The sequence below is a fragment of the Flavobacterium sp. GW823-FHT06G12 genome, assembly GCF_058794775.1.
The window spans coordinates 287157-343148 of record NZ_JBXAHE010000006.1 but is presented as its reverse complement, the minus strand read 5'-3'; the positions used below and the strand labels follow the sequence as shown (position 1 = coordinate 343148).

At 33.2% G+C, this 55992-nt stretch carries 65 protein-coding genes (2 of these 65 running past the window's edge); 57 read left to right on the top strand and 8 right to left on the bottom strand.

All coding sequences use genetic code 11. The annotated features are described in order from the left end of the window. The 3 genes in view from radC to AC1Q5Z_RS22125 are tightly spaced (at most 3 nt apart) and all read left to right on the top strand, a layout consistent with a single transcriptional unit that may run on beyond the window. Positions 1-206 carry the 3' portion of a RadC family protein gene (gene radC / locus AC1Q5Z_RS22135; RefSeq protein ID WP_488755311.1) on the top strand. Its footprint begins 484 nt before the window's first position, so 206 of the gene's 690 nt are visible here — the last part of the coding sequence; the start codon falls outside the window, past its left edge; it ends in the stop codon at positions 204-206. Positions 207-209: 3 nt separating this feature from the next. Further along, positions 210-896, top strand: coding sequence for a YjjG family noncanonical pyrimidine nucleotidase (locus AC1Q5Z_RS22130; protein ID WP_198857791.1), 687 nt, complete (start codon positions 210-212; stop codon positions 894-896). Between the two features lie 2 nt (positions 897-898). Then, positions 899-1690, top strand: coding sequence for a hypothetical protein (locus AC1Q5Z_RS22125; RefSeq protein WP_492446837.1), 792 nt, complete (start codon positions 899-901; stop codon positions 1688-1690). A 14-nt stretch (positions 1691-1704) separates the two neighbouring features. Here AC1Q5Z_RS22125 and AC1Q5Z_RS22120 read toward each other — a convergent pair whose 3' ends face one another. Continuing rightward, on the bottom strand, positions 1705-2982 hold the full coding sequence (locus AC1Q5Z_RS22120) for a replication-associated recombination protein A (RefSeq protein ID WP_198857789.1): 1278 nt from the start codon (positions 2980-2982) through the stop codon (positions 1705-1707). Positions 2983-3155: 173 nt separating this feature from the next. On the opposite strand from AC1Q5Z_RS22120, the gene AC1Q5Z_RS22115 reads away from it, so the two are divergent. Next, positions 3156-3923, top strand: coding sequence for a rhomboid family intramembrane serine protease (locus tag AC1Q5Z_RS22115; RefSeq protein ID WP_492446835.1), 768 nt, complete (start codon positions 3156-3158; stop codon positions 3921-3923). Positions 3924-3980: 57 nt separating this feature from the next. After that, complete coding sequence (locus AC1Q5Z_RS22110) at positions 3981-4484, top strand: hypothetical protein (RefSeq protein WP_492446833.1); 504 nt, start codon at positions 3981-3983, stop codon at positions 4482-4484. A gap of 2 nt (positions 4485-4486) precedes the next feature. Here the strand turns inward: AC1Q5Z_RS22110 and AC1Q5Z_RS22105 are convergent, their stop codons facing one another. The 6 genes from AC1Q5Z_RS22105 to AC1Q5Z_RS22080 all read right to left on the bottom strand — a co-directional run bounded on the left by AC1Q5Z_RS22105 (position 4487) and on the right by AC1Q5Z_RS22080 (position 13910). Next, positions 4487-5290, bottom strand: coding sequence for a DUF2490 domain-containing protein (locus AC1Q5Z_RS22105; RefSeq protein WP_345158232.1), 804 nt, complete (start codon positions 5288-5290; stop codon positions 4487-4489). A gap of 53 nt (positions 5291-5343) precedes the next feature. Next, complete coding sequence (gene rlmB / locus AC1Q5Z_RS22100; protein WP_198857786.1) at positions 5344-6078, bottom strand: 23S rRNA (guanosine(2251)-2'-O)-methyltransferase RlmB; 735 nt, start codon at positions 6076-6078, stop codon at positions 5344-5346. A 79-nt stretch (positions 6079-6157) separates the two neighbouring features. Next, the gene (locus tag AC1Q5Z_RS22095; RefSeq protein ID WP_345158236.1) at positions 6158-7378 is read right to left on the bottom strand and encodes a hypothetical protein; all 1221 of its coding nucleotides are present in this window, start codon (positions 7376-7378) and stop codon (positions 6158-6160) included. 22 nt (positions 7379-7400) lie between these two features. Continuing rightward, positions 7401-8867 carry a SusD/RagB family nutrient-binding outer membrane lipoprotein gene (locus tag AC1Q5Z_RS22090; RefSeq protein ID WP_198857784.1) on the bottom strand — a complete coding sequence of 489 codons (1467 nt, stop codon included), beginning with the start codon at positions 8865-8867 and terminating at the stop codon, positions 7401-7403. A gap of 3 nt (positions 8868-8870) precedes the next feature. Beyond that, positions 8871-12125 (bottom strand): SusC/RagA family TonB-linked outer membrane protein, encoded by a 3255-nt coding sequence (locus tag AC1Q5Z_RS22085; RefSeq protein WP_198857783.1) that lies wholly within the window; start codon positions 12123-12125, stop codon positions 8871-8873. 84 nt (positions 12126-12209) lie between these two features. Further along, a complete protein-coding gene (locus AC1Q5Z_RS22080; RefSeq protein ID WP_492446830.1) occupies positions 12210-13910 on the bottom strand; it encodes a BamA/TamA family outer membrane protein in 1701 nt (566 codons plus the stop codon). Between the two features lie 182 nt (positions 13911-14092). Here AC1Q5Z_RS22080 and rpsL point away from each other — a divergent pair, with 182 nt between their 5' ends. From rpsL to ctlX, 37 genes are all read left to right on the top strand, one after another. Continuing rightward, positions 14093-14476 (top strand): 30S ribosomal protein S12, encoded by a 384-nt coding sequence (gene rpsL, locus AC1Q5Z_RS22075; RefSeq protein WP_007136570.1) that lies wholly within the window; start codon positions 14093-14095, stop codon positions 14474-14476. Positions 14477-14500: 24 nt separating this feature from the next. Next, entirely contained in the window at positions 14501-14977 is a 477-nt protein-coding gene (gene rpsG, locus AC1Q5Z_RS22070; RefSeq protein ID WP_026727879.1) for a 30S ribosomal protein S7, read from the top strand. 11 nt (positions 14978-14988) lie between these two features. Next, positions 14989-17145, top strand: a complete 2157-nt coding sequence (gene fusA / locus AC1Q5Z_RS22065) for an elongation factor G (RefSeq protein WP_111364460.1) — start codon at positions 14989-14991, stop codon at positions 17143-17145. Positions 17146-17155: 10 nt separating this feature from the next. After that, positions 17156-17461: a 30S ribosomal protein S10 gene (rpsJ, locus tag AC1Q5Z_RS22060; RefSeq protein ID WP_007803605.1), complete on the top strand. Its 306-nt coding sequence runs from the start codon at positions 17156-17158 to the stop codon at positions 17459-17461. A 405-nt stretch (positions 17462-17866) separates the two neighbouring features. Further along, positions 17867-18484 (top strand): 50S ribosomal protein L3, encoded by a 618-nt coding sequence (gene rplC, locus AC1Q5Z_RS22055; protein ID WP_144217592.1) that lies wholly within the window; start codon positions 17867-17869, stop codon positions 18482-18484. Then, positions 18484-19113, top strand: coding sequence for a 50S ribosomal protein L4 (gene rplD / locus AC1Q5Z_RS22050; RefSeq protein ID WP_198857782.1), 630 nt, complete (start codon positions 18484-18486; stop codon positions 19111-19113). Before rplC ends, rplD begins: the two co-directional genes overlap by 1 nt. 7 nt (positions 19114-19120) lie before the next feature. Further along, positions 19121-19411, top strand: a complete 291-nt coding sequence (gene rplW / locus AC1Q5Z_RS22045) for a 50S ribosomal protein L23 (RefSeq protein ID WP_198857781.1) — start codon at positions 19121-19123, stop codon at positions 19409-19411. Positions 19412-19420: 9 nt separating this feature from the next. Beyond that, positions 19421-20245, top strand: a complete 825-nt coding sequence (gene rplB / locus AC1Q5Z_RS22040) for a 50S ribosomal protein L2 (RefSeq protein ID WP_008464287.1) — start codon at positions 19421-19423, stop codon at positions 20243-20245. A gap of 6 nt (positions 20246-20251) precedes the next feature. Further along, the gene (gene rpsS, locus AC1Q5Z_RS22035; RefSeq protein ID WP_008464288.1) at positions 20252-20530 is read left to right on the top strand and encodes a 30S ribosomal protein S19; all 279 of its coding nucleotides are present in this window, start codon (positions 20252-20254) and stop codon (positions 20528-20530) included. Between the two features lie 6 nt (positions 20531-20536). After that, entirely contained in the window at positions 20537-20950 is a 414-nt protein-coding gene (gene rplV / locus AC1Q5Z_RS22030; protein ID WP_007803631.1) for a 50S ribosomal protein L22, read from the top strand. A 5-nt stretch (positions 20951-20955) separates the two neighbouring features. After that, positions 20956-21714 carry a 30S ribosomal protein S3 gene (gene rpsC / locus AC1Q5Z_RS22025; RefSeq protein WP_008464292.1) on the top strand — a complete coding sequence of 253 codons (759 nt, stop codon included), beginning with the start codon at positions 20956-20958 and terminating at the stop codon, positions 21712-21714. Between the two features lie 19 nt (positions 21715-21733). Continuing rightward, positions 21734-22159, top strand: a complete 426-nt coding sequence (rplP, locus tag AC1Q5Z_RS22020) for a 50S ribosomal protein L16 (protein ID WP_008464295.1) — start codon at positions 21734-21736, stop codon at positions 22157-22159. 12 nt (positions 22160-22171) lie between these two features. Further along, positions 22172-22363 (top strand): 50S ribosomal protein L29, encoded by a 192-nt coding sequence (gene rpmC, locus AC1Q5Z_RS22015; RefSeq protein WP_008464297.1) that lies wholly within the window; start codon positions 22172-22174, stop codon positions 22361-22363. Positions 22364-22380: 17 nt separating this feature from the next. Next, positions 22381-22641 carry a 30S ribosomal protein S17 gene (gene rpsQ / locus AC1Q5Z_RS22010; RefSeq protein WP_008464298.1) on the top strand — a complete coding sequence of 87 codons (261 nt, stop codon included), beginning with the start codon at positions 22381-22383 and terminating at the stop codon, positions 22639-22641. Between the two features lie 2 nt (positions 22642-22643). Beyond that, entirely contained in the window at positions 22644-23012 is a 369-nt protein-coding gene (rplN, locus tag AC1Q5Z_RS22005; protein WP_007803649.1) for a 50S ribosomal protein L14, read from the top strand. 11 nt (positions 23013-23023) lie between these two features. Beyond that, the gene (gene rplX, locus AC1Q5Z_RS22000; RefSeq protein WP_008464300.1) at positions 23024-23338 is read left to right on the top strand and encodes a 50S ribosomal protein L24; all 315 of its coding nucleotides are present in this window, start codon (positions 23024-23026) and stop codon (positions 23336-23338) included. A 2-nt stretch (positions 23339-23340) separates the two neighbouring features. Beyond that, complete coding sequence (gene rplE / locus AC1Q5Z_RS21995; RefSeq protein ID WP_017495015.1) at positions 23341-23892, top strand: 50S ribosomal protein L5; 552 nt, start codon at positions 23341-23343, stop codon at positions 23890-23892. 3 nt (positions 23893-23895) lie between these two features. Then, positions 23896-24165, top strand: coding sequence for a 30S ribosomal protein S14 (gene rpsN, locus AC1Q5Z_RS21990; protein ID WP_008464305.1), 270 nt, complete (start codon positions 23896-23898; stop codon positions 24163-24165). Between the two features lie 105 nt (positions 24166-24270). Then, complete coding sequence (gene rpsH, locus AC1Q5Z_RS21985; protein ID WP_008464306.1) at positions 24271-24669, top strand: 30S ribosomal protein S8; 399 nt, start codon at positions 24271-24273, stop codon at positions 24667-24669. A gap of 18 nt (positions 24670-24687) precedes the next feature. Next, on the top strand, positions 24688-25230 hold the full coding sequence (gene rplF / locus AC1Q5Z_RS21980) for a 50S ribosomal protein L6 (RefSeq protein WP_198857780.1): 543 nt from the start codon (positions 24688-24690) through the stop codon (positions 25228-25230). A gap of 11 nt (positions 25231-25241) precedes the next feature. Continuing rightward, on the top strand, positions 25242-25592 hold the full coding sequence (rplR, locus tag AC1Q5Z_RS21975) for a 50S ribosomal protein L18 (protein WP_035650451.1): 351 nt from the start codon (positions 25242-25244) through the stop codon (positions 25590-25592). Positions 25593-25595: 3 nt separating this feature from the next. Then, complete coding sequence (rpsE, locus tag AC1Q5Z_RS21970; RefSeq protein ID WP_085949269.1) at positions 25596-26120, top strand: 30S ribosomal protein S5; 525 nt, start codon at positions 25596-25598, stop codon at positions 26118-26120. A 10-nt stretch (positions 26121-26130) separates the two neighbouring features. Next, positions 26131-26313: a 50S ribosomal protein L30 gene (gene rpmD / locus AC1Q5Z_RS21965; RefSeq protein WP_008464315.1), complete on the top strand. Its 183-nt coding sequence runs from the start codon at positions 26131-26133 to the stop codon at positions 26311-26313. Positions 26314-26324: 11 nt separating this feature from the next. Beyond that, on the top strand, positions 26325-26777 hold the full coding sequence (rplO, locus tag AC1Q5Z_RS21960; RefSeq protein ID WP_179002200.1) for a 50S ribosomal protein L15: 453 nt from the start codon (positions 26325-26327) through the stop codon (positions 26775-26777). 13 nt (positions 26778-26790) lie between these two features. Then, entirely contained in the window at positions 26791-28137 is a 1347-nt protein-coding gene (gene secY, locus AC1Q5Z_RS21955) for a preprotein translocase subunit SecY (RefSeq protein ID WP_008464318.1), read from the top strand. Positions 28138-28144: 7 nt separating this feature from the next. After that, complete coding sequence (gene infA / locus AC1Q5Z_RS21950; RefSeq protein ID WP_007136545.1) at positions 28145-28360, top strand: translation initiation factor IF-1; 216 nt, start codon at positions 28145-28147, stop codon at positions 28358-28360. A 12-nt stretch (positions 28361-28372) separates the two neighbouring features. Then, positions 28373-28489 (top strand): type B 50S ribosomal protein L36, encoded by a 117-nt coding sequence (ykgO, locus tag AC1Q5Z_RS21945; protein WP_002987490.1) that lies wholly within the window; start codon positions 28373-28375, stop codon positions 28487-28489. A 2-nt stretch (positions 28490-28491) separates the two neighbouring features. Beyond that, positions 28492-28866 (top strand): 30S ribosomal protein S13, encoded by a 375-nt coding sequence (gene rpsM / locus AC1Q5Z_RS21940; protein WP_008464322.1) that lies wholly within the window; start codon positions 28492-28494, stop codon positions 28864-28866. 8 nt (positions 28867-28874) lie between these two features. Then, on the top strand, positions 28875-29258 hold the full coding sequence (gene rpsK, locus AC1Q5Z_RS21935; RefSeq protein WP_026727866.1) for a 30S ribosomal protein S11: 384 nt from the start codon (positions 28875-28877) through the stop codon (positions 29256-29258). Between the two features lie 91 nt (positions 29259-29349). Further along, entirely contained in the window at positions 29350-29955 is a 606-nt protein-coding gene (gene rpsD, locus AC1Q5Z_RS21930; RefSeq protein ID WP_008464326.1) for a 30S ribosomal protein S4, read from the top strand. 21 nt (positions 29956-29976) lie between these two features. Further along, complete coding sequence (locus tag AC1Q5Z_RS21925) at positions 29977-30969, top strand: DNA-directed RNA polymerase subunit alpha (protein ID WP_008464329.1); 993 nt, start codon at positions 29977-29979, stop codon at positions 30967-30969. A 62-nt stretch (positions 30970-31031) separates the two neighbouring features. Then, positions 31032-31523 carry a 50S ribosomal protein L17 gene (gene rplQ / locus AC1Q5Z_RS21920; RefSeq protein ID WP_198857779.1) on the top strand — a complete coding sequence of 164 codons (492 nt, stop codon included), beginning with the start codon at positions 31032-31034 and terminating at the stop codon, positions 31521-31523. Positions 31524-31770: 247 nt separating this feature from the next. After that, on the top strand, positions 31771-32880 hold the full coding sequence (carA, locus tag AC1Q5Z_RS21915) for a glutamine-hydrolyzing carbamoyl-phosphate synthase small subunit (protein ID WP_492446816.1): 1110 nt from the start codon (positions 31771-31773) through the stop codon (positions 32878-32880). A gap of 111 nt (positions 32881-32991) precedes the next feature. Next, positions 32992-34284, top strand: coding sequence for a phosphopyruvate hydratase (gene eno / locus AC1Q5Z_RS21910; protein WP_132989113.1), 1293 nt, complete (start codon positions 32992-32994; stop codon positions 34282-34284). 153 nt (positions 34285-34437) lie between these two features. Then, on the top strand, positions 34438-35715 hold the full coding sequence (locus AC1Q5Z_RS21905) for a citrate synthase (protein WP_111379752.1): 1278 nt from the start codon (positions 34438-34440) through the stop codon (positions 35713-35715). Positions 35716-35777: 62 nt separating this feature from the next. Beyond that, positions 35778-36692, top strand: coding sequence for a dimethylarginine dimethylaminohydrolase family protein (locus AC1Q5Z_RS21900; protein ID WP_488755301.1), 915 nt, complete (start codon positions 35778-35780; stop codon positions 36690-36692). 94 nt (positions 36693-36786) lie between these two features. Then, a complete protein-coding gene (gene ctlX, locus AC1Q5Z_RS21895; RefSeq protein WP_492446813.1) occupies positions 36787-37722 on the top strand; it encodes a citrulline utilization hydrolase CtlX in 936 nt (311 codons plus the stop codon). Positions 37723-37803: 81 nt separating this feature from the next. Here the strand turns inward: ctlX and AC1Q5Z_RS21890 are convergent, their stop codons facing one another. Beyond that, positions 37804-38430 carry a MarC family NAAT transporter gene (locus AC1Q5Z_RS21890; protein ID WP_343588638.1) on the bottom strand — a complete coding sequence of 209 codons (627 nt, stop codon included), beginning with the start codon at positions 38428-38430 and terminating at the stop codon, positions 37804-37806. Between the two features lie 152 nt (positions 38431-38582). On the opposite strand from AC1Q5Z_RS21890, the gene AC1Q5Z_RS21885 reads away from it, so the two are divergent. From AC1Q5Z_RS21885 to pseF, 15 genes are all read left to right on the top strand, one after another. Beyond that, complete coding sequence (locus AC1Q5Z_RS21885; RefSeq protein ID WP_198857773.1) at positions 38583-38948, top strand: CoA-binding protein; 366 nt, start codon at positions 38583-38585, stop codon at positions 38946-38948. 130 nt (positions 38949-39078) lie between these two features. Continuing rightward, positions 39079-39699: a recombination mediator RecR gene (gene recR / locus AC1Q5Z_RS21880; protein ID WP_492446811.1), complete on the top strand. Its 621-nt coding sequence runs from the start codon at positions 39079-39081 to the stop codon at positions 39697-39699. A 72-nt stretch (positions 39700-39771) separates the two neighbouring features. Continuing rightward, positions 39772-40563: a polysaccharide biosynthesis/export family protein gene (locus AC1Q5Z_RS21875; RefSeq protein ID WP_492446809.1), complete on the top strand. Its 792-nt coding sequence runs from the start codon at positions 39772-39774 to the stop codon at positions 40561-40563. Between the two features lie 15 nt (positions 40564-40578). Further along, positions 40579-43026 (top strand): polysaccharide biosynthesis tyrosine autokinase, encoded by a 2448-nt coding sequence (locus AC1Q5Z_RS21870; RefSeq protein WP_343588635.1) that lies wholly within the window; start codon positions 40579-40581, stop codon positions 43024-43026. A gap of 10 nt (positions 43027-43036) precedes the next feature. Beyond that, a complete protein-coding gene (locus AC1Q5Z_RS21865; protein ID WP_343588634.1) occupies positions 43037-44020 on the top strand; it encodes an SDR family oxidoreductase in 984 nt (327 codons plus the stop codon). A gap of 27 nt (positions 44021-44047) precedes the next feature. After that, positions 44048-45439: a UDP-glucose 6-dehydrogenase gene (locus AC1Q5Z_RS21860; protein ID WP_198857768.1), complete on the top strand. Its 1392-nt coding sequence runs from the start codon at positions 44048-44050 to the stop codon at positions 45437-45439. Between the two features lie 63 nt (positions 45440-45502). Next, positions 45503-45967, top strand: coding sequence for a UpxY family transcription antiterminator (locus AC1Q5Z_RS21855; RefSeq protein ID WP_286968666.1), 465 nt, complete (start codon positions 45503-45505; stop codon positions 45965-45967). Positions 45968-46246: 279 nt separating this feature from the next. Beyond that, positions 46247-47536 (top strand): nucleotide sugar dehydrogenase, encoded by a 1290-nt coding sequence (locus AC1Q5Z_RS21850; protein WP_343588633.1) that lies wholly within the window; start codon positions 46247-46249, stop codon positions 47534-47536. 30 nt (positions 47537-47566) lie between these two features. Further along, entirely contained in the window at positions 47567-48574 is a 1008-nt protein-coding gene (locus tag AC1Q5Z_RS21845; RefSeq protein ID WP_492446806.1) for a mannose-1-phosphate guanylyltransferase, read from the top strand. An 18-nt stretch (positions 48575-48592) separates the two neighbouring features. Beyond that, entirely contained in the window at positions 48593-49639 is a 1047-nt protein-coding gene (gene rfbB / locus AC1Q5Z_RS21840) for a dTDP-glucose 4,6-dehydratase (RefSeq protein WP_343588631.1), read from the top strand. 45 nt (positions 49640-49684) lie between these two features. Further along, the gene (locus tag AC1Q5Z_RS21835) at positions 49685-52108 is read left to right on the top strand and encodes an SLBB domain-containing protein (RefSeq protein ID WP_343588630.1); all 2424 of its coding nucleotides are present in this window, start codon (positions 49685-49687) and stop codon (positions 52106-52108) included. A gap of 1 nt (position 52109) precedes the next feature. Further along, positions 52110-53177, top strand: a complete 1068-nt coding sequence (locus AC1Q5Z_RS21830; protein WP_343588629.1) for a Wzz/FepE/Etk N-terminal domain-containing protein — start codon at positions 52110-52112, stop codon at positions 53175-53177. A 29-nt stretch (positions 53178-53206) separates the two neighbouring features. Next, positions 53207-54217 carry a UDP-N-acetylglucosamine 4,6-dehydratase (inverting) gene (gene pseB / locus AC1Q5Z_RS21825; RefSeq protein ID WP_343588628.1) on the top strand — a complete coding sequence of 337 codons (1011 nt, stop codon included), beginning with the start codon at positions 53207-53209 and terminating at the stop codon, positions 54215-54217. Further along, positions 54217-55371, top strand: a complete 1155-nt coding sequence (gene pseC / locus AC1Q5Z_RS21820) for a UDP-4-amino-4,6-dideoxy-N-acetyl-beta-L-altrosamine transaminase (protein WP_343588627.1) — start codon at positions 54217-54219, stop codon at positions 55369-55371. The genes pseB and pseC overlap by 1 nt, the downstream gene beginning before the upstream one ends. Continuing rightward, on the top strand, positions 55364-55992 hold the 5' portion of the coding sequence (gene pseF, locus AC1Q5Z_RS21815; protein WP_343588626.1) for a pseudaminic acid cytidylyltransferase. 64 nt of this gene lie beyond the right edge of the window; 629 of the gene's 693 nt are visible here — the first part of the coding sequence; the start codon lies at positions 55364-55366; the stop codon falls past the right edge of the window. The genes pseC and pseF overlap by 8 nt, the downstream gene beginning before the upstream one ends.

Genomic DNA, 55992 nt, shown 5'->3' with positions numbered 1-55992 from the left:
TTTTTAAATTAGCACTAGAGAATGGTGCTACAGCCTTGATTTTGTGTCATAATCATCCTTCGGGTAGTTTAGTTCCAAGTGATGCCGACAAACAAATTACTAAGAAAATTAAAACGGCAGGAGATATATTAGATGTTAAAGTTTTAGATCATGTTATTATTACTGAATCAAAATATTATAGTTTTGTAGATGAAGGAATTTTTTAATACATGAACACCAATATTACCGACATCTTTTTTGATTTAGATCATACGCTTTGGGATTTTGATAAAAACTCAGAAATGGCTTTTGATCGTATTTTTAAAAATAAGTACCAAGAAATCGCAACTCAAGATTTTATTAAAGAATATATTCCGATCAATCAAGAATGTTGGAGATTGTATCAGAATGACAAAATTACGCATCAGGAATTGCGTTATAATCGTTTGAAGTTATCCTTTGATGCTTTGAATTATGTAGTTTCAGATGAGAATATTTTGGAAATTGCAAATGATTATATTGAGTTTCTTACTGATAACAATTATCTTTTTGATGGAGCGATTGAGGTTTTGGAATATTTGAAACCAAAATATAAACTTCACATCATTACAAATGGATTTGCTCAAGTTCAAGAAAAGAAAATTAATAATGCTTCGCTTGGTGGTTATTTCAGTACAATCACAAATTCAGAATTAGCTGGGGTTAAAAAACCAAATAGTATTATATTTGATTATGCATTAAAATTGGCAAAAACTTCAAAAGAAAACAGCATTATGATCGGAGACGATTTTGAAGCAGATGTAAATGGAGCGTTGAATGCTGGTTTGGATGCTATTTTCTTTAATGAGAAAAAATTAGATATTTCGGGAAATTATAAACAAATTAACCATTTATTAGAACTAAAAAACTATTTATAATTATGAAAATTAAAATTTTACTTACTGCTCTTTTATGTTCAGTTGTTGGATTTGCGCAGTCTGTTAATGATTACAGGGCTGTAATTGTACCTCTAAGATATGATTTTATAAAAACAGATAATCAATATCGTTTGGCTACATTAACCAAATCAAATTTATTAAAAGGAGGTTTTGAAGCTTATTATACAAACGAGCAATTACCAGATGGACTTACAGATCGTTGTCAGGTTTTATATATAGATGTGAAAAAAGACAATGCTTTTTTGGTCACTAAACTTTTTATTGAATTAAAAGATTGTTACGGACAAGTAGTTTACACATCTGAAGTAGGTAAAAGTAAGGAGAAAGAATATGAAGTTGCGTATAAAGAAGCGCTAGATAACGCTTTTAAATCGATTTATGGATTGCACTATAAATATAGTGGCAAGTCTGTAGTGCCATCTAGAACTGTTGTGGCACAAAAAAATACTGCCGAAACTTTGGCGGCTGCGACAGTTGCTCCTGCAGCGGCTGCGGTAAAAGTAGCGCAAACAAATCCAGTAGCAGCGACTGTTTCGCCAGATTTAAAAGATCCTAATTTATTATATGCTCAACCAACAGAATCTGGTTATCAATTAATAGATAAAACTCCAAAAGTAGTTATGAAGCTTCTTAAGACTTCTCAACCAAATGTTTACATCGCGATAAAAGATAATGTTCAAGGTTCTTTGATTTTGAAAGAAGATGGACAATGGTATTTTGAGTCTTATCAGAATGACAAATTAGTTTCAGAAAAAATTGTAGTTAAATTCTAAATACAAAATACGGTTTAATAGCCGTATTTATCTTTCCAACGGTTCTTTAGAAATTCGCGGGTACTATTCTCTCTAGAATTGTTTCCAGGATTGTAAAGAACCGTTTCTTTTATAGCATCTGGTAAAAATTCTTGTTCTGCAAAATTATTGGCATAATCGTGAGAATATTTATATTCGTCTCCATAACCTAATTCCTTCATTAATTTGGTTGGAGCATTTCGTAAATGAATAGGAACAGGCAAATCGCCAGTTTGCTTTACTAACTGTTGAGCATTGCCAATTGCCATATAAGAAGCATTGCTTTTTGGCGAAGTAGCCAAATAAATAGCACACTGACTTAATATGATTCGGCTTTCTGGATATCCGATTGTTGTAACAGCCTGAAAAGTATTATTAGCCATTATCAGTGCAGTTGGATTAGCATTACCAATATCTTCGCTTGCTAGAATTAGCATTCTTCTAGCAATAAATTTTACTTCTTCGCCGCCTTCAATCATTCTGGCCAACCAATAAACGGCTCCATTAGGATCACTGCCTCGTATAGATTTAATAAAGGCAGAAACGATATCGTAATGTTGTTCGCCAGTTTTATCATAAAGAACCGTGTTTTGTTGTACAAGTTCAAAAACGCGATCATTAGTAATTGTAATTTCATCACCAGCAGAAGCATTAATGACAAGTTCAAATACATTTAATAGTTTTCTCCCGTCACCACCAGAAATGCGCAATAAGGCTTCTGTTTCTTTTAAATTTATTTTTTTTGTCAATAAATAGGCATCAGTTTTCATTGCACGCTGCAAAAGAGCTTCTAAATCGGCTTTTGTAAAAGCATTTAGTATATAAACTTGACAACGTGACAATAATGCAGGAATTACTTCAAAACTGGGGTTTTCGGTTGTAGCACCGACCAATGTTATCCAACCTTTCTCGACAGCAGCTAAAAGTGAATCTTGTTGTGATTTACTAAACCTGTGGATCTCGTCTATAAATAGAATCGGATTTTTAGCCGTAAAAAGTCCGCCACTTTGTTTTGCTTTTTCAATAACATCGCGAATATCTTTTACACCAGAATTTATGGCACTTAGAATATAAAACGGTCTCTTTGATTCTTGCGCAATAATTTGTGCCAAAGTTGTTTTTCCTGTTCCTGGAGGTCCCCAGAAAATCAATGAAGGAATTATCCCTTTTGAAATTTGCTGTGTTAAAGAACCGGTTGGACCAACCAAATGTTGTTGGCTTATATAATCTTCTAATTTTTGCGGACGAATACGCTCTGCTAAAGGTGCTTCCATATTACAAAATTACTATTTTAAGATTTAAATTTCATTCATTCAAAAGTTAAAACAGTTCATGGAGAGATCGATTGTTCTGATTTGAGACAATTCTTTATCTTGGTATGACAAAATATCAGTAAATTATTTTTGGATAGTTTTTTGAGTTCTGTTAGATGTTATTTTCTAAAAATATGAGCGACACTAATTTTAAGTTTTCAAATTCGGTTATTGGACTTCCATTGTTTTTTGTCCTTTTTTTATGGATAATATATTGGCTTCAGATTCGTTTTGATTTTGATTTTTACCGATTCGGAATTTATCCTCGTGATTTTATTGGACTGCGAGGTGTTTTCTTCAGTCCATTCATTCATGAAAATTTAGATCATTTATACAATAATAGTATTCCGCTTGTAATACTATTGGCGGCGATGCAGTTTTTTTATCCAAAACAAACTTTTGGAGTTATAAGTTATGGAATAATATTTTCAGGATTGATTACTTGGGTAGTAGGAAGAGAGAATTTTCATATTGGAGCAAGCGGATTAATTTATGTTTTGGTTAGTTTTATTTTTTTTAAAGGTATTCAGACTAAATATTATAGATTGGTTGCATTATCCTTAACTGTGATTTTGCTTTATGGCGGAATGATATGGTATGTTTTTCCCGATGTTGATCAATCTATTTCTTGGGAAGGGCATTTAGCAGGACTTATTACGGGTTTTGTTTTGACTTTATTTTACAAAGCGCCCGAATATGCAAAACCAATTGTTTACGATTGGCAACGTCCAGATTTTGATCCTAGTCTTGATCCTTTTATGAAACATTTTGATGAAAACGGAAATTTCGTTACTTTTTCTCATGAAAACGAAGAAGAACAAATTCAGTATTTTTCGTCAAGCCATCCTGTAAATTATATAGTAATTAAAAAAGCTGATCAAGAAGAAGAAGCTGACCAGTAATTTTCTTTGAAATAAAAAGAGTAAATTTGTTAAACTAACAATTTAATTTTGAGCATTATGGAAATGAAGATTGTCGTTTTATTTTTGTTTTTTGTTTTTAATGCGAAAGGCGTTGCTCAATGTGAAATAAAAAATAGGGTGCAGGCAGATGGGAGTATGATCTACTATTTTGAGCCAGCAGCTTTTTACACTACAAAATCAAAATCGTTGAAAATTAATATTGTTACAGACAAAGAACATTATTTCGTAGCACTGCAGCCCACGCCTTTTCCTGATAAGAAAGAAGGGAAAAAAATTAAGGAGGATTTAATAATTCTTCTAGCAGATAACAAAACATATAAGCTAGCACATTACGATACTCAATATCGACGTAACGATTCTATAATGCAGGTACTTTATTTGATTGACGATAAAGATCTTGATGCATTTTCTAATTACGAAGCTGTAAGTGCAGATATCAATATGCAGGGAACTGAATTTGTGAGAAGCTATAATTTTAAGCTTCATAAAAACGCTATTGTTGAACAGCTTAAATGCTTTTTGAAGAAAGAAGAAAACTAACTTTATTCTTCGTCTTTTACTTCAGGATGTTTTTTGGCTTCAATTTTCTTTTTAAGGTTTCGAAAAAAATTATTGAAACTTATAGTAAGCGAAGCGGCGTTGGTTGTTTGGTTTCCATTATTTCTTGGAAGATATTCGTTGCAATACGTTAATTCAACCTGAAAATCATCTGTAAATAAATAACCAGCACCAATATTGAATCGATTTCGATCAAAAAAACTTTCTCCAGTAACATTTGCTCCAGATTTAAAATAAAGTTCATCTGATGCAATCGCATATACGACTCCGCTTCTTAAAAATTTACTGTTAATGGGCTGTATATATTTAATCTGTTGTCGATATCTAAAAACATTTTCATATTGATCATCATCATTTTTAATATGACGATATTCAGTACGCATTCTTGTACTTAAAGTGTAGCCTGTTTTGTGAAAATAATAAATGCCTTGAAGAGCAAAGCGCCATTCGGGAGATTCGAACTGACCAATTTCGGGAACATCTCTATTGCTGAAATAGGCAACAAAGGCGGAGAGTTTCCATCTGGGAGAAAAGTAATAATGTCCCCAACCTCTAATGGATCTTTGAATAGTGTTTTCGAATAAATTTGGAGATGATTCGGAACTGCTATAAGCTGCAGCAAAATCAATTTCGGTTGCCCACTTTTTGCTTAAAGTCTGATTGAACTGTAATTCATTCCAAAACTGATTATACGTAGTATTTTGTCCGTAGCTGTTTGTAATTAATAGAATTACAAACAGGCATCGGAATATTGTAATTTTTGATTTTGAATTAGATTTTGAAAGCATTAATTAAAGGTATTTAATTATTTCATTCGCATCTTAATCTCTCAATGTATTTTTTAGATTCTTTGTCTAACAGCTTCGTATAGAAAAGCACCACAGGCAACAGATACATTTAAGGATCCTATTGAGCCGAACATTGGTAGCTTGGCCTTTTCGTCTACTATTTTTAAAACAGAAGGATTTATTCCTCGGTCTTCAGATCCCATAATAATGGCTAATGGTTCTGATAATGATATGTCATATATGTTTTGATCTGTTTTTTCAGTTGCTGCTACTGTTTTAATTCCAGAACCTTGCAAATAGAAGATAGCATCTTTTATATGTTCAACTTTACAGATAGGCACATTGAATACAGCTCCAGCTGAAGTTTTAACAGTATCACCGTTTACAGGAGCTGAACCTGCTTTTTGTATAATGATTCCATTTACTCCAGTACATTCTGCTGTTCTAATAATAGCGCCAAAATTTCTAGCATCTGATATTTGATCTAATATTAGAAAAAGAGGCTTGCTGCCAGACTCAATTGTAGATTCTACTAAATGCTCTAAATCAATAAAACCAATAGGAGAGATGGTTGCTACTGCACCTTGGTGATTATTTGGTGTAAGACGATTTAATTTTTCTACAGGAACATAAGAGAAGTTTACGTTTGCACGTTTCATTACCTTCATTAAATCTTTCATAAGTTCACCAGAAATGTCTTTCTGAATGAAAACTTTATCCACTTCTTTTCCTGCTTGAATCGCTTCTATGATGGCTCTAATGCCAAATATTTGATGTTCTTTTTCCATTGGACAAATATAGGTAATGTTTATATAAAAAAAAACCATCCCAATTTGGGATGGTTTAGTTTCATTGTTAAAAGAAGAATTAGTCAGCTAAAACTCCTTCTTTGTATGAGAATTTCAATTCTTGACTTGTAGTTCCTTGAACTTTGTCAGTAATTTTGATGATTCCAGTGTAAAGAACATCTTGGAAATCTGGATCTGATTCAGTTCCAAAGTTTACTGATCTTGTGATTTTGTAAACAATAACATCACCAACTACCAAATTAGTTAAAGATGTAACTTTAGTACCTGCATTGTAAGCATTCTCAGCAGCAAATAAGTTAGCAGTTGAGTAGTTTACAGTATTGTCTTTTACGAAATCGATACTAACTCCTTCTGATGTAGCGAAACCAAATGGGCTAACGAAATCAATTTCAGAAGCTTCATGGTCTCCAGTTTTGAAACTGAATGTTGACTCACTATCAGAAATGTTTCCATTGTGAGAAGCACCAAATACTTGATCAGCAAAAGTTACTGTTGTAGTAATCTCATCTGTTTGAGTTCCTGAAGTTATAATAAATTTGTAAGTAATTTTATCTCCAGCAACAATTCCACCATAAGTAGAATATGGATAACTATTCAAATCTATAGTCTGTTTAGTAGCAGGCAATGTTCCAGGTAAATTAGTAAATGTACCAGTATCATTTTTAGACCATTGTCCAACAATACTTGTGATTGTTGTAGCAGCTTTAGTAAGTGGAGCGATATGCACTTCATAAGCAGCAGGATCATTAAATTTAATTGCTGAGATACCACTTGAAGTACTGTTTACAAGATCTCCATCAGCGTTTACTACTTGCCAAGTAATTGCTTTTCCAACTACTAAAGAAAAAGGAGCTCTTGATGTTGTTCCATCAGAATAAGTTGCAAGAATTGCTAATTCAAACGTTCCTGTTTTTCCAGTTAAAGTTGTTACACCACCTTCAGTTACTGGGAAATTATCGAAACTTCCTAATGTAGAAGTATTGAAAGTAGCTTTTCCTTCACTTAAAGTTGCATCTGCTACTTTGTCTCCAAATACGATAGGATCTGTTGGAGGTGTTTTTGCAGCATTTTTGAAAATTTCAACTTTAGTCACAGTTACACCTTCTTTAGTGTATGTGTTAAGTGGCAGGTTGTAGTTGTTATCCAAACGACTTATACTAGTCGTTGTTGGAACTGCATTACCTCCTGTAGTTGCAAATTCCATATTGTCATCTGCAGAACATGAAGCTAAAGTTGCAATAAATGCAAATGCAGCTATCTGTTTAATGTATTTTTTCATATTTGTACTGTTAAATATAATATTAGTGTTTGTCCCAGAAAAGTTTAGTAGTTACAGCATTGTTACCCAATTTTGCAACTGCAGCTTCTAAGTTTGCAGCGTTTAATGTCTGCTCGATTCCTGGATAAGAGTAGCGTTTTGGAACTTCAGTGATGTCACCAAATGTTACAGGTGGCGCAACTAAAGCAGGGAAGTCTAATCTTCTGTAAGAAGTCCAAGCTTCAAAACCTCTATTATAGTAAGCAATCCAAGATTGTTCTCCAATTTTTTGTTTCCAAGTTCCTGTTGCAGTAGCATAAGCTACATCAGATCTTGTTAAGTAAGCAGCGATATCACCAGCAGCTACACCCCAATCTTGTAAAGATGCAGTTACAGCAGCGTTATAGTGAGATTCAGCAGTACCTCCAACAGCGATACCTCTTTCTACAGCTTCAGCTAATAAGAATTCAACTTCAGAGTATGTGAAAATTACACCTGGATAAACTGGATCTTTAATAGTTTCAGTAATGTGAGAGAAGTTTCCGTAAATGTTAACTGTTCCGTATACACCACCTTTGTATTGTCCTGATCCTTCTGGGTACTCAGTGAAGTATTTAGATCTTCTTGGGTCAGAAAGAGCATTCAATTTGTTAACAAATGTATCAGCAGGAACGAAGTCATTACGTCCACTAGCTACTAAGTCAAGATATAACGGGTTGTTATTTGTTGTATTTGTAGCGTAAGGCATGTAAGCACCATCAGCACTAGATGTGATTAATCCATCTTCTTTAGCCGCTAAAGCTTGTGTGCTGGCGTAAGCGTGATCAACGTCATCCATCATGATAGCCATTCTGAAACGTAGAGAGTTAGCAAACTTAGCCCATTTTGCAGTGTTACCACCGTAAATAAGGTCAGCACTACCATAACTGTCAGCAGATTGATCTAATTTATGAGATGCATTAGTTAATACAGTAAGTAAATCTCTGTAGATAGTTTGAGCATCATCATATTTAGGTTGTGGATGATTTTCAATATCTAAAGCTTCTGTGTAAGGAACATCTCCAAAAGTATCAACTAAGATACCATAGCAGTAAGAAGTTAAAATGTCGATAATTGCAAGTTTATTTTCAATTACCACTAAACCATCAGCAGTTCCAGTGTAGCTTGCTTTTTGCTCTAGCAAAAGTGTTTTAGCTTCTTTAAAATCTCTTAGTACATCACGGTAGTAAGTAGCCCAGTGACGATCTGGAATTGTACGTCCAGTAAGGTCATATTGAGTTTCTTGTGGGTATTGTACTTCTGTCCATTGCTGAGCATATAATCTGAATACGTTGAAGTTAACAGATGTGCTAGTAACCTGATCCATCATGAATTTCTCTGCATTTGTAAATAAAAATTCAGGAGAAGTAGTGGTAGGGTTTTTTGTGTCTTGGTTCATGTTCCCAAAATCATCAGAGCAAGATGAAAATAAGGCAATGAACGATATTAATATTATTAGTCTATTTTTCATAGCTTAGAATTTTATTGTTAAGTTACAACCAATATTTCTAGTTGTTGGTAAAGAACCGATAGAAAGTCCTTGAGATCCTACGTTAGATCCTAATCCACTTTCTGGGTCTGCATCTGGAAGATTCTTTTGGATGATCCATAAGTTAGATCCGATAAGTGAAATTCTAGCATCAACTAATTTCATTTTTTGAACTAATGAAGATGGTAAAGTATAAGTAATGTTTACCTCTCTTAATTTGATAAATCCAGCATCGTAAACAAATTGACTTCTTGGTCCGTTAGTGTAAGCATTTGTAATAGCTCCACCTGTAGAGTAAGCAGTTCTTGTTGTGTTTGGAGTTCCATCAGCGTATACACCTGGAAGGATAACACCACCACCATTTACTAAACTATTTCTTTTTGGATTTCCAAGATCATTGTTTCCACCTGTTTCGTCAGTTAAACCAGTTCCAACTCCGTACCATTGGTCAGTAGAGAAAACATCTCCTCCGTGTTTAACATCGATTAAGAAGCTGAAAGATAAGTTTTTGTATGCGAATTTGTTGCGGATACCTCCAATCCAATCAGGATTGATGTTTCCAATAATATTGTTTGTAGAAGTATTGATTACGTATCTACCAGTTGCTGGGTTAACGATTCTTTGTCCGTTAGCATCATAAGTATAATCTGTTCCTTTCAATACACCAAATGGTTGTCCAACAACAGCATTTAAAGTTACTGTACCAGGGAAAGAAGATACTTGTAAGTTACTTACACCATCAGCCAAAGCTGTAACCATGTTTTCGTTTTTAGACCAGTTCACATTAACATCCCAAGAAAAACTATTTGTTTTAATAGGAGTAACGTTGAATTGAACCTCGATACCTTTGTTTTCTACTGTAGCAGCGTTAACATATTTAGAAGTATAACCTGTAGCAGTTGAGTAAGGTACTCTTACAGCTTCTCCGTCATTCACGTTTTTGTATAAACTCACGTCAAATCCAACTCTTCTGTTTAAGAATTGCATCTCAAGACCGATCTCTTGTGTATTAGTTTTAATAGGTTTAAGATCTGGATTGTTTTTAATAGAGTTTACAGAATACATTTGGTTATTGTTGAACGGATCGTATTTTGTATAAGTATCAACCAATGCTAATGCAGGTGTTCCTAATGGGCTTTCAGAGTAACCTCCTCTTAATTTACCAAAACTTAACCAGCTAGCATCAATGTTTTTAGAGAAAACCCAGCTACCAGAAACAGAATAACTTGGGATGCTATTGTCGCTTGCAGGCAAGTTTGAGAAAGCATCTCTACGAGCAGTTGCATCGATAAAATATGTGTCTAAGTATCCTAAAGAAGCTGAAATGTAGTAACTGTTAACAGAAGCTTTAGTTTCTCTTTCGTATGGGTATGGGCTTGCAGCTTTAGAGTTTGATAAACTGTAAATACCTGGAATAATTAAACCTCCTTGAGTAGAAGCTGTAATTTGGTTGAAATAAGTGTTTCTTATTGTTCCCCCAGCTACTCCACTTAAACTAAAATCTTCTCCGAATTTTTTGTTGTAAGTAAGGATCAAGTCATAGTTTTGCTCAGAGAAGTTACCATTGTAACGTTGGTATCCTGAAGTCTCGTCAAGAGCATTGATACCAAAAGTTTTTGCAACAGATCCTACAGCAACTCTTTCTTCACGAATCTCAGAATAAGTATCTGTAGAGATTTTTCCAGTTGCAGAAAGCCAGTCTGTAATTTTGTACGTTAAGTTTGCATAACCGATAAAACGATTTCTACTATCGTTTTGGTAGTTTTGGTAACGCTCAAAGTAAGGGTTGTTCCAGTATGCAGGAGATCCATCGTCAACAGAAGTTCTGTTCCAAGTGATGTTTTGTCCGCCTGAATTGTTGTATGCTTGTTGTAATTGTTTAATATCAACGTTTGTTTGCCACCATTGACGGAAACCAGAAACTAAGTTGTCGCTGTATCCTGTCATGTTTCTACCAACTGTTTGTTGTGCAGAAAAGTTAGCAAAAGTACTTAAAGACAATCTGTCTGTAAATTGGTGGTTTAATTTTAAACTGAAGTTGTTTTTTCTTAATTCACTATTAATTAAAACACCAGTTTGGTCAGTATTTGTATAGTTAAATACAACATTTGTTTTTTCATTTCCATCTTCAAAAGAGATACTGTTCACTAAAGAAAGTGAGTTTTTGAAGAAAGTGAAAGGATCGTTTGCAGCAGCTTGCCATGGAGTTGCTTTTCCGTAGTTAGCATTTCCTGGGTATGCAGAGAATGCATCCCATTGGTAAACATTCAATGAAGGATCAAAACGGTTACCTACAGAAGCATCATCTCCCATAAGAACTACTCTATCATTTACACCGTCACCGTTAATATCTTGTGTAGTGTCAAAAGAAGCACCGTATCCAGCTCCATAATTTTTTTGGTATTTAACGAAAGTGCTTTTGTCAGGACTACCAGTTACTACTTCAGAAGAAACAGTGATTCCTAATCCTTTTCTAGCTTTACCTTTTTTAGTTGTAATCATTAAAACCCCGTTACCAGCTAAGTATCCGTATAATGCAGAAGCCGCAGCACCTTTTAATACGTTCACACTTTCGATATCTTCTGGATTAATGTCCATCGCGTTATTACCGTAGTCAAATCCTCTAGATCCTGATGATTGAGCTGTTGTTCCGTCGTTTGTGTTGTTAGCGTTGTTGATTGGCATACCATCAATAACGATTAACATCTCATTACTTTGACCAATAGCTTTAACCCCTCTAGAAATTGCACTTGTAGAACCTCCAAAGTTAGTGTTTCTTGTAATGTTAACACCGGCAACTTTACCAGAAAGTTCGTTTAAGAAGTTACCACTAGAAGTACCGTTTCTTAAATCTCCTCCTTTTACCTCTTGTGTTGCATAACCAAGAGATTTTTTCTCTCTTTTAACACCTAAAGCTGTTGTTACTACAACGCTTTCAAGTTCTTGAGCATCTCCAGCCAATTTTACGTTAACTGTTGATGAAGTTGCAGCTATTTCTTGAGTTTTCATCCCAATGTAGCTAAATACCAATACTTGGCTTGATGATGCTTTGATAGTATATTTACCATCAAAATCGGTTTGCGTTCCAGCTTTGGTTCCTTTAACTAATACACTAACACCTGGTAGAGGCATCCCTGCATTGTCAGAAACTGTTCCCGAAACAGCTCTTTCTTGCGCAAAAGAAAGTTGCGCAACTAGTACTAATAAAAGCACTAAGAATCCATTGAACTTTAGTTTCATTTTTAAATATTTTGAATTAGTATCGCAAAACTCTTAATAATTTGTTAACTTTCCTAATAAATAAAAATCTTTTTTTGGTAAACTTTAAAATTTAACATTATAACATATGTTTACGATAGTGTTATATAATTGTATTTCTTGCTGATTTTCCTGACCATTCGTGAGAATAATTCGTAAAATTCCGTTTTTTGTTTGTATTCCTGCACCTATCCCGATTCCTATTAAATTCTTAATTTTTTTAGGATTTGAAATATTGGTTAAGTCTTGATATATAGCGTAATCCGTAATTGAATGAATGTATGCGCTTTTTGAAAACATATATCTATATTCTGTAAGAATTGCAGAATAAAAGTTTGCTTGAAGACTATTTTCTGAAAATCCTCTAATTGAGTTCATTCCGCCAAATCGAAATAATTCGTTCGAAATGTAATTTTTACTGTCTAAGTAAAAATTTTGAGAATTTATGTTAATGTAATTTTTGCTGTTTAGTTCAAAATTATATGTTGCATTTAAATTTAGATAGAATTGTTTGCTTGGATCTGCGGTCTCAGGATCATTATTTGTTTCTCGTTTTCCAAAACCTAAGATTGTGCTTAAAAATGCTTTTCCAGGCATTAAACTATTATTTGGATCAATTCTTTTGTATTCATATGTGGATGTTAGATAGGAATTGTTGAAATCGCTAATTGTAGAATTGTTGGCGTTTTGAATATCGCTCGATTCGGTTGACTGATAACCAAGATAGATTTTAGAATTGTAGTTTAAATAATAGCCGAGATTAATATCTGTTTTTGTATTCTGAAAAGTACTGTCTTGTTTAAAAATGTTTAATTGTGCCTTTATTCCAAGTGGTGATTGAAATAGATATGGAATCTCAAGCTTTGTGTTGAAAGTTTTTTGTTGATTTCCGTCGCTTTTCCAGTATAAGGAAAATTTTTCGCCAGCTCGAAGTATATTGGTTAATGAAATATCTAGGTAGCCATTTAATATTAGCTTTTTGTTTTCGTCATTAGAAAAACCAATATAACCATCAAAATTGTTTGCTTTCCTTTTGTCAAGATAGGTATAGACTTTGGTTGAGTCTGGTGTAAATAAAATTTCTGGGTATTTAGGTTGAGAAACAAACTCAAAGCTATTGATGTCATCATGAAGTTTTTTGACAGTTTCTTGATTGAAAGTTTTGTTTAGGTATTTTTTGTTTAGTTGTTTTACTGCTCCTTTCGGAAAATAATCTTTTAAAGCAGGATTTGTATAATTTATAATAATGGAATTTAGGGTTCGTTTTTTTTCGGAATTAAAATTTAAGTCAGCGTAAATTATCGAATTCTTTTTTTTGATATTTTGTAGTTTGATTTTAGAAAATGCAAAACCTGCTTTTTCATTCTCTGATATTTCTTGATTTAAGAAATTTTCAAGTTCTGAATAAGGTATGATTATGCTGTCATTTTCTGTTTTTTTTGACTCATAAGAAAAACTATTTATACCTATATATATATGTACTTCTTTTATTCTGTTTTTTAGATCTATTAAAACGTTATATATGGTGTCGTTTTTTCTTTTGTTTTCCAGGACTTTAGAGTCGATATAGCCTTGTTTTGCAAGTCTGTTTATTACTGTCGTAATTTCGCTGTTTATTGATTTAATATTTGGATGTTTTTTTGTGTAAGAAATCGAGTCAATGGTTTGATTCTGTTTTTTATTAATTCCGTTTATATTAAGGTAGAAAGATTGCGCAAAACAATTAGCCGATAAGAGAAAAATGAGTATGTAATAAAATTGTTTCAAAAGCAATTGTTTTGTTAGTTAAATGTAAAGCAAATATCTAATGTTTCTTTGTTAAATCATAGATATAAATAATGTTGTTGAAAATTAATGATTTAACGTTTGTATACTGAAAAATATTTTATACATTTGCAACCCCGTAAAAAGCGGGAATTTAATAAACATAATAATTTTTAGTATTAATTATGCCAACAATTCAACAATTAGTAAGAACAGGAAGAACTCAGATCACTAAGAAGAGTAAATCGGTTGCTTTAGATTCTTGTCCTCAAAGAAGAGGGGTTTGTACGCGTGTTTACACTACTACACCAAAAAAACCAAACTCTGCAATGCGTAAAGTTGCGCGTGTACGTTTGACAAATGGTAATGAGGTGAATGCTTACATCCCAGGAGAAGGACATAATCTACAAGAGCACTCGATAGTATTAGTGCGAGGTGGAAGGGTAAAAGATTTACCAGGTGTTAGATATCATATCGTTCGTGGAGCGCTTGACACGTCAGGAGTTGCAGGAAGAACGCAAAGAAGATCTAAGTACGGTGCTAAACGCCCAAAAGAAGCAAAAAAGTAATTTAAAAACTTTTAAGAAAAAGACATGAGAAAAAGAGCGGCAAAGAAAAGACCACTTTTACCGGATCCAAGGTTTAATGACCAATTAGTTACACGTTTTGTGAACAACTTAATGTGGGATGGTAAGAAATCTACAGCTTTTAAAGTATTTTATGATGCAATTGATATCATCGAAACTAAAAAGCAAAATGATGAGAAAACTTCATTAGAGATCTGGAAAGATGCTTTAACTAACGTTATGCCTCACGTAGAAGTACGTAGCCGTAGAGTTGGTGGAGCTACATTCCAAATCCCAATGCAAATTCGTCCAGACAGAAAAATTTCTATGGCAATGAAGTGGTTAATACTTTATTCTAGAAGAAGAAATGAAAAATCTATGGCACAACGTTTAGCTTCTGAGTGTTTAGCTGCTGCTAAAGAAGAAGGTGCTGCGGTTAAGAAAAGAATGGATACTCACAAAATGGCAGAAGCTAATAAAGCATTCTCTCACTTTAGATTTTAATTCGTAAAGAAATGGCTAGAGATTTAAAATATACAAGAAATATCGGAATCGCTGCTCACATTGATGCTGGTAAAACAACAACAACTGAGCGTATTCTTTTTTATACTGGAAAGTCACACAAAATTGGTGAGGTGCACGATGGTGCTGCAACAATGGACTGGATGGCTCAAGAGCAAGAAAGAGGTATTACAATTACTTCAGCTGCTACAACTTGTACTTGGAACTTTCCAACTGTACAAGGTAAAGTTATTCCAGAATCATTACCATACCACTTTAATATTATTGATACTCCTGGACACGTTGACTTTACTGTAGAGGTAAACCGTTCTTTACGTGTACTTGATGGTTTAGTTTTCTTATTTAGTGCTGTTGATGGTGTTGAGCCTCAATCAGAAACTAACTGGAGACTTGCTGATCAATATAGAGTTCCTCGTATGGGATTCGTAAATAAAATGGACCGTCAAGGTGCTAACTTTTTAGCTGTATGCGGACAGGTTAAAGATATGTTGAAATCGAATGCGGTTGCGATTACTTTGCCTATTGGTGATGAAGCAGATTTTAAAGGTATCGTTGACTTAGTGAAAAATCAAGCTATTGTATGGCATGATGAAACTCAGGGAGCTACTTTTGATATTGTTGATATCCCAGCTGATATGGTTGATGATGTAAAACACTACCGTTCTATCCTTATCGAAGAGATCGCAACTTACGACGAGAATCTTTTGGATAAATACATGGAAGATGAAAACTCTATTACAGAGGAAGAAATCAACAATGCATTAAGAGCGGCTACTATTGATATGGCAATCATTCCTATGCTTGCTGGTTCTTCTTTCAAAAACAAAGGAGTTCAATTCATGTTAGATGCTGTTTGTAAATATTTACCATCTCCATTAGATAAAGAAGGTATCGAAGGAATTCACCCTGATGATGCTGAATTATTAGAAGAAGATCAAACTAAAATCTTACGTCGCCCAGATGTAAAAGAGCCGTTTGCTGCTTTAGCATTTAAAATTGCTACTGACCCATTCGTAGGTCGTTTAGCTTTCTTCCGTGCTTATTCTGGACGTTTAGATGCTGGTTCTTATGTTTTAAATACTCGTTCTGGTAACAAAGAGAGAATTTCTCGTATTTACCAAATGCACGCTAATAAACAAAATCCAATCGAATTTATTGAGGCTGGAGATATTGGAGCTGCTGTAGGATTTAAAGATATCAAAACTGGAGATACTTTGTGTGATGAAAAGAGTCCAATTATCTTGGAATCTATGAAATTCCCAGAGCCAGTAATTGGTATTGCTATTGAGCCTAAAACTAAAGCTGACGTTGATAAAATGGGTATGGCTTTGGCTAAATTGGCTGAAGAGGATCCAACGTTTACTGTAAGAACTGATGAGGCTTCAGGTCAAACTATTATTTCTGGTATGGGTGAGCTTCACTTAGATATCTTAGTTGATCGTATGAAGCGTGAGTTTAAAGTAGAGGTTAACCAAGGTGAGCCGCAAGTAGAATACAAAGAGGCGTTTACTAAATCTGCTCAGCATAGAGAAACTTACAAAAAACAATCTGGAGGTCGTGGTAAATTCGGTGATATCGTATTTAGAATCGAGCCTGCTGATGAAGTTGATGGTAAAGTTCCAGTTGGATTACAGTTTGTAAATGAAGTTAAAGGTGGTAACGTTCCTAAAGAATATATCCCTGCTGTTGAAAAAGGTTTCCGTGAAGCGATGAAAACAGGTCCATTAGCTGGATATGCTGTTGATAGTTTAAAAGTAACTTTATTAGACGGATCTTTCCACCCTGTGGATTCTGATGCTCTTTCTTTTGAATTAGCTGCAAGAATGGGTTATAAAGAATCAGGACGTGCTGCTGGAGCTGTTATTCTTGAGCCAATCATGAAAATCGAAGTTATTACTCCTGAAGAAAACATGGGTGATATCGTAGGTGACTTGAACCGTCGTAGAGGTCAAGTTAATGACATGGGTGATAGAAATGGTGCTAAGACTATCAAAGCTGATGTGCCTTTATCAGAAATGTTTGGTTATGTAACTACATTAAGAACATTATCTTCTGGTAGAGCTACTTCAACAATGGAGTTCTCTCACTATGCAGAAACACCTTCTAATATTTCAGAAGAGGTAATCAAAAAAGCAAAAGGTAACGCTTAATTTTAAGAAAATGAGTCAAAAAATCAGAATAAAACTAAAATCTTACGATCACATGTTAGTGGATAAATCTGCTGAAAAGATCGTAAAAACAGTAAAAACTACTGGAGCGGTTGTAACAGGTCCAATTCCGTTGCCAACTCACAAAAAACTTTTCACTGTATTGCGTTCTCCGCACGTTAACAAAAAAGCGAGAGAGCAATTTGAAGTAATGTCATACAAGAGATTGATTGATATTTATTCATCTTCATCTAAAACAATTGATGCTTTAATGAAACTTGAATTGCCAAGTGGTGTTGAAGTAGAGATAAAAGTATAATTTTTTTATATTTTTTTTTATAAAAAGCGAGTCAGAAATGTCTCGCTTTTTTTTGTTTTTAAAAATGCCTTTAGTTGGTTGGTTTTGTGAAGTTTTAGTTTTGAATTTTTCTAATGAATTTCTTTAAAGGCCTTTGTTTTAAAGTGATGCAGGATTTTTTTGTTATGATTTTGTTGGTTAATTGTTAAGTGTAGTTTGTTTGTGTGTTGGAAAAAATAGGTTGAAATTTTGAATAATCTAAGTTGTTTTTAGTGTTGCTTTTGAGCTTGGATTTTGATTATGAGCGATTTAATTTTTGTAACTGTTTGGTATATTCAATTTTAATGTCTACTTTTGCACTCCCTGTTTGGAAATTTCTGTTATTTTCAAATTGAAGGGAATTTTAGTAATTAATAATTAATATTTATGTCTGGGTTAATTGGTAAGAAAATCGGCATGACTAGTATTTTCGACGAAAACGGGAAAAACATTCCTTGTACAGTAATCGAAGCTGGGCCATGCGTTGTTACCCAAGTCAGAACCAACGAGGTTGACGGGTATGAAGCGTTGCAACTTGGTTTCGATGACAAAAACGAGAAACATTCTACTAAAGCGGCTTTAGGTCACTTTAAAAAAGCTGGAACTGTTGCTAAGAAAAAAGTCGTTGAATTCCAAGATTTTGCAACTGAACAAAAATTAGGAGATCTTATTGATGTTACTATTTTTGAAGAAGGAGAATTTGTAGATGTACAAGGTGTGTCTAAAGGTAAAGGTTTCCAAGGTGTTGTTAAACGTCACGGTTTTGGTGGTGTTGGACAAGCTACTCATGGTCAGCACAACCGTTTAAGAGCGCCAGGTTCTGTAGGAGCTTCTTCTTATCCATCTAGAGTATTCAAAGGAATGCGTATGGCTGGAAGAATGGGAGGAGAAAATGTAAAAGTTCAAAACCTTAGAGTTTTAAAAGTAGTTGCTGAAAAGAATCTACTTGTTGTTAAAGGATGTATTCCTGGGCACAAAAACTCTTATGTAATCATTCAGAAGTAATGGAAGTAAAAGTATTAGATTTCAACGGAAAAGATACTGGAAGAAAAGTTCAACTTTCTGATTCAGTATTCGCAATTGAGCCAAACAATCACGCTGTATATCTTGATGTTAAGCAATATCTTGCTAATCAAAGACAAGGTACTCATAAAGCTAAAGAAAGAGCTGAAGTAACTGGAAGTACGCGTAAGATTAAAAAACAAAAAGGAACTGGTACTGCTCGTGCAGGAAGTGTTAAGAATCCATTGTTTAAAGGTGGTGGAACAGTTTTCGGACCAAGACCAAGAAGTTATTCATTCAAATTGAATAAAGGATTGAAGAGATTGGCTAGAAAATCAGCTTTCTCAATCAAAGCAAAAGAGTCAAATATTGTAGTTTTAGAAGACTTTAATTTTGAAACGCCAAACACTAAAAATTTCATTAACGTTTTGAAAGCTTTAGGGTTAGAGAGTAAAAAATCTCTATTTGTGTTGGGTGAGTCAAATAAAAACGTATATTTGTCGTCACGTAATTTAAAGGCTTCAAATGTTGTAACTAGCTCAGAATTAAGCACTTACGCAATATTGAATGCTAATAATTTAGTGCTTTTAGAGGGTTCTTTAGAGTTAATTGAAGAAAATTTAAGTAAATAATAGGAATATGAGCATCATTATTAAGCCTATAGTAACGGAAAAAGTAACCAAAGAAAGTGAAGTTCTAAACCGCTTCGGATTCGTTGTTAACAAAAAAGCAAACAAAGTTGAGATTAAGAAAGCTGTTGAGGCTGCTTATGGAGTAACTATCGTTTCTGTTAACACAATGAATGTGAGACCAGATAGATCTACTAAATACACTAAAAGTGGTTTAATCAGTGGAAAGACAAATGCTTATAAAAAAGCAATTGTACAAGTACAAGAAGGAGAAACAATTGATTTTTACAACAATATCTAAGATAGAAAAATGTCAGTAAGAAAATTAAAACCTATTACCCCAGGTCAGCGATTTAGAGTTGTGAATGGTTATGACGCCATTACAACTGATAAGCCGGAACGCTCTTTGATAGCGCCGATAAAAAACTCTGGAGGTAGAAATAGTCAAGGAAAGATGACCATGCGTTATACGGGTGGTGGTCACAAGCAGAGATATCGTATCATCGATTTCAAAAGAACTAAAGATGGAATTCCAGCTACAGTGAAATCAATTGAATACGATCCAAATCGTACTGCGTTCATCGCTTTGTTAGCTTATGCTGATGGAGAGAAAACTTATATTATCGCTCAAAATGGATTGAAAGTTGGTCAGAAATTAGTTTCTGGACCAGAATCTCAACCAGAGATTGGTAATACATTACCTTTAAGCAGAATTCCTCTTGGAACTGTTATATCTTGTATTGAGTTACGTCCAGGACAAGGAGCTGTTATTGCTCGTTCAGCTGGAACTTTTGCTCAGTTAATGGCAAGAGACGGGAAATATGCAACAATTAAAATGCCATCTGGTGAGACAAGATTAATCTTGTTAACTTGTTCGGCTACAATTGGAGCTGTTTCTAACTCTGACCATCAATTAGTTGTATCTGGAAAAGCAGGTAGAACAAGATGGTTAGGAAGAAGACCTAGAACTAGACCAGTAGCGATGAACCCAGTTGATCACCCTATGGGAGGTGGTGAAGGACGTTCTTCTGGAGGGCACCCACGTTCAAGAAACGGATTGCCAGCTAAAGGTTACAGAACTCGTTCTAAGAAAAACCCGAGTAACAAGTATATCGTAGAACGTAGAAAGAAATAATAAGATATGGCACGTTCATTAAAAAAAGGACCTTTCGTTCATTATAAATTAGACAAGAAAGTTCAAGAAAACGTAGAAAGTGGTAAAAATGCAGTTGTTAAGACTTGGTCTAGAGCTTCAATGATTACTCCAGATTTCGTTGGACAAACTATCGCAGTTCATAACGGCCGTCAATTTGTACCAGTTTACGTAACAGAAAACATGGTAGGTCACAAATTAGGAGAGTTTTCACCAACTAGATCTTTTAGAGGTCATGCTGGAGCAAAAAATAAAGGTAAAAAATAAGAAGCAATGGGAGTTCGTAAAAGAGAAACAGCAGATGCGAGAAAAGAGGCTAATAAGTCTATCGCTTTCGCAAAATTGAATAACTGCCCTACTTCACCTAGAAAAATGCGCTTAGTAGCGGACTTGGTAAGAGGTCAGAAGGTAGAAAGAGCACTTAACATTTTAAGATTCAGTTCTAAAGAAGCTTCAAGAAAATTAGAAAAACTATTATTATCTGCAATCAATAACTGGGAGCAAAAAAATAGTGAAGGTAATTTAGAAGAAGCTGGATTATTTGTTAAAGAGATCAGAGTAGATGGTGGAATGATGTTAAAAAGACTTCGTCCAGCTCCACAAGGTCGTGCACACAGAATCAGAAAACGTTCTAATCACGTAACAATCGTGCTTGGAGCTATCAATAACACACAAAGCAATTCTTAAGCAGCATGGGACAAAAGACAAATCCAATTGGAAATAGACTTGGTATCATCAGAGGATGGGACTCAAACTGGTATGGTGGAAATGATTACGGTGATAAATTAGCCGAAGATCACAAAATCAGAAAGTATATCCATGCTCGTTTATCAAAAGCTAGTGTATCAAAAGTAATCATCGAGAGAACTTTGAAACTTGTAACCGTTACTATCACTACTGCTAGACCTGGTATCATTATCGGAAAAGGTGGACAAGAGGTAGACAAGTTAAAAGAAGAACTTAAGAAAGTTACTGACAAAGAGGTTCAAATCAACATCTTTGAAATCAAAAGACCTGAGTTAGATGCTTATCTTGTGGCGACAAGCATCGCTCGTCAAATCGAAAGCCGTATTTCTTACAGACGTGCAATCAAAATGGCTATTGCTGCTTCTATGCGTATGAACGCTGAAGGTATCAAAGTTTTGATTTCTGGTCGTTTGAATGGAGCTGAGATGGCGCGTTCGGAAGGTTTCAAAGAAGGTAGAATTCCTCTATCAACTTTCAGAGCTGACATTGATTATGCTCTTGCTGAAGCTCATACTACTTACGGTAGAATGGGAATTAAAGTGTGGATCATGAAAGGTGAAGTTTACGGTAAGAGAGAACTTTCTCCACTTGCTGGAATGGATAAAAAACAATCTGGTACAGGTGGTGGAAAAGGTGGAGATGCTCCTAGAGGCAAATCTAACTTTAACAAAGGTGGAAAACCAGACGCTCGTAAAAGAAAGTAAATTTTTAAACTAAAGAAAAATGTTACAGCCTAAAAGAACAAAATACCGTAAGGTACAAAAAGGTAGAATGAAAGGTAACTCTCAAAGAGGGCATGAGCTTTCAAATGGAATGTTTGGTATTAAATCTGTACATGAAGATGGAATGTTCTTAACTTCTCGTCAAATCGAAGCTGCACGTATCGCTGCAACTCGTTACATGAAAAGAGAGGGACAATTATGGATTAAAATTTTCCCAGACAAACCTATTACTAAGAAACCTCTTGAAGTACGTATGGGTAAAGGTAAAGGAGCAGTTGAGTATTGGGCTGCTGTTGTTAAACCAGGAAGAATTATGTTTGAAGTTGGAGGAGTTCCTTTGTCAGTTGCAAAAGAGGCGTTACGTCTTGCAGCTCAAAAGCTTCCAGTAAAAACTAAGTTCGTCGTTGCTAGAGATTTCGAAGCATAATTTATATTTATTATGAAACAATCAGAAATAAAAGATCTTTCTGCAGCGGAGTTGCAAGAAAAGCTTAGTCAAACTAAGAAAGTATATGCTGACCTAAAAATGGCTCATGCTATCTCTCCAATTGCTAACCCACTTCAAATTAGAAGCGTTAGAAGAACAGTTGCAAGATTAGCTACAGAGTTAACTAAAAGAGAGTTACAATAATTGTATTCTGCTGAAAGATGGAAGAAAAAAGAAATTTAAGAAAAGAAAGAATAGGTGTTGTTACTTCAAATAAGATGGATAAATCTATCGTTATTTCTGAAGTAAGAAAAGTAAAACACCCATTATACGGTAAGTTCGTGTTGAAAACAAAAAAATATGTTGCACACGACGAAAAAAACGACTGTAACATTGGTGATACTGTAAGAATTAGCGAAACGCGTCCTTTAAGTAAAACAAAATGTTGGAGATTAGTTGAAATCTTAGAAAGAGCTAAATAATTATGGTACAACAAGAATCAAGACTAAAAGTAGCAGATAACACGGGAGCTAAAGAAGTTTTAACTATTCGTGTTTTAGGAGGTACTAAAAGAAGATATGCCTCTGTTGGTGACAAAATTGTAGTTTCTATCAAAGATGCAACTCCAAACGGAAACGTTAAGAAAGGAGCTGTTTCAACTGCAGTTGTTGTGCGTACTAAAAAAGAAGTGAGAAGAGCCGATGGTTCTTATATCCGTTTCGATGACAATGCATGTGTTCTTTTGAATGCTGCAGGGGAAATGAGAGGAACTCGTGTTTTTGGTCCGGTAGCAAGAGAACTTCGTGAAAAACAATTCATGAAAATTGTATCATTAGCACCAGAAGTGCTTTAATTCGTTTTAAGATGATAAAGCTAAAAATAAAATCAGGAGATATCGTAAGGGTTATTGCTGGAGACCATAAAGGTGCTGAAGGTAAAGTTTTACGTGTTTACCGTGAAAAAAACAAAGCGATAGTTGAAGGTGTGAACTTGGTTTCAAAACACACTAAACCAAGTGCTAAAAACCCTCAAGGTGGTATCGTTAAGAAAGAGGCTTCTATTCAAATTTCTAACATTGCTTTAATTGATCCTAAAACTAAGGAGACAACTAGAGTAGGTATTAGAGTAGAAGGAGATAAGAAAGTAAGATTTTCAAAAAAATCTAATCAAGTACTATAGTAATGGCATATACACCTAGACTAAAAGAAGAATATAAGAGTAGAGTAATCTCTGCTCTTAAAGAAGAGTTCGGATATACAAACGTAATGCAAGTTCCAAAACTTGAAAAAATCGTTTTGAGCCGTGGAGTTGGTGCAGCTGTATCTGATAAAAAACTTATTGACTATGCAGTTGATGAGTTAACAAAGATCACTGGACAAAAAGCAGTTTCTACAATCTCTAAGAAAGATGTTGCGTCTTTCAAATTGAGAAAAGGAATGCCTATTGGAGCAAAAGTTACTTTACGCGGAGAAAGAATGTATGAGTTTTTAGATAGACTTATTACTTCAGCTTTGCCACGTGTTAGAGATTTCAGCGGTATTAAAGCTACTGGTTTCGACGGAAGAGGTAACTACAATCTTGGAGTTTTAGAGCAAATCATTTTCCCAGAAATTGATATTGATAAAGTAAACAAAATTTCAGGAATGGATATTACTTTTGTTACTACTGCAAAAACTGATAAGGAAGCAAAGTCATTATTGGCTGAATTAGGATTACCTTTTAAAAAGAATTAAGACATGGCTAAAGAATCAATGAAAGCCCGCGAGGTGAAAAGAGAGAAAACGGTAGCTAAGTATGCTGAGAAGAGAAAAGCTTTATTAGAAGCTGGAGACTACGAAGGTTTACAAAGATTGCCTAAAAATGCTTCACCAGTTCGTTTACACAACCGTTGTAAATTAACAGGTAGACCTAGAGGTTATATCCGTCAATTCGGTATTTCACGTGTAACTTTCCGTGAAATGGCTAACAATGGGTTAATTCCAGGAGTTAAAAAGGCTTCTTGGTAATCTCGCAATAAGTTATTACTTTTGCAAACCAAAAAATAATTTTTAATTGATTAAAGGTTCGGGAAACGAGTGTTTCCCGAAAACCATAATCGCAATCAAATACATATGTATACAGATCCTATTGCAGATTATTTGACTAGAGTTCGTAACGCTGTGGCTGCAAACCACAAAGTTGTTGAAATTCCAGCTTCTAATCTAAAAAAAGAGATAACTAAGATCTTATTTGATCAAGGTTACATCTTAAGTTACAAATTTGAGCAGAACACAGTACAAGGTTCTATCAAAATTGCTTTGAAGTATGATAAAGATACTAAAGAGCCTGTAATCAAAGATATCCAAAGAATTAGTAAACCTGGTTTACGTAAGTACGCAGGTGCTGCCAAATTACCTAGAATCCTTAATGGATTAGGAATTGCTATTGTTTCTACATCAAAAGGTTTGATGACTGGAAAACAAGCTAAGCAATTAAATGTAGGTGGTGAGGTAATTTGTTACGTATACTAATTTTAAACACTAGATAAGATGTCAAGAATAGGTAAAAGCCCAATTGTAATCCCTGCTGGTGTAACTGTTGAAGTTAAAGACGGTATTATTACAGTAAAAGGAAAAAAAGGTCAACTAGTTCAGGAGTTTTCGGACGTAGCTGTAAAAGTTGAAGGCGATCAAGTTTTAGTTGAAAGATCGTCTGATCATAAAGACCATAGAGCAAAACACGGATTATTTAGATCTTTGATCAATAATATGATTGTTGGTGTTTCTGAAGGTTTCACAAAAGAACTAGAATTAGTTGGAGTTGGTTATAGAGCTTCAAACCAAGGTCAAAAATTAGATTTAGCTCTTGGATATTCTCACAATATTGTTTTAGAAATTGCTCCTGAAGTAAGTTTAGAAACAATATCTGAAAAAGGTAAGAACCCTATCGTAAAATTAACATCATTTGATAAACAACTTTTAGGTCAAGTTGCTGCGAAAATCAGAGGATTCCGTAAGCCAGAGCCATACAAAGGAAAAGGTGTTAAATTTGTGGGTGAAGTATTAAGAAGAAAAGCAGGTAAATCAGCTTAAAATATAAGATTATGTCATTAACAAAATCTGAAAGAAGACAGAGAATTAAATTCAGAATTAGAAAATCGGTTAGTGGTTCTGCTGCAAGACCAAGACTTTCTGTATTTAGAAGTAATAAAGAAATTTACGCTCAAATCATTGATGATGTAAATGGAGTTACTATCTTAGCTGCATCTTCTAGAGAAAAAGAAATAGGAAAAGGTACTAACGTTGAAGTAGCTGCTGCTGTTGGAAAACTAGTTGCGGAGAAAGCGTTAAAAGCCGGGATTGATACTATCACTTTCGATAGAGGTGGGTATTTGTATCACGGTCGTATTAAATCATTAGCAGAAGGCGCAAGAGCCGCTGGACTTAAATTCTAATATATTATGTCTAAATACAAAAATGTAGAATTGGTAAAACCTAGTGGTCTTGAATTAAAAGATCGTCTAGTTAGTGTTAATCGTGTTACTAAAGTTACAAAAGGAGGTAGAGCTTTTGGTTTTTCTGCTATTGTAGTTGTAGGTGATGAAAATGGAGTAGTTGGTCACGGATTAGGAAAATCTAAAGACGTTTCTGAAGCAATTGCGAAAGCAGTAGAAGATGCTAAGAAAAACCTAGTTAGAATTCCTTTGAATGGACAATCTGTTCCTCACGAACAAAAAGGTAAATTTGGTGGTGCACGTGTATTCTTAATTCCAGCCTCTCATGGTACTGGGGTTATTGCTGGTGGAGCTGTTCGTTCGGTTCTTGAGTCAGTAGGTATTCACGATGTATTGTCTAAATCTCAAGGATCGTCAAATCCGCATAACGTAGTAAAAGCAACTTTTGATGCTTTATTGCAAATGAGAAGCGCTCATACTGTTGCAAAACAAAGAGGCGTTTCTTTAGAGAAAGTTTTTAAAGGTTAATTAGGAAATTATGGCTAAATTATTAGTAAAACAAGTAAGAAGCAAAATCAACTGCCCTCTTTCTCAAAAGAGAGGTTTGGAAGCTTTAGGTCTACGTAAAATTGGACAAGTTGTGGAGCATGAGTCAAATCCTGCTATCCTTGGGATGATAAACAAAGTTAAACACTTAGTTTCTGTTGAAGAAGCTAAATAACAAATACTGTTATGAATTTAAGTAACTTACAACCTGCTGAGGGATCTACACACAATCAAAATAAAAGATTAGGTAGAGGAGAAGGTTCTGGAAAAGGTGGTACCGCTGCACGTGGACACAAAGGAGCAAAATCTCGTTCTGGTTATTCTAAAAAGATTGGTTTTGAAGGAGGGCAGATGCCACTTCAAAGACGTGTACCTAAGTTTGGTTTCAAAAACATCAATCGTAAAGAATACGAAGGTGTTAATTTAGATACTCTTCAATTATTAGTTGATAACGGTGCAATTACTGATTCTGTTTCTATGGCAGAATTCGTAGCAAATCGTCTAGCTACTAAAAATGAAATCGTTAAGATTTTAGGTAGAGGAGAATTGAAAGCAAAATTAAAAGTAACTGCCCACAAATTTACTGCTACTGCAAAAGCTGCTATTGAAGCTGCTGGTGGAGAAGCTGTAACTATATAACTTATCTATTAAGATGAAGAAATTTATTGAATCAATAAGTAATGTTTGGAAAATCGAAGAACTAAAGAATAGAATCTTAATTACATTAGGATTACTTTTAGTATATCGTTTTGGAGCACACGTTACGCTTCCTGGAATTGACGCAACGCAATTGACTGGTTTAGCGGGACAAACTAAAAATGGTCTAGGATCTATTCTAGACATGTTCACCGGGGGTGCTTTCTCTAAGGCTTCAGTATTTGCTTTAGGTATCATGCCTTATATTTCTGCGTCTATTGTTGTTCAGTTAATGGGAATTGCGATTCCATATTTACAAAAACTTCAAAATGATGGGGAAAGTGGTAGAAAAAAGATTAATCAAATCACTCGTTGGTTGACAATCGCTATCACATTGGTTCAAGGTCCAACTTATATCTATAATTTATACAGAACATTGCCTAGTAATGCATTTTTGCTAGGCTTTAATTCACCTGAATTTTTGTTCTCGTCAGTTATCATTTTAGTTACAGGTACAATTTTTGCTATGTGGCTTGGTGAGAAAATTACAGATAAAGGTATTGGAAATGGTATTTCATTGTTAATTATGGTTGGTATTTTAGCACGTTTACCGCAAGCTTTTATTCAAGAGTTTACAACACGTGTTACCAATAACAATGGAGGTCCAATGTTATTAGTTATTGAAATTATTGTGTGGCTATTAGTTATCATTTCTTGTGTATTGCTTACAATGGCAGTACGTAAAATTCCAGTACAATACGCTCGTCGTACAACAACTGGAGATTACGAGCAAGATTTGGCAGGAGGTAATAGACAATGGATTCCTCTAAAGCTTAATGCTTCAGGAGTAATGCCAATTATTTTTGCGCAAGCAATTATGTTTATCCCTGCAGCAGTGGCTGGATTGTCTAAATCAGATACATCACAATCTATTGTTGGTGCATTTAGTAATATGTTTGGTTTCTGGTATAATTTTGTTTTTGCAACTTTAATTATTGTATTTACATTCTTTTATACTGCAATCACCGTTCCTACTAACAAAATGGCTGATGATTTAAAAAGAAGCGGTGGTTTTATTCCAGGCGTACGTCCAGGAGCAGAAACTTCTGATTTCCTTGATAAAGTGATGTCTTTAATAACTTTCCCAGGATCTTTATTCCTTGCTTTGATTGCTGTGTTCCCAGCTATTGTTGTAAGTATTATGGATGTACAACAATCTTGGGCAATGTTTTTTGGAGGTACCTCATTAATAATTATGGTTGGTGTTGCAATAGATACTATTCAACAGATCAATTCATACTTGTTAAATAAACATTATGATGGTTTAATGAAGACTGGTAAAAATAGAAAAGCGGTAGCTTAATATATTTATGGCAAAACAATCAGCAATAGAACAAGACGGATCAATCATTGAAGCATTGTCAAATGCGATGTTCCGTGTAGAGTTAGAAAATGGACATATTGTAATTGCTCATATTTCTGGAAAAATGCGAATGCATTACATCAAGTTATTACCTGGTGATAAAGTGAAACTAGAAATGAGTCCTTATGATTTGTCAAAAGCAAGAATTACTTATCGATATTAAAGGATATTCACTATGAAAGTTAGAGCATCAGTAAAAAAGAGAAGTGCCGAGTGCATTATCGTGCGTAGAAAAGGGAGACTGTACGTAATAAACAAAAAGAATCCTAGATTTAAACAAAGACAAGGATAATTATGGCAAGAATAGCAGGGGTAGATATCCCAAAAAACAAAAGAGGTGTTATCGCACTTACCTATATTTTCGGATTAGGAAAAAGTAGAGCTATTGAGATTTTAGAAAAAGCTCAAGTTAGCCAAGATAAAAAAGTTCAAGATTGGAATGATGATGAGATCGGAGCGATTCGTGAAGCTGTTTCATTTTACAAAATTGAAGGAGAATTACGTTCTGAAATTTCTTTAAACATTAAACGTTTAATGGATATTGGATGTTACAGAGGTATTCGTCATAGATCTGGTCTTCCATTAAGAGGACAAAGAACTAAAAACAACTCAAGAACAAGAAAAGGTAAAAGAAAAACTGTTGCTAACAAGAAAAAAGCAACTAAATAATAAGTAATATGGCTAAAGCAACTGCAAAAAAACGTAAAGTTATCGTTGAATCAACGGGTGAGGCTCATATTTCTGCCACTTTTAATAACATTATTATTTCTTTGACTAATAAGAAAGGTGAAGTTATCTCTTGGTCTTCAGCTGGTAAAATGGGTTTCAGAGGTTCTAAAAAGAACACTCCTTATGCAGCTCAAATGGCAGCGGAAGATTGCGCTAAAGTAGCACTTGAGGCAGGACTTAAAAAAGTGAAAGTTTATGTAAAAGGACCAGGTAACGGACGTGAGTCTGCTATTCGTTCTATTCATAACGGTGGAATAGAAGTTACTGAAATTATTGATGTTACTCCAATGCCACACAACGGATGTCGTCCTCCAAAAAGACGTAGAGTTTAATTTTTTATTTTTATAGTATAACCAAGGTAGAACATAGATTATCGAAGGATTAGACCTGAATTCATAATTTCTACCTTAAATTTTTTTTAAAATGGCAAGATATACTGGTCCTAAAACCAAAATCGCTCGTAAATTTGGCGAGGCAATCTTCGGAGATGATAAATCTTTCGAAAAAAGAAATTACCCACCTGGACAACACGGGATGGCTAAAAAAAGAGGAAAAAAATCTGAGTACGCTGTTCAATTAATGGAAAAGCAAAAAGCTAAATATTCTTATGGAATTTTAGAAAAACAATTCAGAAATTTATTCGAAAAAGCATCAGCTACTAAAGGAGTTACTGGTGAAGTTTTATTACAATTATGCGAAGCAAGATTAGATAATGTTGTTTTTAGAATGGGAATTGCTCCATCTAGAAGAGGTGCGCGTCAAATCGTTTCTCACAGACACATTACTGTAAATGGAGAGGTTGTTAATATTCCTTCTTACCACCTTAAGCCTGGTGATAAAGTTGCAGTTCGTGAAAAATCTAAATCTTTAGAAGCTATCGAACGTTCTTTATCAAATTCAAGTCATGTTTATGAATGGATTACTTGGAACAATGATCTTAAAGAAGGAACTTTCGTTTCTGTTCCTGCAAGACTTCAAATTCCAGAAAACATTAAAGAACAATTAATCGTAGAGTTGTACAACAAATAATAATTGACTTAGTCGAAATTTATGGCAATATTTAATTTTCAAAAGCCCGATAAAGTTATCATGATCGATTCAACCGATTTTGAAGGTAAATTTGAGTTTAGACCTTTAGAACCTGGTTACGGATTGACAGTTGGTAATGCACTTAGAAGAGTTTTGCTTTCAGCGTTAGAAGGTTATGCAATTACATCTGTTCGTATCGAAGGTGTAGATCATGAGTTTTCTACTATTTCAGGTGTTGTAGAGGATGTTACCGAAATTATCCTTAATCTAAAACAAGTACGTTTCAAACGTCAGATTGAAGATATAGATAATGAATCAGTTACTATTTCTGTTTCTGGTAAAGATCAACTAACAGCAGGTGATTTTCAAAAATTTATCTCAGGTTTTCAAGTTTTGAATCCAGACCTTGTTATCTGTAATTTAGATTCTAAAATCAAATTGAACTTCGATTTAACAATCGAAAAAGGTAGAGGATACGTTCCTGCTGAAGAGAACAAAAAACAGAATGCTGCAATTGGAACAATTTTTACAGATTCTATTTTTACTCCGGTAAAAAATGTAAAATATGCAATCGAAAATTTCCGTGTAGAGCAAAAAACAGATTATGAAAAATTAGTTTTTGAAATTAAAACTGATGGATCTATTAATCCTAAAGATGCTCTTACTGAAGCTGCTAAAGTTTTAATTCACCATTTCATGTTGTTTTCTGACGAAAGAATTACACTTGAGGCTGACGAAATTGCACAAACAGAATCGTATGATGAAGAGTCATTGCATATGAGACAATTGCTTAAAACTAAGCTTGTTGATATGGATTTATCTGTGAGAGCATTAAATTGCTTGAAAGCGGCTGAAGTTGATACACTTGGTGATTTAGTATCGTTCAATAAAAATGACCTAATGAAATTCCGTAATTTCGGTAAAAAATCTTTAACTGAACTTGATGAACTTGTTGCAGTTAAAAATTTGACTTTCGGAATGGATTTAGCTAAATACAAATTAGATAAAGAATAATTTACTTCATATTTTGCTCTCCATAGTGGATTGTAGCAAGATGAAGATAAAAAAAACACGTCATGAGACACGGAAAAAAATTCAACCACTTAAGCAGACAGACTGGACATAGAAAAGCTATGTTGGCTAATATGGCTTGTTCTCTTATCGAGCACAAACGTATTAACACTACTGTTGCTAAAGCTAAAGCGCTTAAACAATTCGTTGAGCCTTTAATCACTAAATCAAAAGAAGATACGACTCACAATCGTCGTATTGTTTTTGCTTACTTACGTAACAAATACGCTGTAACTGATTTGTTCAGAGATGTGGCTGCTAAAGTAGGTGACCGTCCAGGAGGATACACTCGTATCATTAAAGTTGGAAATCGTTTGGGAGATAACGCTGATATGGCGATGATCGAACTTGTTGACTTCAATGAACTTTACAACGGAGGTAAAAAAGAAGTTAAAAAAGCTAAAAGCCGTCGTGGTGGTAAAGCTAAAAAAGCTGAAACTGCTGCTCCAGAAGCTCCTGCTGCTGAAACAGAAACGACTACTGAAGCTTCTGAATAATTATGAAAGTAATCATTCTATAGAAATCAAGGATAAACTAATTTTTAGTTTATCCTTTTTTTTTGATTTTTTTTAAACGGAAGAAATGTAACTTATTTAAAATGATAGGTTTTATTTTTACGAATGAAAGTTTTAAAAAATCTTGGAAGGGCTATTTTAAAGAAGTAAATTTGCAAAATATCTAATTACACTTAAAACCTTTATATTGGGTTTATATCTTGATTAAAAAAACAATTCAAATTAAATAATGAAATACACAACACGACAAAGCGCCATTTTATTACTTAGTGATGGAACAATCTTTCACGGAAAATCTATCGGAATTAGCGGTAAAACTTTCGGTGAAGTTTGTTTTAATACTGGAATGACAGGGTATCAGGAAATTTTTACTGATCCTTCTTATTTCGGTCAAATTATGGTTGCTACAAATACACATATCGGAAACTATGGTGTTAATGATTCTGAAGTTGAATCTGATAGTATTAAAATTGCCGGTTTAGTTTGTAAAAACTTTAGTTTTAATTATTCTAGAGAGAATGCTTCTGGAAGCTTGGAAGATTATTTTGCTAAACAAAATTTAATCTGTATTTCTGATGTTGATACTCGTGCACTTGTAAGTTACATTCGTGACAATGGAGCGATGAATGCAGTAATTTGCACAGATGGAACTCCAGTTGAAGATTTAAAGAAAGAATTGGCGAATGTTCCAAATATGGAAGGTTTAGAATTAGCTTCTAAGGTTTCTACTAAAGAACCATATTTCTTTGGAGATGAAAATGCTACTTACAAAATCTCAGCTTTAGATCTTGGAATTAAAAAGAACATTTTAAGAAACCTTGCTAAAAGAGATTGTTATATTAAAGTATATCCATTTGATTCAACCTACAAAGATATGTCTGAATTTAATCCAGATGGATATTTCTTGTCAAATGGGCCAGGGGATCCAGATCCATTGTTTGGAGCGATTCAAGTAGCAAAGGAGATATTAGCAGATAACAAGCCTTTGTTCGGAATCTGTTTAGGACATCAGGTAATCGGTTTGGCAAATGGTGTTGAAACTTATAAGATGTTTAATGGACACCGTGGAATTAATCACCCGGTTAAAAATATCATCACAGGTAAAGGCGAAATAACTTCTCAAAATCACGGATTTGCGGTTAAGAGAGAACAATTAGAGAATCATCCAGAGCTTGAAATAACCCATGTTCACTTAAATGATGGAACTGTTGCGGGAATGAGAATGAAGAATAAAAATTGTTTTTCAGTTCAATATCACCCGGAGGCTAGTCCAGGGCCACACGATTCGTCATATTTGTTTGACCAATTCGTAGAGAATATTAAAAGCAGTAAGGTCTAAAACGATGTAGTTAATAAATAAAGGTGTTTAATGTCTAAAATGCGTTTATAGTATTAAATATTTTTATAATTTCGAAAAAAAAATATAATTTATTAATAAAAAACAAAAATAATGAGTATTATAATTAAAGTTCACGCAAGACAAATTCTTGATTCTAGAGGTAACCCAACTATTGAAGTTGATGTAGTAACTGAAAATGGAGTTTTAGGTAGAGCTGCTGTTCCATCTGGAGCATCTACAGGAGAGCACGAAGCTGTTGAATTACGTGATGGAGGTAAAGCTTACCTAGGTAAAGGTGTTTTGAATGCAGTGAATAATGTAAATACTATTATTGCTGAAGAATTAGTTGGGACTTCTGTTTTCGAACAAAACACAATTGACCAATTAATGATCGATTTAGATGGTACTCCAAATAAATCTAAATTAGGAGCTAATGCTATTTTAGGTGTTTCTTTGGCTGCTGCTAAAGCTGCTGCTAATGAACTTGGTTTGCCATTATACAGATACGTAGGTGGTGTTTCTGCTAATACGTTGCCAGTTCCAATGATGAACATCATCAATGGGGGTTCTCACTCTGATGCGCCGATCGCATTCCAAGAGTTTATGATTTTCCCAGTAAAAGCGACTTCTTTTACACATGCAATGCAAATGGGAACTGAAATTTTCCACAACTTGAAAAAAGTATTACATGATAGAGGTTTAAGTACTGCTGTTGGTGATGAAGGAGGTTTTGCTCCAAATTTAGCCGGTGGAACTGAGGATGCTTTAGATACTATTAAATTGGCGGTTGAAAAAGCTGGATATTCTTTCGGAGACGAAATTATGATTGCTCTTGACTGTGCTGCTTCTGAGTTTTATGTAAACGGAAAATACGATTACACTAAATTTGAAGGAGAAACTGGAAAAATCAGAACTTCTGAAGAACAAGCTCAATACTTAGCTGAACTTGCTGCTAAATATCCAATTATCTCTATCGAAGACGGTATGTACGAAGATGATTGGGATGGATGGAAAGCTTTAACTGAAAAAATTGGAGATAAAGTTCAATTAGTTGGAGACGATTTATTTGTTACTAACGTTGCTCGTTTATCAACTGGTATCGAAAAAGGAATTGCTAACTCAATCTTAGTAAAAGTAAACCAAATTGGTACTTTAACTGAAACTATTGCTGCTGTAAACATGGCGAAAAATGCTGGTTATACATCTGTAATGTCTCACCGTTCTGGAGAAACTGAAGATAATACAATTGCAGACTTAGCTGTTGCTTTAAACTGTGGTCAAATTAAAACAGGTTCTGCTTCTCGTTCAGATCGTATGGCTAAATACAACCAATTATTGAGAATTGAAGAAGAACTAGGAAGTACAGCTTATTTCCCTGGTTTGAATGCTTTTAAAATCAAATAATTTTTGAAATTATATATTGGAAAAAACCATTCGCTTTAGCGAATGGTTTTTTTTTGGACTTTTAACAAATTCATAGCAGTATTCTTTTTTAAATTAGTCTTAAATTCATTAGATTTGATAAATTATTATTTAAAGAATTATTTCCAGTATATTATGTCAAAAATAGCTACATTAGAAATAGATGGTAAAAAGGTTGAACTTCCGGTAATCACAGGAAGTGAAAACGAATCAGCTATCGATATCAACAAATTACGTGATTTAACAGGTTATATTACCCTTGATCCAGGTTATAAAAATTCAGGATCTTGTACAAGTGAAATCACTTTCCTAGACGGAGAAGAAGGAATTTTACGTTACAGAGGATATTCTATTGAAGACCTTGCTGAAAAAGCCAGTTTCTTAGAAGTATCATATCTTTTGATTTTTGGTGAATTACCTACAGCTAAACAATTAGAAGATTTTGAAAATGGTATTAAAAAACATTCTTTGGTAAACGAAGAAATGAAAAATATCATTGACGGTTTCCCTAAAACGGCTCATCCAATGGGAGTGTTATCTGCTTTAACAAGCGCTTTAACGGCTTTTAATCCTAAAGCGGTTAATGTTGATAACGAAAAAGAAATGTACGAAGCTATTTGTAAAACAATGGCCAAATTTTTAGTGATTGCTACATGGACTTATAGAAAATCTATGGGTTATCCTTTAAATTACTACGATAATACAAAGGGTTATGTAGAAAGCTTTATGCAATTAATGTTTAAATTGCCTACAGGGCCTTACGCTGCAAATCCTGTAATTGTAAATGCCTTAGATAAATTATTCATTCTTCATGCAGATCACGAGCAAAACTGTTCTACTTCAACTGTAAGAATGGTAGGTTCTTCTCATGCTGGTTTATTTGCTTCAGTTTCTGCAGGAGTTTCTGCTTTATGGGGACCACTTCATGGTGGAGCTAACCAAGCAGTACTTGAAATGCTTGAAGAAATCAATAAAGACGGTGGTGATACAGATAAATTCTTAGCGAAAGCGAAAGATAAAAATGATCCATTCCGTTTAATGGGATTCGGACACAGAGTTTACAAAAACTTTGATCCAAGAGCTAAAATCATTAAAAAAGCTGCAACAGAAGTATTAGAGACTTTAGGTGTTGAAGATCCGATTTTAGATATTGCAAGAAAATTAGAAAAAGCAGCTCTAGAAGATGAGTACTTTAAATCAAGAAACTTATATCCAAACGTTGATTTCTATTCTGGAATTATTTACAGAGCTTTAGGAATTCCGACAGATATGTTTACTGTTATGTTTGCAATTGGAAGACTGCCAGGTTGGATTGCACAGTGGAAAGAAATGCGTGAAAACAAAGAACCAATTGGAAGACCACGACAAATTTATACAGGACATCCTTTACGAGAGTTTAAGTCTAATAAATAAAAAACGAAAGCTTCACTTAACTGTGAAGCTTTTTTTATATTTGCTCAAAATACAAAAGAGTTATGTTGCAATTAAATGTAAAGAACGAAACGTCTCGACTTCGTGCTGTAGTTCTGGGTTCTGCTGTTCATAATGGACCGACTCCAACTATAGAAGAGGCTTATGATCCTAAATCATTGGAACATATTAAAGCAGGAACTTACCCTGTAGAAAAAGATATGGTTGCTGAAATGGAAGCTTTTAATTCTGTTTTTCAGAAATATGATGTAACTGTTTATCGTCCAGAGATGATTGAAAATTACAATCAGATTTTTGCTAGGGATATTGGGTTTGTAATTGATGATATCTTTGTAAAATCGAATATTCTTCCAGATAGAGAACGTGAATTAGATGCTATTCAATATGTAATTGATCAGATTGATCCATTAAAAGTAGTTCGTCCTCCAGAAGAAGTTCATATCGAAGGAGGAGATGTGATGCTTTGGAATGATCATATTTTTATCGGAACTTATAAAGGAAGCGATTACAAAGATTATATTACTGCAAGAACAAATATGCATGGTGTAAACTATATTAAATCATTGTTTCCGAATAAAATTGTAAAAGAATTTGATTTAGTAAAATCTAAATTGGAAGCAAGAGATAATGCTTTACATTTGGATTGTTGTTTTCAGCCTGTTGGAAAAGATAAAGGAATTATCTATAAAAGAGGTTTCCGCGAAGAGGCAGATTATCTTTATTTGGTAAAACTTTTTGGGAAAGAAAATCTATTTCATATCGAAAGAAACGAAATGTATAATATGTTTTCGAATGTGTTTTCAATTGATGAAAATGTGGTAGTTTCTGAAAAGAATTTCACGAGATTAAATAACTGGCTTCGTGAAAATGGTTTTATTGTTGAAGAAATTCCATATGCTGAAATTTCAAAACAAGAAGGTTTGTTGAGATGTTCAACTTTGCCATTAATTAGAGACTAAAAATAGTTTTTGTTTGAAGTTTCAGGTTTTAAGTCTTTTTCAAGGCGTGAAACCTGAAACCTAGAATTTGGGACAAAAAAAAGATATATAAAAAATGAAACAAACTACTAATGCTATCGTGATGATTCGCCCAGTTGCATTCAGAATGAATGAACAAACGGCCGTAAATAATTATTATCAAAAAGTATTAGACGGACTTTTACCAAGTACCGTTAATGCAAAAGCACAACAAGAATTTGATGCTTTTGTAGAAAAACTTAGAGCGGTTGGAGTAGATGTAACGGTTGTTGACGACAATTTAGAGACTGATACTCCAGATAGTATTTTTCCAAACAATTGGGTTTCATTTCATGAAAATGGAGACGTTGCACTTTATCCGATGTTTGCTGAAAATCGCCGTCAAGAACGTCGTGAAGATATTTTGGATACTTTGGAAGAAAAAGGATTCGAAATTGCAAATATAATGGATTATACTTCTGCAGAAGAAGATGGCATTTTCTTAGAAGGAACAGGAAGTTTGTTATTAGATAGAGCAAACGGAAAAGCGTATTGTGCATTATCGCCAAGAGCAGATGAAGAATTGTTTATAGAATTCTGTGAAGATTTTGATTATGCTCCTGTAATTTTCGAAGCTTTTCAAACTGTTGATGGTGAGCGTAAATTAATTTACCATACTAATGTGATGATGTGTTTAGGTGAAACTTTTGCAGTTATTTGCGCAGATTCTATTGATGATAAAAAAGAACGTAAAATGGTTCTGGATAATCTTAAACAAGATCAGAAAGAAGTAATTCTAATAACAGAAGATCAAGTGAATAACTTTGCAGGAAATATGCTCGAAGTTAGAGGTAAAGATGATAAGAGATATATTGTAATGAGTGCGTCGGCACATCAAAGCTTAACTCCGAAACAAATTTCGCAATTAGAAAATCACGCTGAAATTTTAAGTTCGAGTTTAGATACAATTGAAGCTTGTGGCGGAGGAAGTGCAAGATGTATGATGGCAGAAATTTTCTTGCCAAGAGCTTAAATAAAATGAATAGATGAAAAGAAAAAGGGATGAAATTTAAATAATTTCATCCCTTTTTCTTTTGGACCGTAGTGATATTAGTTAAAAATTTCCTTTAATAATATTGATTATAGCGCTTACTATATATTGAATTCCGATTGAAATAACTATAAAACCAACAATTCTTGAAATTGCAACAATACCCGAGGCTCCCAATATTCTAGCTAAATAATGTGCGCTTTTTAGAATAGCAAAAATAGCTACTGCAATTGCAAAAATTGCTAACGAAGAAATTATGATTTCGTTTAATTCGTGGTGCTCTTGGTAAAAAGCAATTAAAAGAGACATTGATCCAGGGCCCGCAAGCATAGGTATTGCGAGAGGTGTAAGTGCAATATCATTTCTGTGCTGTGCTTCGTTCTCAATTTTTTTATTGATTCCTCGTTTCTTGTTGAATTTCCCAGATAATAAAGAGAATCCAGAATTTACAATTACGATTCCTCCAGCAATTCTTAAAGCATCGATGCTAATGCCGAAAAAAGTTAGAACATATTGGCCAATAAAATAAGAAACCATTAGTATGATAAAAACATTGATGGCCGTCCAAAGTGAGATTCGGGATCTTTCTTTTTGAGAGTCATGTTGAGTTAGTCCAACAAAAATTGGTACAGTTCCGATTGGATTAAGTACCGAGAATAAAGCGGCAAATAAGTAAATAAATAATTCCATGTTGTATTGGTTCGTGAAGTAAATGTAGTTATTTTTTGATGCTTTTGTGTGAAATTATGTTATAATAATATTTTTATTGGTATCAATTCTGGGTTATAAGGCATAAAGTTAAATCGTTCTTTTTGATTACTTTTGCAATCTAAATTAAAACTATGAAAAGTAAAAAAACATTAGTTATAGGAGCGTCGACAAATCCAGAGCGTTATTCTTATAAAGCGGTAAATATGTTGGTAGGAAAAGGACATTCTGTACTAGCAATTGGTCAAAAAGCTGGCGAAGTTGCTGGAGTAAAAATTCAAACTAAAGCAATACCAGTTAAAAATATTGATACTATTACTCTATATTTAAATCCTGTTCGTCAGAGAGATTATTATAATTACATTATTGAATCGCATCCTAAAAGAGTAATCTTTAATCCTGGGACAGAAAACCCTGAATTGTATCAATTATTAGAGCTTAATGATATTCAAGTTGAAGTCGCTTGTACATTAGTTTTATTGACTACAAATCAATACTAAATTATTGTTTGTTGCTTTTCTTTTAGTCTCGAAAAGAAAGGGGTTTCGTAATAAAACAACTATAGCATAAAGCTTTGAATTTAATGGCTGTAATGTAGGCTAAACCATTAAAAGTATTACTTTTGTCGTCATGGAATTTTCATCAAAATTAATTGAAAAAGCAGTAAGCGAAATGTCGCAATTACCTGGTATAGGTAAACGTACAGCACTTCGGCTAGTTCTTCATTTGCTAAAACAACCGAAAGAACAGACTGCTTTTTTATCTCAAGCATTGATGAATATGCGTGAGGATATTAAGTTTTGTGAAAGTTGCCATAATATTTCTGATACTAAGATTTGCGAGATTTGCGCTAATCCAGTTAGAAATCATGAAACAATATGTATTGTAGAAGATATTCGAGATGTTATGGCAATTGAAAATACGGGCCAGTTCAAAGGGATATATCATGTGCTTGGTGGGAAAATTTCTCCTATTGAAGGAGTTGGTCCTAACCAGTTGAATATTTCTAGTTTGGTAACAAAAGCGAAATCTGGAAATGTGTCAGAGATTATTTTTGCATTAAGTTCAACAATGGAAGGAGATACAACAAACTTTTATATATATAAACAGATTGCAGACACTAAGATTATAATTTCGACAATCGCGAGAGGGATATCAGTAGGAGATGAATTAGAGTATGCAGATGAAATAACACTAGGACGAAGTATCTTGCATAGAGTACCTTTTGAAAAAACATTTAAAAATAATTAACTTAACCCCAAATAAAAGTTAGGTTTTTCCGAACATTAAAGGAAAAGCCATATTTGCGATAAAATTGAACGAATGACAAAAAAAAGTTTTTTTCTATTCTTATTAATTTCAGCATTATTTACCTCATGTATTCCAATTAAAGATTTGGTTTACCTTCAAGATAAAAATAATTCAGGAGAACAAACAGCAATTGCAGCGGTAGAATCAAAACCCTATAGATTGCAAGTAAACGATATTTTAAAAATCAATATAAAAGCTATTGATTCAAAATTGGTTTCTATTTTTAATACAACAGAAGGTGAAAGTAGTCAGGCAGGAAAAACTGAATCCAGTTTATACTTTGATGGATTTACAATTGATGATCATGGTAATATTAGGATGCCAATTTTGGGAGAAATAAATGTAATTGGCTATACTCTTGACGAGGTTCGTGTGAAAATTGAAAATAAATTACTTGAAGAATATTTTAAGAGCGAAGCCAATATTTTTGTTACAGTTAAGTTAGCTGGTTTTAGATATACTATTAATGGAGAGGTTGGAATGACAGGAACAAAAACACTATTTAAGGATAATGTAACCATTTTGGATGCTGTCGCAAATGCAGGAGATATTACTACGGTTGGTAATAGAAAAGAAGTAACCATAATTCGTCAGACACCAACGGGTGTACAAATGCATGATATTGATCTTACTGATGTGAATGTAATGAAGTCGCCTTATTATTATTTACAGCCAAATGATTACATCTATGTAAAACCCTTAAGACAAAAAACTTGGGGAACAGGCCAAACAGGGATACAATCTATAGGAACAATAATTACATTATTATCTTTGGCAACAACAGTTTACCTAATTATAAAGTAAAAATAGATTTTTAAAATGTTAGACATTAAAGACTTCGCCATTTTTGAAAATCATTCTCATTTTGATTTTAAAGGGTTTCTGTTGAAAATTGTGGGATACTGGAAATGGTTCCTTATAAGTTTGATTATTACATTTACAATTGCTTATCAGATTAACGTTCGTAAAGAAAAAATTTACGGAATGCAGACAATGATTTCTATTAAAGAAGAAAGTAATCCTTTTTTTACCTCAAATACAAGTTTGGTTTTCAATTGGGGAGGGGTTTCTGATCAAGTAAATGGTATTTCTACAATTCTTCAATCAAGGTCTCATAATGAGTTGGTAGTTGATAAGCTTCAATTTTATATTGATTATTTAGAACAAGGAAAATATAATTTAATAGATTCTTATGGAGCTGTGCCATTTTATGTTGATATTGACAAAACAAAAGGACAGCTTGTAAATACATTAATTAGCGTAAAATTTTTAAGTGAAAATGAGTATGAAATTAGGATTCCATTTGAGGTAAATTCTGTTTCATTAATTACTTACAGCGATAATTCTTATAATAATACGGCAGTACAGCCTATAATGTTTATTAAAAAATATAAAGTAGGAGAACGTGTTAATCTTCCATTTTTAAATTGGAAAATTCAAATAACAGATAATCCAGGTTTTTATAAAGGAAAAGAATACTTTATTAGATTTAATGATTTTGATGGAACAGTCTCTCGTTACAGAGGTGTTAATGTAGATTCAGGAAAAAATAATGGATCATTATTAACTTTGTCTATGCAGGGTACTAATAAGGCAAGAATGGTTGATTATTTAAACGCTACTGTTAGAATGCTTATTAAGATACAACTTGATGGAAAAAATCAATTTGCTACAAATACTATCAGATTTATTGATAGTACACTAGTAGCAATGGAATCACAACTTAAGCAAACGGGGAACGAATTAAAATCTTTCCAAAAAGATAAAAAGATCTATGAAATAGAAGATGGAGGTTCTAGAGTTTCTGATAAAATAATGAATTTTGATGTTGAAAAAGATCAAGTTACAAGAAAAATAGCTTATTATAATTCATTAAGATCGTATTTAAATAGTAGTGATGATTATTCTAGATTACCAGCCCCTTCTGTTGCAGGAATTGAAGATCCGAATGTTGTTGCAAATGTGTCAAAACTTATCGCGCTTTCTACGCAAAGATCTGAAATGGCTTATGCAGTAAAAAGTGAAAAAATATTTAAAGATTTTGACAATCAAATGGCCGCAGTAAAAAATGTTCTTCAAGAGAATATTGTTACCGCAAAAGCAGCTTTAATATATGATTTATCACTATTAAACGCGAAAATTGGTCAAGCCGAAAGTACTGTTAAAAAACTTCCAGCCGAACAGCAAGAATTATTGAAGATTAAAAGAAAATATGATTTAAATGACAATATCTATACTGAATTTCTTCAAAAAAGAAACGAAGCAGAAATTGTAAGGGCATCTAATTTATCTGATATTCATTTTATTGATCCTGCAAAAGATATTGGAGGAGGTTTGATTGGGCCTAAAACCTCAATGAATTATATACTGGCATTGTTTATTGGGATTTTAATTCCCTTGCTTTTTATTCTTGTTATATTTTTTATTAATAATTCGATTCAGAATACTGAGGATATAACTAAATTGACTCAAATTCCTTTATTAGGAGTAATTGGTCTTAATGTGAATTCGAGCAGTTTGGCGGTTTTTGAGAAACCAAAATCAGCTCTTTCTGAATCGTTTAGGGCAATACGTTCTTCACTTCAGTTTTTATATAAAAAACAGCAGCTTACTGGATCAAAAACTTTAATGATTACTTCTTCAATTAGTGGGGAAGGAAAAACTTTCTGTTCTATAAATATAGCGACTGTTTTTGCTTTAAGTGAAAAGAAGACCGTAATTGTTGGTCTAGATTTAAGAAAGCCAAGGTTGGCAGATGAATTTCAATTAAAAACGCCTTTAGGAGTTGTCAACTATCTAATAAAACAAAATAGTTTAGAAGAAATTACCAATTCTACAGCTATTCCAAACTTAGATGTAATCCTCTCGGGGCCAATACCTCCAAATCCTTCAGAGTTAATTTTAAGCGATGGTATGAGGGAATTGATTGACGAATTGAAGCAGAAATATGATTATATAATTTTGGATACTCCACCTGTTGGTTTGGTTGCAGATTCATTAGAATTGGTTCAATTTGCAGATGTGACATTGTATATTGTGAGACAGAATTATACTAAGAAAGATATGATAACGTTGTTGAATACAAGACTTAAACGCGGAGAGTTAAGTAACGTGAGTATTGTGTTGAATGGTTATGAAAATAAAGCAAAATATGGTTCGGGTTATGGATATGGTTACGGTTATGGAGCATATTCGAATGGTTATCATGAGGAAGATATCAAAGAAGGATTTTGGAAAGCGTTTGTAAATCGAATTAGAAAAAGTTAAATTTTGACAAATGAAAAATGAGATAAAAAGTACGATCCTGATTACAGGAGGAGCTGGATTTATTGGCTCAAATTTGACTGAGTATTTTTTAGACTTAGGTTATAAGATTGTTTGTCTAGACAATTTTTCTACAGGTCATCGTCATAATTTAAAAGATTTTTTAGATAATCCTGATTTTAAATTAATTGAGGCTGATATTAGAAGTTTAGCAGATTGTAATTTGGCGGTTCAAGGAGTAGATTACGTTTTACATCAGGCAGCTTTAGGTTCTGTGCCTCGATCGATCAAAGATCCGATTACTACAAATGATGTAAATGTTTCTGGGTTTTTAAATATGCTTACTGCCGCACGCGATGCTAAAGTAAAACGATTTGTCTATGCAGCAAGTTCATCGACTTACGGAGATTCTCAAGGATTGCCAAAAGTAGAAGATGTTATAGGAAAACCATTGTCTCCTTACGCAATTACAAAATATGTAAACGAATTGTACGCAGAGATTTTTAGTAAAGCATATGGGTTAGAAACAATCGGACTTCGTTATTTTAATGTTTTTGGAAGAAAACAAGATCCTAACGGAGCATATGCTGCTGTAATTCCAAAGTTTGTAAAACAATTTATGAATCATGAAAGTCCCGTAATTAATGGTGATGGAAATTATTCACGCGATTTTACTTATATCGATAATGTTATCCAAATGAATGAGTTGGCTATGACTTGTCAAAATGCAGAGGCTGTTAATACTGTTTATAATACAGCATTTGGAGATAGAAATACATTAAATGACTTAGTTGGCTATTTAAAAAAGTTTTTATCAGACTTTGATCCAAAAATAAAGGATGTGCCAGTTATTTACGGCGAAAATAGAGCAGGAGATATCCCTCATTCTTTGGCAAGCATCGAAAAAGCAAAAAGAAATCTGGGTTATAATCCAAAATATTCTTTGCAAGACGGATTAAAAGAAGCTGTTGAATGGTATTGGCATAATTTAAAATAAACTTAAGATCAAGATAAAATAGATCAAATGAAAATTACAAAAATTTGCTGCATTGGTGCAGGATATGTTGGTGGACCTACAATGGCGGTTATTGCTCAAAAATGTCCACATATTCAGGTTACAGTTGTTGATTTAAATGAACAAAGGATAGCAGATTGGAACGATCCGAACCCTGAAAATATTCCAATATATGAACCTGGTCTTTCTGAAATTGTATCTGAAGCAAGAGGTAGAAATCTATTTTTCTCTACTGATGTTGATAAAGCTATAGACGAGGCTCAAATGATATTTATTTCAGTAAATACTCCAACTAAGACTTATGGAAAAGGAAAAGGGATGGCTGCTGATTTAAAGTATATTGAATTGTGTGCAAGGCAAATTGCAAGAGTTGCCAAACAAAATAAAATTGTAGTTGAAAAATCGACTTTGCCTGTTAGAACGGCTGAAGCAATTAAAAGTATATTGGATAATACAGGGAATGGTGTTCAATTTCAAATTTTATCTAATCCAGAATTTTTGGCAGAAGGAACTGCGGTCGCAGATTTGTTAAATCCGGATCGAATTTTAATTGGTGGAGACACAAATCAAGAAGGAGAAGAAGCAATTAATTCATTAGTTGATGTCTATGCGAATTGGGTAAGTAAAGATAGAATTTTGACAACAAATGTTTGGTCTTCAGAATTATCTAAACTTACAGCAAATGCATTTTTAGCGCAACGAATTTCTTCAATCAATGCAATGTCAGAGCTTTGTGAGAAAACAGGTGCAGACGTAAATGAAGTTGCGAAAGCAATTGGTATGGATAGCAGAATAGGACCAAAATTCTTAAAAGCTTCTGTAGGATTTGGAGGTTCTTGTTTTCAAAAAGACATTCTAAATTTAGTTTATATCGCAAAATCATATGGATTAAATGAAGTTGCAGATTATTGGGAACAAGTAATTATTATGAACGATCATCAAAAAAGAAGATTTTCAAATAAAATTGTTCAGACATTATATAATACAGTAGCTGATAAGAAAATTGCATTTTTGGGTTGGGCCTTCAAAAAAGATACAAACGATACAAGAGAATCTGCAGCAATTTATGTAGCTGACGATTTAATAAACGAGCAGGCAAAAATTTCAGTTTATGATCCTAAAGTTTCTAAAAACAAGATGTTAAGTGATTTAGATTATTTAGAAACAAGAACAGGTGAAGAAAATAGAAGTGCGTTAAATGTGTTTGATAATGCCTATGAAGCATGTAAAGATGCACATGCAATTGCAATTTTAACTGAATGGGATGAATTTACGATGTACGATTGGAAGAAGATTTATGATTCGATGCATAAACCAGCTTTTATATTCGATGGAAGAAATATTTTAAATGCAAAACAATTAGAATCAATTGGATTCGTTTATAATGGTATAGGATCATAAATTGGTTTTGTGATTATTGATAAAATGAAGTAGTAAAAAACTGCGTCATCATAAATAAAAAAAATGAATTGGTACGTAGTTTATACAAAACCTAAATGGGAAAAGAAAGTTGCAGATAAACTTATTCAACAAGGAATAGAGTGTTATTGTCCATTAGTAACACAAGTAAAGCAATGGTCAGATCGTAAGAAAAAAGTTGAAACTCCTCTTTTTAGTTCCTACGTTTTTGTTCAATTAGCTGACTCAGATCGTAATTTAGTTTTTCAAGTTCAGGGAGTAGTTAGGTACCTATTTTGGTTGGGAAAACCCGCAATTGTAAAAGATCAAGAGATTGAAATTATTAAAAAGAGTTTAACGGCTCCAAACCTAAGTGATATTTCAATTTCTAGTATTCAGGTTGGGGATAAAATCAAATTAGAATCAGGCGTATTTAGCAATCAGAATGCAATAGTTCAGCAGGTATCTAGTAATTATTATGTGCTAGTGCTAGAAACATTAGGATGTGTTTTGAAGATAAAGTATAAATGATTTAAAAAATTAAGATGCAACAGAAGAGAAAGTCATTTTATGATTTTTTTCTTCTGTTTTTTTATTATGTATTTATTTACAGTCTGATTAATAGATTGTTGTAAAAATTAGTTTTTTTTTAGTAATTCGTTTTGTAAGTAATACGGGAAACCGTATTGAATAACTAGACTTATTATGTTATATTTGCCGAAAATGATTAATTTAGGTATCTGAGTCAGAATTTTGTGACTGAGAACGGCGAAGCCATGAGTTTTATTGACCAGAAATAAATTAAAAAATATGAATTTGGAAACTAAAGTAAAAATTGCAGTTATAGGTTTAGGTTATGTAGGACTACCATTAGCTCGATTATTTGCTACAAAATACCCAGTAGTGGGATTTGATATAAATGAATCACGAGTAGAGTCTTTAAGATCGGGAACAGATAGTACTTTAGAAGTAGAAGATGATGTCTTAAATGAAGTTTTAGTAGATAGTTTAGATGTAGAAAAAGGATTGTATTGTACTACATCAATAAATGATATTAAAGAATGTAATTATTATATAGTTACTGTTCCAACTCCTGTAGATAAAAATAATAGACCTGATTTGACTCCCTTGTATAAATCAAGCGAAACAGTCGGAAAAGTTTTGAAAAAAGGAGATGTTGTTATTTATGAATCAACTGTCTATCCAGGAGTAACAGAAGAACAATGTGTTCCCGTTTTAGAAAAAGCTTCAGGCTTAAAATTTAACGAAGACTTTTTTGCAGGATATTCTCCAGAAAGGATAAATCCTGGCGATAAAGAACACACAGTCGAAAAAATATTAAAAGTTACTTCGGGCTCAACTCCTGAAATAGGTTTAAAAGTCGATCAACTATATAAGTCTGTAATTACGGCAGGGACACATTTGGCACCTACAATAAAAGTTGCAGAAGCAGCAAAAGTTATTGAAAATTCTCAGCGCGATATTAATATTGCTTTTGTTAATGAATTGGCTAAAATATTCAATTTAATGAATATTGATACCCAAGAGGTACTTGCAGCGGCATCGACAAAATGGAATTTTTTGCCTTTTAAGCCAGGTCTTGTGGGTGGACACTGTATAGGTGTTGATCCCTACTATTTAGCACAGAGAGCACAAGAATTTGGATATCATCCTGAAATAATTTTAGCAGGAAGACGTTTAAACGATAGCATGGGCGAATATGTTGCTTCGCAAATCGTAAAGTTGATGATAAAAAAAGGTGTTTCAGTTAATGGTGCTAAATTATTAATGTTGGGTATTACTTTTAAAGAGAATTGTCCTGATGTAAGAAATACTAAAATTGTTGATGTAATAAAGGCTTTAAAAGATTACGGAATAGCAGTTACTGTTTTTGATCCACTAGCTAATACTGAAGAAGTTGAGAGAGAATATAAACTGAAAACCGTAGACATTATGCCTAAAGAAAAATTTGATGCATTGGTATTAGGAGTGGCTCACTCAGAATTTCTTGAAATCGATTTTTCAACTTTGAAAAAAGACAAAAGTTTAATTTATGATGTAAAAGGAGTTTTGGGGTCTTTAGCTGATAACAGACTTTAAATTTTAAAATTTCTTTTTTATTTAAAATATATGAGTTCAAATAAATCCGTTACGCATGTAATTCTCACTGGAGGAGTTGGAAGTAGACTATGGCCTCTTTCGCGTAAAAGCAGGCCAAAGCAATACCTTGAAATATTTGATGGAAAATCTTTGTTTGAAATGACTGTTGAACGAAATAGTCATTTAGCAAATAAAGTTATGGTTGTTGGAAATGTTGATAATTTTCAACTGAGTGGGAAAGTAATGGATAAAACAAGTACTTCTTATATTAATATTGTTGAAGCTACACCTAGAAATACTGCTGCAGCGATAGCTTTTGCAGCATTCGCATCAGAACCAAATGATATTTTAATTATAACTCCTTCAGATCATATTATCGATTTAATGGAGAACTATAATGCGGCAATAAACGAAGCTATTACTAAAGCTGATGAAGGATCTATCGTGACTTTTGGTGTTATTCCAACCAAGCCAGAAACTGGTTATGGTTATATAGAAGCTCAAGGGGATAATGTAGTTTCATTTCGCGAAAAACCGAATGAAACAACTGCGAAGGAGTTTATTGCAAAAGGTAATTTTCTATGGAATAGCGGTATGTTTTGCTTTAAAGCAAGTGTTCTTTTGGAAGAATTAAAACAATTTCAGCCAGATGTTTATCTAAAATCAAAACAGGTATGGGAAGCAAGTAAAGATGGTTTCTTAGATTTAGATTTATCCATGGAAATTCCGTCAATTAGTATAGATTACGCCGTAATGGAAAGAAGTAAAAAAATTAAGGTTGTACCAGCCTCTTTTTCTTGGTCAGATTTGGGCTCTTTTGAATCTGTTTATGATTATTTAATATCTAAAGGTCATCCGGTTGATAATAAAGGAAATATGGTTATTGGATGTGATAAACATACGACTTTTCTTGGTTTAGAAAATACAATTTTTGTCTATACAGATTCAGCTAACTTGATTTTGCAGAAAGAAAGTTCACAAGACGTAAAAGATATTTATACTGAGTTAGAAAAACAGAATTCAGAATTATTAAAGTAAAATAATCACAAAGGTAAAATGAAAAAAATTCTTATAACTGGAGGTGCTGGTTTTATCGGGTCACATGTAGTGAGAAGATTTGTTAACAAATATCCAGAATATCACATTTTCAATTTAGATGCATTAACATATGCGGGAAATCTAGAAAATATTAAAGATATTGAAGATAAATCGAATTACACCTTTGTAAAAGGGAATATAGTTGATGAAATTTTCATTAATGAACTTTTTTCAATTCATAGTTTTGATGGAGTTTTGCATTTAGCGGCTGAATCTCATGTTGACCGTTCTATCGAAGACCCCTTAGCATTTGTTAAAACAAATGTTATTGGTACCATGAATTTGTTAAATGCTGCTAAAAACCAATGGAAGCATAATTTTGATGGAAAAAGATTCTATCACATTAGTACAGATGAAGTGTATGGAAGTTTAGGGGCAGAAGGATTATTTACAGAGAAAACAGCGTATGATCCTAACTCACCTTATTCTGCTTCAAAAGCTAGCTCAGATCATTTTGTTAGAGCTTATGGTGAAACTTATGGCTTGCCTTATGTCTTAACAAATTGTTCTAATAATTATGGATCTTATCATTTTCCTGAAAAATTAATTCCTCTATTTATAAATAATATAATTAATAATAAGCCATTACCAGTATATGGAGATGGAAACTATACTCGTGATTGGTTGTTTGTTGAAGATCATGCCATTGCAATAGATTTAGTTTTTCATGAAGGGAAGAACCATGAAACTTACAACATTGGCGGGTTTAATGAATGGAAAAACATTGATTTGGTTAAATTATTATGCCAGATTATGGATCAAAAGTTAGGAAGATCACAGGAGACCTCTCAACAATTGATCACATTTGTAAAAGATCGACCAGGTCATGATTTAAGATATGCAATAGATGCCTCAAAAATTAATAAAGAATTAGGATGGAAGCCATCTGTAACATTTGAAGAGGGTTTAGAAAGAACAGTCAATTGGTATCTGAATAATGAAGAATGGTTGCAGAATGTAACTTCTGGATCTTACAAAGATTATTATAAAAAGCAATATTCTTAAACAAATTTTTAATTAAATTTATTTTTTAAGATAAAAAAAAGCAGCATGAAAAAAATAACATACGTTCTTATTTTAGTTTTTACTTTTTTATTTTCCTTTAATGCTAAGGCACAGGATATTTTGAAAGGTAAAGACTTAAGCACAATTAAAGTTGATTACTTATCTGACGACGATTTAGCTAAAATTAGTGCACAACTAAAAAGTAATAATACTACAATTGAACAAGTTGAGCCAATGGCATTGTCAAAAGGGATGAGTCAGATAGAATATGATAAATTAAAGACAAGACTTAATGAATATTCATCAAGATTAAATAAAGGCATTGAAGATAAGTCCCAAAAACAAGAAGACAAAAGTGGTTTTGGCAGAAAACAAGGCAAAATTAAAAATGACAAAGTTAAAGACTCTACCAATGTCTTGATTTTTGGTTCTGAATTGTTTGATAATCCAACTTTAAATTTTGAACCAGATTTAAAGATGGCAACTCCAGTGAATTATGTTTTAGGACCGGGTGATGAGTTACAAGTAAGTGTTTATGGTGTTCAAGAGTATAATGCATCAATACCGGTCTCTGTTGAGGGTAAAGTGGCTATTCAGTATGTGGGGCAAATTCCAGTATCTGGGATGTCTATTGAGGCTGCAACTCAAAAAATAAAAGCTGCGATTGCAAAAGTATATAGTACAGTTCGTTCTGGACAATCTCAGGTGAGTGTTAGTTTAAGTCAGATAAGAACAATCAAAATAACTATAGTTGGAGGTAAACAACCGGGGAATTACTCAATTTCTTCTCTAGCTACGGTCTATAATGCTTTACATTTAGCTGGGGGGCCAGGAAAAAATGGAAGTTACAGAAATATTGAATTAATTAGAAACAACAAAGTTTATAGGAATATTGATATCTATAGATTTTTAGTAAAAGGAGATCAATCTGATAATGTTACTTTAAAAGAAAATGATGTAATAAGAATTCCAGCATATAGCCAGCGAGTTACTGTAGAAGGAGAAGTTAAGCGCCCTGGTATTTTTGAGATGAAAAAAGGAGAAACTTTTTCAGATTTATTAAATTTTGCATCAGGTTTTAATGAATTTGCTTATACTGCTTCAGTAAATGTAATACAAAAAACAGCTAAAGAATTTAAAGTTCATGATATAAATGAAAGTGAATATAATTCATATCTTCCTCAATCAGGAGATGTTTTTAAAATTGCAAAAATCTTAAATCGTTTTGAAAATAGAATTAAAATAGAAGGTGCTGTTTTTAGACCTGACTACTATTCGTTTACTGAGGGAATGCGTGTTTCTGATCTTATTACGAGAGCTGAAGGTTTGAAGGAAGATGCTTATAGTAAAAGAGCTCGAATAATCCGTCTAAAAAATGATTTAACTACAGAGATTATCAATGTAGACTTAGATGCTGCATTGTCTGGTGATTTAAACGCAGATATTGAATTAAAAAGAGAAGATATTGTTACTGTTTATTCTATTTTAGATTTTAGAGAAGAATATAAAGTTACAATTGATGGAGAAGTAAAAAATCCTGGAGAGTATGAATTTTTAGAAAATTTAACTCTAAACGACTTAATTGTACAAGTTGGTGGTTTGACAGGATCAGCATCTAAAAGAGTTGAAATTGCTAGAATGATAAAATCTGACTTTATAGATGATTCAGATCCAAAACGTATTGAATTAGTTCAATTTGAAATTACTGCAGATAATAATGAACAAACTAAGAATTTTATTTTAAAACCTTTTGATGTAGTTAATATTCGAAGAATAGCTGTTTATGAAAAACCACAAATGGTAGTTATAAAAGGGGCAGTTACATATCCAGGAAAATATGTTTTAGCAAATAAAAAAGAAACCGTCTATAATGTTGTAATGAGAGCTGGAGGTTTAACATCTGTAGCTAATTTAGAAGGAATGAAAATTCTTAGACCTATCAAGGAAGATCAAATTGAAAAGTTAAAAAGTGTAGATTTGAATTTGAAAACGGATACATTAAATAATAAATTAATAGACAAACTTGAAAATGATTTAAAGTTTTCTACAATTCCAATTAATTGGGAAAAAATAGTAAAGAATAAAAATCATTATTCTAATGTTACTTTATTTCCAGGTGATGAAATTGAAGTGGCCGTATATAACGAGGGAGTAAAAGTAACGGGGAATGTATTGTTAACGTCAGAGATTCCTTATAGAAAAGGAAAAGGATTTAAATACTATATTAATTCAGTTGGCGGAATAGATAGCAAAGGTTGGAAAAAGAAAGCATATATTATTTATCCTAACGGAAAAGCTGATGTAACCAAATCATTTTTGTTTTTTAGATCGTACCCAAATGTAGAGCCTGATTCACAAATAGTTGTTCCTGAAAAGCCTGAAACGAGAAAAATGAGTACTGGAGAATGGGTTAGTATCGGAAGTGTGCTAACTAGCTTAGCATTATTAATTGTAACTGCTTTTAAATAAAATGAATAATACAAATCTTGAAAATGACGAGCTTTCGTTAAAAGAGTTAATAATTCTTGCTAAAGAATGGTTTTTTTATTTTCTCTCAAAATGGAAAATAATTCTTTTAATTGCTATTATAGGTTCTGTTTTAGGTGTTGGGTATTCAATAGTTAAAAAACCAATTTATACAGCAACACTTTCTTTTGCATTAGAAGACGAGAAATCGGGAGCAGGAGGACTAAGCGGGGCTTTAGGACTAGCCAGTTCAATAGGACTGGATTTAGGAGGAAGTGCAGGTGGAATTTTTTCTGGCTCCAATCTAACAGAATTATTTAAATCAAGATCAATGGTCGAGAAAACATTACTTTCTCCCGTTCTTGTAAATGGCAAACAAATTTCTTTAGCAGAAATGTATATTCAGAATAATGAATGGAGAGAACGTTGGAAAGATTCTGAGTTTGCAAAAATTCAGTTTTTGCCAAATAGTGATCGTACTAAATTTACACGAGTACAGGATAGTATTTTAGGAGTAATGTATAATAGACTTTCAACTTCTGGCTTGGCTGTTGGACAAAGAGATAAAAAAGTTGCAATTATAAACATTGATGTTGTATCAACTGATGAGATGTTTGCAAAGTATTTTTGCGAAAACTTAGCTAAAAAGGTTGGTGAATTTTATATTGAGACAAAAAGTAAGAAAGCAAGACTTAATATGGTTATTTTAGAACGTCAAGTGGATTCTATTAGAAAAGAACTTAATGGAGCTATAACTGGAGTTGCAATTGCCAATGATAATACTTTTAATTTAAATCCAGCTTTAAATATTCGTCGTGCTCCATCAGCAAGAAGACAAGTTGATGTCCAAGCAAATACTGCTATATTAGCTGAATTAGCAAGACAAGTAGAGTTAGCTAAAGTAACTTTACGCAAAGAGACGCCTTTAATCCAAGTTATTGACAGACCAATTTTGCCTTTGGCAAAAGAACGTTTCGGAAAAGCAAAAGGAATTTTATTAGGAGGCTTTTTGGGAGGTTTTTTTTCAGTGTTATATTTTGCAATTAAACGATTGCTAAAATTATTAGACTAAATTTTTTATCAATATTTTACAATTATATCATGTTAAATAACAAAACAATATTAATTACAGGAGGAACAGGATCTCTAGGGAAAGCATTAACAAAGCATATTTTTGATACATACCCATCTGTAAAAAAGCTTATAATTTTTTCTCGTGATGAGCAGAAGCAATTTCAGATGGCACAGGAATATCCATTGGATAAATATCCTCAAATCAGATTTTTTCTGGGAGATGTTAGAGATGAACAAAGATTAATTAGAGCATTTCAGAATGTAGATTATGTTATTCATGCAGCAGCAATGAAACATGTGCATTTAGCAGAATATAACCCAGATGAATGTATAAAAACAAATATTGGAGGAGCACAAAATGTAATACACGCAGCATTACAAACAAATGTTCAAAATGTAGTGGCATTGTCTACAGATAAAGCCTGTGCACCTATTAATTTATATGGAGCTACAAAATTGACTTCAGATAAGCTTTTTGTTGCAGCAAATAATATCAAAGGAACTAACCCAATTAAATTTTCGGTTGTAAGATATGGGAATGTTATGGGATCTAATGGTTCTGTAATTCCATTTTTTATTAAGAAAAAGAAGGAAGGAAAATTACCAATTACAGATGTTGCAATGACACGTTTTAATATTTCCCTTCAAGGAGGAGTAGATATGGTAATGCATGCTATGGAACATGCGTGGGGAGGTGAAATTTTTATACCTAAAATTCCTTCATATAAAATTACAGATGTAGCAGAAGCAGTAGGTCCTAATTGCCCAATTGACATTGTAGGAATTAGACCTGGAGAAAAGATACATGAAGAGATGATTACTGCATCTGATTCGTTTTATACATATGATTTGGGGAAATATTACACAATTTTACCATCTATTCCTAATTTTAAACTTGATAATTATTTAAGTCATTTTAAAGCAAAAAAAGTTGTAGAAGGTTTCTATTATAATTCTGGTACAAATGAAGACTGGGAAACTGTTGATAGTTTAAGAAGTTTAATAAAAGAGCATGTTGATGCAAATTTTGAAGTATAATGGAAAACAAAGTTATACCGTACGGAAGGCAAGATATCACAGATGAAGATATTAAAGTTGTAATTGAAACTTTGAAATCAGATTTTTTAACTCAAGGACCCAAAATAAAGGAATTTGAAGAAAAATTTGCAAAATCAGTTGATTCTAAATATGCTGTGGCAGTCAATAATGCTACTGCAGGTCTTCATATAGCTGTTATGGCTCTTGGATTAAAAGAAGGAGACAGAGTAATTACTACTCCAATTACTTTCGCAGCTTCGGCTAATTGTGCACGATTTGTAGGTGCAGAAGTTTGGTTCGCAGATATTGATAGAGATACTTATTTATTATCACTTGAAAAAACAAGAGAATTAATAGAAAGCAAACCTAAAGGCTTTTTTAAGGGAATTATTCCTGTAGATTTTGCTGGATTACCAGTAAATTTAGAAGATTTTAGAAAATTAGCAGATGAGCATAATCTTTGGATTTTAGAAGATGCTTGTCATGCACCAGGAGGTTACTTTATTGACTCTAAAAAGCAAAAACAATTTTGCGGAAATGGTGTATATGCCGATGCAGCAGTTTTCTCATTTCATCCTGTAAAACATATTGCGTGTGGAGAGGGCGGGATGATTACTACTAATTCTGAAATAGTTTACAAAAAGTTGATGTTATTACGCTCGCATGGAATAACGAAAGAAAACATGTCAGAAAATCATGGAGGATGGTTTTATGAAATGAAAACTTTAGGTTTTAATTATAGAATTACAGATTTTCAAGCTGCATTAGGGACTTCTCAATTGTCAAGAAATGAGCAAGGAGTTAAAGTAAGAAATGAAATTTCTCAACGCTATAAAGATGCTTTTGAAGGGAAGATTAAATTTCAGGCATTGCCTAATGATTATTTAAATGCTCACCATCTATTTGTAATAGAGGTTGAAGATAGAAAAGGATTGTACGATTATTTGCATAAAAATAAAGTTTATGCCCAGATTCATTATATTCCTGTTCATCAATTGCCTTATTATAAAGAGATTGGGTATAATGAAGATACAGATCTGAGTCAATCAGAAGATTATTATTCAAAATGCATCAGCTTACCAATGTATCCAACTTTGAGTACTGAGGAACAAGATTTTGTTATAATGAAAACACTCGAATTTTTAAATGCCTAATCTTTGTATAATTCCTGCAAGAGGTGGAAGTAAGCGGATCCCAAGAAAAAACATTAAATTATTTCTTGGTAAACCAATAATCGCATATTCGATTGAAGCTGCGATTAATTCTGATTTATTTGATGAAGTAATGGTTTCTACTGATGATGAAGAGATTGCTGAAATAGCAATAAAATTTGGAGCTAAAGTGCCATTTTTGAGAAGAGAAAAAACATCTAATGATTTTGCTACAACTTTTGATGTAATAGAAGAAGTTCTGCGAACATATAAAGATTTAGATAAAAATTACGATGTTGTTTGCTGTCTTTATGCTTGTGCACCATTTGCAACTTCAGATAAGCTAAGTGAAAGTTTACAAATACTAGAAAAGAATAATTACGACAGTGTTTTTCCTGTTATGCAATTCGGATTTCCTATTCAAAGAAGTTTAAAATTTGAAGATGATAAAATTAAATTTTTCTATCCTGAATTTAGTTTATCAAGATCACAGGATTTAGAAAAAAGTTATCATGACGCAGGACAATTTTATTGGATGCAGGTTGATAGATGTTTGCAAGAAAAAAAGATTTTAACTGAAAATAGTGGAAGTATAGTTATTTCTGAAATGGAAGGTCAAGATAT

Excerpts from the sequence above, each read along its gene's own strand:
- carA (WP_492446816.1), top strand. The coding sequence starts at position 31,771 with ATGAAATACACAACACGACAAAGCGCCATTTTATTACTTAGTGATGGA.
- AC1Q5Z_RS21845 (WP_492446806.1), top strand. The coding sequence starts at position 47,567 with ATGAGTTCAAATAAATCCGTTACGCATGTAATTCTCACTGGAGGAGTT.
- rplP (WP_008464295.1), top strand. The coding sequence starts at position 21,734 with ATGTTACAGCCTAAAAGAACAAAATACCGTAAGGTACAAAAAGGTAGA.
- rpsD (WP_008464326.1), top strand. The coding sequence starts at position 29,350 with ATGGCAAGATATACTGGTCCTAAAACCAAAATCGCTCGTAAATTTGGC.
- AC1Q5Z_RS21830 (WP_343588629.1), top strand. The coding sequence starts at position 52,110 with ATGAATAATACAAATCTTGAAAATGACGAGCTTTCGTTAAAAGAGTTA.
- rplN (WP_007803649.1), top strand. The coding sequence starts at position 22,644 with ATGGTACAACAAGAATCAAGACTAAAAGTAGCAGATAACACGGGAGCT.
- rplO (WP_179002200.1), top strand. The coding sequence starts at position 26,325 with ATGAATTTAAGTAACTTACAACCTGCTGAGGGATCTACACACAATCAA.
- fusA (WP_111364460.1), top strand. The coding sequence starts at position 14,989 with ATGGCTAGAGATTTAAAATATACAAGAAATATCGGAATCGCTGCTCAC.
- rpsQ (WP_008464298.1), top strand. The coding sequence starts at position 22,381 with ATGGAAGAAAAAAGAAATTTAAGAAAAGAAAGAATAGGTGTTGTTACT.
- AC1Q5Z_RS22130 (WP_198857791.1), top strand. The coding sequence starts at position 210 with ATGAACACCAATATTACCGACATCTTTTTTGATTTAGATCATACGCTT.
- AC1Q5Z_RS21850 (WP_343588633.1), top strand. The coding sequence starts at position 46,247 with ATGAATTTGGAAACTAAAGTAAAAATTGCAGTTATAGGTTTAGGTTAT.
- AC1Q5Z_RS21865 (WP_343588634.1), top strand. The coding sequence starts at position 43,037 with ATGAAAAATGAGATAAAAAGTACGATCCTGATTACAGGAGGAGCTGGA.
- rplB (WP_008464287.1), top strand. The coding sequence starts at position 19,421 with ATGTCAGTAAGAAAATTAAAACCTATTACCCCAGGTCAGCGATTTAGA.
- rpsG (WP_026727879.1), top strand. The coding sequence starts at position 14,501 with ATGAGAAAAAGAGCGGCAAAGAAAAGACCACTTTTACCGGATCCAAGG.
- rpmD (WP_008464315.1), top strand. The coding sequence starts at position 26,131 with ATGGCTAAATTATTAGTAAAACAAGTAAGAAGCAAAATCAACTGCCCT.
- rpmC (WP_008464297.1), top strand. The coding sequence starts at position 22,172 with ATGAAACAATCAGAAATAAAAGATCTTTCTGCAGCGGAGTTGCAAGAA.
- pseB (WP_343588628.1), top strand. The coding sequence starts at position 53,207 with ATGTTAAATAACAAAACAATATTAATTACAGGAGGAACAGGATCTCTA.
- rplX (WP_008464300.1), top strand. The coding sequence starts at position 23,024 with ATGATAAAGCTAAAAATAAAATCAGGAGATATCGTAAGGGTTATTGCT.
- pseC (WP_343588627.1), top strand. The coding sequence starts at position 54,217 with ATGGAAAACAAAGTTATACCGTACGGAAGGCAAGATATCACAGATGAA.
- AC1Q5Z_RS22110 (WP_492446833.1), top strand. The coding sequence starts at position 3,981 with ATGGAAATGAAGATTGTCGTTTTATTTTTGTTTTTTGTTTTTAATGCG.
- AC1Q5Z_RS22095 (WP_345158236.1), bottom strand. The coding sequence starts at position 7,378 with ATGAAAAAATACATTAAACAGATAGCTGCATTTGCATTTATTGCAACT.
- rplD (WP_198857782.1), top strand. The coding sequence starts at position 18,484 with ATGGAAGTAAAAGTATTAGATTTCAACGGAAAAGATACTGGAAGAAAA.
- rpsH (WP_008464306.1), top strand. The coding sequence starts at position 24,271 with ATGTATACAGATCCTATTGCAGATTATTTGACTAGAGTTCGTAACGCT.
- AC1Q5Z_RS21835 (WP_343588630.1), top strand. The coding sequence starts at position 49,685 with ATGAAAAAAATAACATACGTTCTTATTTTAGTTTTTACTTTTTTATTT.
- AC1Q5Z_RS22090 (WP_198857784.1), bottom strand. The coding sequence starts at position 8,867 with ATGAAAAATAGACTAATAATATTAATATCGTTCATTGCCTTATTTTCA.
- AC1Q5Z_RS21890 (WP_343588638.1), bottom strand. The coding sequence starts at position 38,430 with ATGGAATTATTTATTTACTTATTTGCCGCTTTATTCTCGGTACTTAAT.
- rplC (WP_144217592.1), top strand. The coding sequence starts at position 17,867 with ATGTCTGGGTTAATTGGTAAGAAAATCGGCATGACTAGTATTTTCGAC.
- eno (WP_132989113.1), top strand. The coding sequence starts at position 32,992 with ATGAGTATTATAATTAAAGTTCACGCAAGACAAATTCTTGATTCTAGA.
- AC1Q5Z_RS22105 (WP_345158232.1), bottom strand. The coding sequence starts at position 5,290 with ATGCTTTCAAAATCTAATTCAAAATCAAAAATTACAATATTCCGATGC.
- AC1Q5Z_RS21875 (WP_492446809.1), top strand. The coding sequence starts at position 39,772 with ATGACAAAAAAAAGTTTTTTTCTATTCTTATTAATTTCAGCATTATTT.
- AC1Q5Z_RS22120 (WP_198857789.1), bottom strand. The coding sequence starts at position 2,982 with ATGGAAGCACCTTTAGCAGAGCGTATTCGTCCGCAAAAATTAGAAGAT.
- AC1Q5Z_RS21905 (WP_111379752.1), top strand. The coding sequence starts at position 34,438 with ATGTCAAAAATAGCTACATTAGAAATAGATGGTAAAAAGGTTGAACTT.
- rpsC (WP_008464292.1), top strand. The coding sequence starts at position 20,956 with ATGGGACAAAAGACAAATCCAATTGGAAATAGACTTGGTATCATCAGA.
- rpsK (WP_026727866.1), top strand. The coding sequence starts at position 28,875 with ATGGCTAAAGCAACTGCAAAAAAACGTAAAGTTATCGTTGAATCAACG.
- rpsS (WP_008464288.1), top strand. The coding sequence starts at position 20,252 with ATGGCACGTTCATTAAAAAAAGGACCTTTCGTTCATTATAAATTAGAC.
- ykgO (WP_002987490.1), top strand. The coding sequence starts at position 28,373 with ATGAAAGTTAGAGCATCAGTAAAAAAGAGAAGTGCCGAGTGCATTATC.
- rplE (WP_017495015.1), top strand. The coding sequence starts at position 23,341 with ATGGCATATACACCTAGACTAAAAGAAGAATATAAGAGTAGAGTAATC.
- rpsJ (WP_007803605.1), top strand. The coding sequence starts at position 17,156 with ATGAGTCAAAAAATCAGAATAAAACTAAAATCTTACGATCACATGTTA.
- rpsM (WP_008464322.1), top strand. The coding sequence starts at position 28,492 with ATGGCAAGAATAGCAGGGGTAGATATCCCAAAAAACAAAAGAGGTGTT.
- AC1Q5Z_RS21885 (WP_198857773.1), top strand. The coding sequence starts at position 38,583 with ATGAAAAGTAAAAAAACATTAGTTATAGGAGCGTCGACAAATCCAGAG.
- AC1Q5Z_RS21855 (WP_286968666.1), top strand. The coding sequence starts at position 45,503 with ATGAATTGGTACGTAGTTTATACAAAACCTAAATGGGAAAAGAAAGTT.
- AC1Q5Z_RS21900 (WP_488755301.1), top strand. The coding sequence starts at position 35,778 with ATGTTGCAATTAAATGTAAAGAACGAAACGTCTCGACTTCGTGCTGTA.
- rpsN (WP_008464305.1), top strand. The coding sequence starts at position 23,896 with ATGGCTAAAGAATCAATGAAAGCCCGCGAGGTGAAAAGAGAGAAAACG.
- ctlX (WP_492446813.1), top strand. The coding sequence starts at position 36,787 with ATGAAACAAACTACTAATGCTATCGTGATGATTCGCCCAGTTGCATTC.
- AC1Q5Z_RS22085 (WP_198857783.1), bottom strand. The coding sequence starts at position 12,125 with ATGAAACTAAAGTTCAATGGATTCTTAGTGCTTTTATTAGTACTAGTT.
- recR (WP_492446811.1), top strand. The coding sequence starts at position 39,079 with ATGGAATTTTCATCAAAATTAATTGAAAAAGCAGTAAGCGAAATGTCG.
- AC1Q5Z_RS21860 (WP_198857768.1), top strand. The coding sequence starts at position 44,048 with ATGAAAATTACAAAAATTTGCTGCATTGGTGCAGGATATGTTGGTGGA.
- rplV (WP_007803631.1), top strand. The coding sequence starts at position 20,537 with ATGGGAGTTCGTAAAAGAGAAACAGCAGATGCGAGAAAAGAGGCTAAT.
- rlmB (WP_198857786.1), bottom strand. The coding sequence starts at position 6,078 with ATGGAAAAAGAACATCAAATATTTGGCATTAGAGCCATCATAGAAGCG.
- rplQ (WP_198857779.1), top strand. The coding sequence starts at position 31,032 with ATGAGACACGGAAAAAAATTCAACCACTTAAGCAGACAGACTGGACAT.
- secY (WP_008464318.1), top strand. The coding sequence starts at position 26,791 with ATGAAGAAATTTATTGAATCAATAAGTAATGTTTGGAAAATCGAAGAA.
- rfbB (WP_343588631.1), top strand. The coding sequence starts at position 48,593 with ATGAAAAAAATTCTTATAACTGGAGGTGCTGGTTTTATCGGGTCACAT.
- rplW (WP_198857781.1), top strand. The coding sequence starts at position 19,121 with ATGAGCATCATTATTAAGCCTATAGTAACGGAAAAAGTAACCAAAGAA.
- AC1Q5Z_RS22125 (WP_492446837.1), top strand. The coding sequence starts at position 899 with ATGAAAATTAAAATTTTACTTACTGCTCTTTTATGTTCAGTTGTTGGA.
- rplF (WP_198857780.1), top strand. The coding sequence starts at position 24,688 with ATGTCAAGAATAGGTAAAAGCCCAATTGTAATCCCTGCTGGTGTAACT.
- infA (WP_007136545.1), top strand. The coding sequence starts at position 28,145 with ATGGCAAAACAATCAGCAATAGAACAAGACGGATCAATCATTGAAGCA.
- rplR (WP_035650451.1), top strand. The coding sequence starts at position 25,242 with ATGTCATTAACAAAATCTGAAAGAAGACAGAGAATTAAATTCAGAATT.
- AC1Q5Z_RS21925 (WP_008464329.1), top strand. The coding sequence starts at position 29,977 with ATGGCAATATTTAATTTTCAAAAGCCCGATAAAGTTATCATGATCGAT.
- AC1Q5Z_RS22115 (WP_492446835.1), top strand. The coding sequence starts at position 3,156 with ATGAGCGACACTAATTTTAAGTTTTCAAATTCGGTTATTGGACTTCCA.
- AC1Q5Z_RS21870 (WP_343588635.1), top strand. The coding sequence starts at position 40,579 with ATGTTAGACATTAAAGACTTCGCCATTTTTGAAAATCATTCTCATTTT.
- rpsL (WP_007136570.1), top strand. The coding sequence starts at position 14,093 with ATGCCAACAATTCAACAATTAGTAAGAACAGGAAGAACTCAGATCACT.